General features: G+C 68.8%; 50 protein-coding genes, 1 tRNA gene and 1 other RNA gene (2 of these 52 cut by a window edge). 19 read left to right on the plus strand and 33 right to left on the minus strand.

Annotation, left to right across the window (positions count from 1 at the left end; translation table 11 throughout):
- Nucleotides 1-83, plus strand: partial view of a tartrate-resistant acid phosphatase type 5 family protein gene (locus HUW10_RS09265; protein ID WP_174503233.1) — the 3' portion only. Its footprint begins 847 nt before the window's first position; the window shows 83 of its 930 coding nt (coding positions 848-930); its start codon lies beyond the left edge, outside the window; it ends in the stop codon at nucleotides 81-83.
- Nucleotides 84-211: 128 nt separating this feature from the next.
- Here HUW10_RS09265 and HUW10_RS09270 read toward each other — a convergent pair whose 3' ends face one another.
- From HUW10_RS09270 to HUW10_RS09285, 4 genes are read right to left on the minus strand one after another with little or no spacing between them, the layout of a single operon-like run.
- Nucleotides 212-2,239 carry a hypothetical protein gene (locus tag HUW10_RS09270; protein WP_174503234.1) on the minus strand — a complete coding sequence of 676 codons (2,028 nt, stop codon included), beginning with the start codon at nucleotides 2,237-2,239 and terminating at the stop codon, nucleotides 212-214.
- A complete protein-coding gene (locus tag HUW10_RS09275) occupies nucleotides 2,236-4,932 on the minus strand; it encodes a DUF4159 domain-containing protein (RefSeq protein ID WP_174503235.1) in 2,697 nt (898 codons plus the stop codon). Before HUW10_RS09275 ends, HUW10_RS09270 begins: the two co-directional genes overlap by 4 nt.
- A complete protein-coding gene (locus tag HUW10_RS09280) occupies nucleotides 4,929-5,780 on the minus strand; it encodes a DUF58 domain-containing protein (protein WP_236656308.1) in 852 nt (283 codons plus the stop codon). The genes HUW10_RS09275 and HUW10_RS09280 overlap by 4 nt, the downstream gene beginning before the upstream one ends.
- Complete coding sequence (locus HUW10_RS09285; protein ID WP_174503237.1) at nucleotides 5,773-6,801, minus strand: MoxR family ATPase; 1,029 nt, start codon at nucleotides 6,799-6,801, stop codon at nucleotides 5,773-5,775. The genes HUW10_RS09280 and HUW10_RS09285 overlap by 8 nt, the downstream gene beginning before the upstream one ends.
- 188 nt (nucleotides 6,802-6,989) lie before the next feature.
- Between HUW10_RS09285 and HUW10_RS09290 the strand changes: the two genes are divergently transcribed.
- The 3 genes from HUW10_RS09290 to HUW10_RS09300 are packed head-to-tail and all read left to right on the plus strand — an operon-like array spanning nucleotide 6,990 to nucleotide 9,416.
- Complete coding sequence (locus HUW10_RS09290) at nucleotides 6,990-7,556, plus strand: DUF1285 domain-containing protein (protein ID WP_236656310.1); 567 nt, start codon at nucleotides 6,990-6,992, stop codon at nucleotides 7,554-7,556.
- 4 nt (nucleotides 7,557-7,560) lie between these two features.
- Complete coding sequence (locus HUW10_RS09295) at nucleotides 7,561-8,172, plus strand: CoA pyrophosphatase (protein WP_174503239.1); 612 nt, start codon at nucleotides 7,561-7,563, stop codon at nucleotides 8,170-8,172.
- A gap of 44 nt (nucleotides 8,173-8,216) precedes the next feature.
- Complete coding sequence (locus HUW10_RS09300) at nucleotides 8,217-9,416, plus strand: CCA tRNA nucleotidyltransferase (RefSeq protein ID WP_236656312.1); 1,200 nt, start codon at nucleotides 8,217-8,219, stop codon at nucleotides 9,414-9,416.
- Between the two features lie 101 nt (nucleotides 9,417-9,517).
- On the opposite strand, the gene HUW10_RS09305 is transcribed toward HUW10_RS09300, so the two are convergent.
- Nucleotides 9,518-10,195 (minus strand): RlmE family RNA methyltransferase, encoded by a 678-nt coding sequence (locus HUW10_RS09305; RefSeq protein WP_174503240.1) that lies wholly within the window; start codon nucleotides 10,193-10,195, stop codon nucleotides 9,518-9,520.
- Complete coding sequence (locus tag HUW10_RS09310; protein ID WP_174503241.1) at nucleotides 10,192-11,286, minus strand: Ppx/GppA phosphatase family protein; 1,095 nt, start codon at nucleotides 11,284-11,286, stop codon at nucleotides 10,192-10,194. The genes HUW10_RS09305 and HUW10_RS09310 overlap by 4 nt, the downstream gene beginning before the upstream one ends.
- 143 nt (nucleotides 11,287-11,429) lie before the next feature.
- Between HUW10_RS09310 and HUW10_RS09315 the strand changes: the two genes are divergently transcribed.
- The 4 genes from HUW10_RS09315 (at nucleotide 11,430) to HUW10_RS09330 (ending at nucleotide 18,129) form a co-directional block, all read left to right on the plus strand.
- Nucleotides 11,430-11,503 (plus strand) — tRNA-Gln (locus HUW10_RS09315).
- A gap of 188 nt (nucleotides 11,504-11,691) precedes the next feature.
- Entirely contained in the window at nucleotides 11,692-14,076 is a 2,385-nt protein-coding gene (locus HUW10_RS09320; RefSeq protein ID WP_174503242.1) for a transketolase, read from the plus strand.
- Between the two features lie 417 nt (nucleotides 14,077-14,493).
- Nucleotides 14,494-17,673 (plus strand): EAL domain-containing protein, encoded by a 3,180-nt coding sequence (locus HUW10_RS09325; RefSeq protein ID WP_236656313.1) that lies wholly within the window; start codon nucleotides 14,494-14,496, stop codon nucleotides 17,671-17,673.
- 216 nt (nucleotides 17,674-17,889) lie between these two features.
- Nucleotides 17,890-18,129: a hypothetical protein gene (locus tag HUW10_RS09330; RefSeq protein WP_236656315.1), complete on the plus strand. Its 240-nt coding sequence runs from the start codon at nucleotides 17,890-17,892 to the stop codon at nucleotides 18,127-18,129.
- 171 nt (nucleotides 18,130-18,300) lie between these two features.
- On the opposite strand, the gene HUW10_RS09335 is transcribed toward HUW10_RS09330, so the two are convergent.
- The 5 genes from HUW10_RS09335 to HUW10_RS09355 all read right to left on the minus strand — a co-directional run bounded on the left by HUW10_RS09335 (nucleotide 18,301) and on the right by HUW10_RS09355 (nucleotide 21,887).
- A complete protein-coding gene (locus tag HUW10_RS09335) occupies nucleotides 18,301-18,726 on the minus strand; it encodes a GFA family protein (RefSeq protein ID WP_174503245.1) in 426 nt (141 codons plus the stop codon).
- A gap of 100 nt (nucleotides 18,727-18,826) precedes the next feature.
- The gene (locus HUW10_RS09340; RefSeq protein ID WP_174503246.1) at nucleotides 18,827-19,219 is read right to left on the minus strand and encodes a helix-turn-helix domain-containing protein; all 393 of its coding nucleotides are present in this window, start codon (nucleotides 19,217-19,219) and stop codon (nucleotides 18,827-18,829) included.
- A gap of 10 nt (nucleotides 19,220-19,229) precedes the next feature.
- Entirely contained in the window at nucleotides 19,230-19,781 is a 552-nt protein-coding gene (locus tag HUW10_RS09345) for a Smr/MutS family protein (RefSeq protein ID WP_174503247.1), read from the minus strand.
- Entirely contained in the window at nucleotides 19,765-20,469 is a 705-nt protein-coding gene (locus HUW10_RS09350; RefSeq protein ID WP_174503248.1) for a lactate utilization protein, read from the minus strand. Before HUW10_RS09350 ends, HUW10_RS09345 begins: the two co-directional genes overlap by 17 nt.
- The gene (locus HUW10_RS09355) at nucleotides 20,466-21,887 is read right to left on the minus strand and encodes a lactate utilization protein B (RefSeq protein WP_174503249.1); all 1,422 of its coding nucleotides are present in this window, start codon (nucleotides 21,885-21,887) and stop codon (nucleotides 20,466-20,468) included. Before HUW10_RS09355 ends, HUW10_RS09350 begins: the two co-directional genes overlap by 4 nt.
- A gap of 349 nt (nucleotides 21,888-22,236) precedes the next feature.
- Between HUW10_RS09355 and HUW10_RS09360 the strand changes: the two genes are divergently transcribed.
- Nucleotides 22,237-23,256: a lytic transglycosylase domain-containing protein gene (locus HUW10_RS09360; protein ID WP_174503250.1), complete on the plus strand. Its 1,020-nt coding sequence runs from the start codon at nucleotides 22,237-22,239 to the stop codon at nucleotides 23,254-23,256.
- Nucleotides 23,257-23,427: 171 nt separating this feature from the next.
- Here the strand turns inward: HUW10_RS09360 and tolB are convergent, their stop codons facing one another.
- The 9 genes from tolB to HUW10_RS09405 are packed head-to-tail and all read right to left on the minus strand — an operon-like array spanning nucleotide 23,428 to nucleotide 30,487.
- Nucleotides 23,428-24,837: a Tol-Pal system beta propeller repeat protein TolB gene (gene tolB, locus HUW10_RS09365; RefSeq protein WP_174503251.1), complete on the minus strand. Its 1,410-nt coding sequence runs from the start codon at nucleotides 24,835-24,837 to the stop codon at nucleotides 23,428-23,430.
- Between the two features lie 31 nt (nucleotides 24,838-24,868).
- Nucleotides 24,869-25,831, minus strand: a complete 963-nt coding sequence (locus tag HUW10_RS09370; RefSeq protein ID WP_201712605.1) for a hypothetical protein — start codon at nucleotides 25,829-25,831, stop codon at nucleotides 24,869-24,871.
- A gap of 52 nt (nucleotides 25,832-25,883) precedes the next feature.
- Nucleotides 25,884-26,327, minus strand: a complete 444-nt coding sequence (gene tolR, locus HUW10_RS09375) for a protein TolR (protein ID WP_174503252.1) — start codon at nucleotides 26,325-26,327, stop codon at nucleotides 25,884-25,886.
- Between the two features lies 1 nt (nucleotide 26,328).
- Nucleotides 26,329-27,045, minus strand: a complete 717-nt coding sequence (gene tolQ, locus HUW10_RS09380) for a protein TolQ (RefSeq protein ID WP_174503253.1) — start codon at nucleotides 27,043-27,045, stop codon at nucleotides 26,329-26,331.
- A gap of 2 nt (nucleotides 27,046-27,047) precedes the next feature.
- Nucleotides 27,048-27,548: a tol-pal system-associated acyl-CoA thioesterase gene (ybgC, locus tag HUW10_RS09385; RefSeq protein WP_174503254.1), complete on the minus strand. Its 501-nt coding sequence runs from the start codon at nucleotides 27,546-27,548 to the stop codon at nucleotides 27,048-27,050.
- Complete coding sequence (gene ruvB / locus HUW10_RS09390; RefSeq protein WP_174503255.1) at nucleotides 27,545-28,588, minus strand: Holliday junction branch migration DNA helicase RuvB; 1,044 nt, start codon at nucleotides 28,586-28,588, stop codon at nucleotides 27,545-27,547. The genes ybgC and ruvB overlap by 4 nt, the downstream gene beginning before the upstream one ends.
- Nucleotides 28,585-29,199 (minus strand): Holliday junction branch migration protein RuvA, encoded by a 615-nt coding sequence (gene ruvA / locus HUW10_RS09395; RefSeq protein ID WP_174503256.1) that lies wholly within the window; start codon nucleotides 29,197-29,199, stop codon nucleotides 28,585-28,587. The genes ruvB and ruvA overlap by 4 nt, the downstream gene beginning before the upstream one ends.
- A complete protein-coding gene (gene ruvC, locus HUW10_RS09400) occupies nucleotides 29,196-29,699 on the minus strand; it encodes a crossover junction endodeoxyribonuclease RuvC (RefSeq protein WP_174503257.1) in 504 nt (167 codons plus the stop codon). Before ruvC ends, ruvA begins: the two co-directional genes overlap by 4 nt.
- A 38-nt stretch (nucleotides 29,700-29,737) precedes the next feature.
- Nucleotides 29,738-30,487 (minus strand): YebC/PmpR family DNA-binding transcriptional regulator, encoded by a 750-nt coding sequence (locus tag HUW10_RS09405; protein ID WP_174503258.1) that lies wholly within the window; start codon nucleotides 30,485-30,487, stop codon nucleotides 29,738-29,740.
- Between the two features lie 138 nt (nucleotides 30,488-30,625).
- Here HUW10_RS09405 and HUW10_RS09410 point away from each other — a divergent pair, with 138 nt between their 5' ends.
- Together HUW10_RS09410 and HUW10_RS09415 are read left to right on the plus strand one after the other, a co-directional pair.
- A complete protein-coding gene (locus tag HUW10_RS09410; protein ID WP_174503259.1) occupies nucleotides 30,626-31,831 on the plus strand; it encodes a glycosyltransferase in 1,206 nt (401 codons plus the stop codon).
- Nucleotides 31,828-32,916, plus strand: a complete 1,089-nt coding sequence (locus HUW10_RS09415) for a glycosyltransferase (RefSeq protein ID WP_174503260.1) — start codon at nucleotides 31,828-31,830, stop codon at nucleotides 32,914-32,916. Before HUW10_RS09410 ends, HUW10_RS09415 begins: the two co-directional genes overlap by 4 nt.
- Here the strand turns inward: HUW10_RS09415 and HUW10_RS09420 are convergent.
- The 7 genes from HUW10_RS09420 to HUW10_RS09450 all read right to left on the minus strand — a co-directional run bounded on the left by HUW10_RS09420 (nucleotide 32,874) and on the right by HUW10_RS09450 (nucleotide 40,590).
- The gene (locus HUW10_RS09420) at nucleotides 32,874-34,091 is read right to left on the minus strand and encodes a TCR/Tet family MFS transporter (RefSeq protein ID WP_174503261.1); all 1,218 of its coding nucleotides are present in this window, start codon (nucleotides 34,089-34,091) and stop codon (nucleotides 32,874-32,876) included. The two genes, HUW10_RS09415 and HUW10_RS09420, sit on opposite strands and share 43 nt — an antisense overlap.
- A 116-nt stretch (nucleotides 34,092-34,207) precedes the next feature.
- On the minus strand, nucleotides 34,208-36,655 hold the full coding sequence (gene gyrB, locus HUW10_RS09425; protein ID WP_174503262.1) for a DNA topoisomerase (ATP-hydrolyzing) subunit B: 2,448 nt from the start codon (nucleotides 36,653-36,655) through the stop codon (nucleotides 34,208-34,210).
- A 91-nt stretch (nucleotides 36,656-36,746) separates the two neighbouring features.
- Nucleotides 36,747-37,138: RNase P RNA component class A (gene rnpB / locus HUW10_RS09430), an RNA gene on the minus strand.
- Between the two features lie 32 nt (nucleotides 37,139-37,170).
- Nucleotides 37,171-37,839 carry an N-acetylmuramoyl-L-alanine amidase gene (locus tag HUW10_RS09435; RefSeq protein WP_174503263.1) on the minus strand — a complete coding sequence of 223 codons (669 nt, stop codon included), beginning with the start codon at nucleotides 37,837-37,839 and terminating at the stop codon, nucleotides 37,171-37,173.
- A complete protein-coding gene (locus HUW10_RS09440) occupies nucleotides 37,836-38,606 on the minus strand; it encodes a TerB family tellurite resistance protein (RefSeq protein WP_174503264.1) in 771 nt (256 codons plus the stop codon). Before HUW10_RS09440 ends, HUW10_RS09435 begins: the two co-directional genes overlap by 4 nt.
- 57 nt (nucleotides 38,607-38,663) lie before the next feature.
- Nucleotides 38,664-39,359, minus strand: a complete 696-nt coding sequence (gene lexA, locus HUW10_RS09445; RefSeq protein ID WP_174503265.1) for a transcriptional repressor LexA — start codon at nucleotides 39,357-39,359, stop codon at nucleotides 38,664-38,666.
- A 148-nt stretch (nucleotides 39,360-39,507) separates the two neighbouring features.
- A complete protein-coding gene (locus HUW10_RS09450) occupies nucleotides 39,508-40,590 on the minus strand; it encodes an NADH:flavin oxidoreductase/NADH oxidase (RefSeq protein WP_174503266.1) in 1,083 nt (360 codons plus the stop codon).
- A gap of 106 nt (nucleotides 40,591-40,696) precedes the next feature.
- Here HUW10_RS09450 and pdxY point away from each other — a divergent pair, with 106 nt between their 5' ends.
- Entirely contained in the window at nucleotides 40,697-41,524 is an 828-nt protein-coding gene (gene pdxY, locus HUW10_RS09455) for a pyridoxal kinase (RefSeq protein WP_174503267.1), read from the plus strand.
- A gap of 118 nt (nucleotides 41,525-41,642) precedes the next feature.
- Nucleotides 41,643-42,080, plus strand: a complete 438-nt coding sequence (locus HUW10_RS09460; RefSeq protein ID WP_174503268.1) for a CBS domain-containing protein — start codon at nucleotides 41,643-41,645, stop codon at nucleotides 42,078-42,080.
- Between the two features lie 90 nt (nucleotides 42,081-42,170).
- Here the strand turns inward: HUW10_RS09460 and HUW10_RS09465 are convergent, their stop codons facing one another.
- Nucleotides 42,171-42,593, minus strand: a complete 423-nt coding sequence (locus HUW10_RS09465; RefSeq protein ID WP_174503269.1) for a hypothetical protein — start codon at nucleotides 42,591-42,593, stop codon at nucleotides 42,171-42,173.
- Nucleotides 42,594-42,854: 261 nt separating this feature from the next.
- On the opposite strand from HUW10_RS09465, the gene HUW10_RS09470 reads away from it, so the two are divergent.
- The 6 genes from HUW10_RS09470 (at nucleotide 42,855) to HUW10_RS09495 (ending at nucleotide 49,433) form a co-directional block, all read left to right on the plus strand.
- Nucleotides 42,855-44,174: an ammonium transporter gene (locus tag HUW10_RS09470; protein WP_174503270.1), complete on the plus strand. Its 1,320-nt coding sequence runs from the start codon at nucleotides 42,855-42,857 to the stop codon at nucleotides 44,172-44,174.
- Between the two features lie 95 nt (nucleotides 44,175-44,269).
- Nucleotides 44,270-44,707 (plus strand): RbsD/FucU family protein, encoded by a 438-nt coding sequence (locus HUW10_RS09475; RefSeq protein ID WP_174503271.1) that lies wholly within the window; start codon nucleotides 44,270-44,272, stop codon nucleotides 44,705-44,707.
- Nucleotides 44,708-44,764: 57 nt separating this feature from the next.
- Nucleotides 44,765-45,475, plus strand: a complete 711-nt coding sequence (locus HUW10_RS09480) for a GntR family transcriptional regulator (protein WP_174503272.1) — start codon at nucleotides 44,765-44,767, stop codon at nucleotides 45,473-45,475.
- Nucleotides 45,476-45,535: 60 nt separating this feature from the next.
- On the plus strand, nucleotides 45,536-46,942 hold the full coding sequence (gene tcuA / locus HUW10_RS09485; protein WP_174503273.1) for an FAD-dependent tricarballylate dehydrogenase TcuA: 1,407 nt from the start codon (nucleotides 45,536-45,538) through the stop codon (nucleotides 46,940-46,942).
- Nucleotides 46,929-48,053 carry a tricarballylate utilization 4Fe-4S protein TcuB gene (tcuB, locus tag HUW10_RS09490; protein ID WP_174503274.1) on the plus strand — a complete coding sequence of 375 codons (1,125 nt, stop codon included), beginning with the start codon at nucleotides 46,929-46,931 and terminating at the stop codon, nucleotides 48,051-48,053. The genes tcuA and tcuB overlap by 14 nt, the downstream gene beginning before the upstream one ends.
- Before the next feature lie 75 nt (nucleotides 48,054-48,128).
- Nucleotides 48,129-49,433, plus strand: coding sequence for an MFS transporter (locus HUW10_RS09495; RefSeq protein WP_174503275.1), 1,305 nt, complete (start codon nucleotides 48,129-48,131; stop codon nucleotides 49,431-49,433).
- 162 nt (nucleotides 49,434-49,595) lie between these two features.
- Here HUW10_RS09495 and HUW10_RS09500 read toward each other — a convergent pair whose 3' ends face one another.
- The 5 genes in view from HUW10_RS09500 to dusB are tightly spaced (at most 7 nt apart) and all read right to left on the minus strand, a layout consistent with a single transcriptional unit that may run on beyond the window.
- Entirely contained in the window at nucleotides 49,596-50,990 is a 1,395-nt protein-coding gene (locus HUW10_RS09500) for a sigma-54 dependent transcriptional regulator (RefSeq protein WP_174503276.1), read from the minus strand.
- A gap of 7 nt (nucleotides 50,991-50,997) precedes the next feature.
- The gene (locus tag HUW10_RS09505; protein WP_174503277.1) at nucleotides 50,998-53,220 is read right to left on the minus strand and encodes a PAS domain-containing sensor histidine kinase; all 2,223 of its coding nucleotides are present in this window, start codon (nucleotides 53,218-53,220) and stop codon (nucleotides 50,998-51,000) included.
- A gap of 7 nt (nucleotides 53,221-53,227) precedes the next feature.
- On the minus strand, nucleotides 53,228-54,691 hold the full coding sequence (gene ntrC, locus HUW10_RS09510) for a nitrogen regulation protein NR(I) (protein WP_174503278.1): 1,464 nt from the start codon (nucleotides 54,689-54,691) through the stop codon (nucleotides 53,228-53,230).
- On the minus strand, nucleotides 54,688-55,833 hold the full coding sequence (locus HUW10_RS09515) for a nitrogen regulation protein NR(II) (protein ID WP_174503279.1): 1,146 nt from the start codon (nucleotides 55,831-55,833) through the stop codon (nucleotides 54,688-54,690). The genes ntrC and HUW10_RS09515 overlap by 4 nt, the downstream gene beginning before the upstream one ends.
- Nucleotides 55,830-56,340 carry the end of a tRNA dihydrouridine synthase DusB gene (dusB, locus tag HUW10_RS09520; protein WP_236656320.1) on the minus strand. 539 nt of this gene lie beyond the right edge of the window, so only the last 511 of its 1,050 coding nucleotides appear in the window; its start codon lies off the right edge, out of view; the stop codon is at nucleotides 55,830-55,832. Before dusB ends, HUW10_RS09515 begins: the two co-directional genes overlap by 4 nt.

The raw sequence follows: 56,340 nt of genomic DNA on the forward strand, positions 1-56,340 counted from the left end.
CCGCCGTCACGAGCGCAGCGATCAGCTTCGCCTTTGTCGACATGGATGGCAAGACCCGCTTCGCGAAGACAATTACCACCTGACCGCGCCTCCGCTAGCACCCGACGCGCCTCCGCTACCACCCGACCGCGCCTCCGCTACCACCCGACCGCGCCTCCGCTACCACCCGACCGCGCCTCCGCTACCACCCGACCGCGCCTCCGCGCGAGGCTCAGGCGCGCTCCCGCCACCAGCCGGCGGCGACCAGCAGCAGCCCGAGGATCGCGCCGGGAATCGCCGGCGGCAGCCTGATATCACGCTCGCCGGTAACGAGGCGGGCGTGACGCGGGCGGTAGAGCCCGGTCCAGCCCGGCGCGGGCGTGCGCGCGAGCCAGACGATGTGCCCGGAGCTGCGGTGCACGAGCGGGGCAAAGCGGCTGCTGGTGGCGGCGAGATCCTGCTGCTCGGCCGGATCCTCGTCCGAAGCCGCGGCATAGGCGGTACGACCGCCCGCCGAAACCCGCCACACGCCGGGTCCGCTGGCCGGCATGTCGGCTTCGAAGCGCCCCGGCGCGGCGCGGTGCAGCGCAACCCTGATCCGCTTGCCATCCGGCGCCGTCACCTCGGCCGTGCCGGGCGGGCCGGAAGGTGCGATGCGGCGGATATTCAGCCGGCCGCCGGCAATGGCGGCGCGCAGTTGCCGCGCGGCGAGCGCGGGATCGCCAAGCAGCCAGTGGACCGTGCGGCCGAGCAGCGCCGTCGCCGGACCCTGCATCGCGCTGTTGCCGGCGAGCGCGCCGCGCGCCCAGAGCCAGAACTGGTCGGACAGCAGGACGGCGACCCGGCCCTTGCCCTCATGGGCGAGGATCAGCAGCGGCGCGGCCGCGGCGGCGGGGCTGGCGCCCGGAACGCCGAGCAGCGAAACGCCGGTTGTCTGCTGCACCGTTTCGTGGCGATACCACGGGCCGAACGTGTCGCGGGCGAAGGGGAAGGTCACCGGGTCGCGCCGGCCCTGCGCCGTCAGCGCGGGGGTGAAGCGCCCCGTCACCGTGCCCTCGCCATAGGGCCTGACGGGAAGGATCGGCCCGAGCGGCGAGCCGGCGATCGAGCGTTGCCCCTCGAATTCCGGCCCTGCCTCGACCAGCAGCGCGCCGCCCGCCCGGACATGGCGCGCGATATTCGCGAGGTAGGGCGGCAGCAGCAGATCGTCATTGGCGAACTGGTCGAGGATGATGAGGTCGAACTTGCCGATCTCCTGGTCGAACAGCTTGTCGACCGGGAACGGAATCAGCGCCATGTCGCGCAGCGGCGCCGGCATCGGTTCGTCGGGCAGGCGGAGAATGGTGAAATTGACCAGCCGCACCGCGGGGTCCGACTTCAGCAGCAACCGCCAGGCGCGCAGGCCCGGATTGGGTTGCCCGGCGATCAGCAGCACGGTCAGCCGACGGCGCACGCCATCGAGATGGAACACCGCCTCGTCGTTGGTGCGGGAAATCTCGCCGCCGAGCGGCGCCGCCGCGACCGCGACGACGGCGCGACCGGCATGGGCGACCGGCAGCCGCACCGTCTCCGGCCGGCCGATTCGGGCATCGAGCGTGCGCACCGCCTGGCCGTCGACCGAAATCCGGACCGGAACCCTGCGTCCGGCATCATCCACGCCATGATCGCGGACCTCGAAGCTCAGCGTCGCTGCATGGCCGACCAGCCCGTATCGGGGCGCGGAGAGCAGGCGCAAGGACCGATCCGTCTCGCCGGGGGCGGCGGGGATCAGCAGCGAGAGCGGCACATCGCCGGGCAGGCGAGCCGGCGGCGCGTCCGTCGCCTCGCCATCGCTGAGGACGACGATCCCCGCGAGCTGGCGGCGCGGCAGCGCGGCGAGCGCCGATTTCAGCTTGCCGAACAGCGGCGAGCCATCCCCGCCGGCGCCGCCGACATCGACCGTGCGCAGGCTGGCCCCGGCGGGAAGGCTGGCCGAGAGATGGCGATAGGCGGCACTGGCCAGCGCAGCACGGCGGCCGATCGCCATCGAGGGGGTCTGGTCGCGGATCACCAGCACCGTATCGGGCAGGGCGGCGGTGGTTTGCACCTGCCAGCGGGGCGAGGCCAGCACGGCGAGCAGGAAGATCATGCCGGCAAGCCGCAGGAGGCTGCCGCGCGCACGGCGGAGCAGGCCGATGCCCACCAGGAGTGCCGCGATCAGGGCGAGGCCAGCGATCAGCGGCCATGGCACCAGCGGCGCGAAGACGACCGGCAGGGTCATTCCCCGAGCCTCTGGAGAATGGCCGGGATTTGCAGCTGATCGGCCTTGTAGGTGCCGGTCAGCGCGTACATCACAAGGTTGACGCCGACCCTGAGCGCGGCCTGGCGCTGGCCCGGCATGCCCGGCAGGAGGGCGAATAGCGGGGTTCCGTCCGCCCCCAGCGCCCACGCGCCGGCCCAGTCATTGGCGCCGATCACGACCGGGCTGACGCCATCCGCGTCGCGGCCGCCGCGGACGGCGATGTAGACCGGCGCCCCGTCGAACCGGCCGGGAAAGCTGCGCAGGAGAAAGAACGTATGCGCGAGCGTGTCGCGATCGGTCAGTGGCCTGAGCGGCGGCAGCGACAGGCACGACGTCACCCGGCGGCGTGAAGCTTGCGCCCCGGGATCGAACCCCGCGCCCGATCCGGCCTGCCCGGCATCGCCGCCATCGGTGTCGATCACGAGCAGGCCGCCGCCGCGCATGAAGGCGTCGAGCGCGGCGCAGACCGGCGGCGTCGGCGGGCGGGTCCGCGAGGTGATCCTCCAGTAGAGCAGCGGATAGAGATCGAGATCGTCCCGTCCGGGCACGACGCCGCGCGGCGGCCCCAGGACGGCGGCGGTCTCGGCATTGACAGCTGCCGTCAGCGCGGCGAGCCCGGCGCGCACGATCCGGTCGGTCGCCGGATCATCGGCGCGGACATAGGCGAGCGTGGTGTTCAATGCCGCCTCGGGCGGGGCGGCACGCGCATGCGGGATGCAGCTGGGCCAGAGGCAGAGCGATACCGCGCCCAGAATCGCACCGATCCGCAGGGTGCCGATCCGTAGCGCGCCGCGGAGCCAGAGCGTGGCCAGCATGTCGAGCAGCAACAGTGCCATGGCGGCGGCCAGGATATCCGGGCCGAACCTGCGCGCCCGCTTCACGGCGTCGAGGCCGGTGACCGGGACGAGCGCCGGCCATGACGCGGCGGCCAGCTTCGGCACATGGCCTGCCAGGTTGAGCGCGACCGTGCCATGCGTATCGCCCCACAGGCCCGGCGGATGCTCCGGGGATGCCGCGACATGGCGCATCCGCGCCGCATCGAGCGGCTTCGCGGCCGCAGCGGGCGGGATGAGGCGCCCGGCGCCGTCGAGCGCGCGAACGAGGGCAAGTCGGCCGGAGCTTGGTGCGCCGCCGGCACCAAGGTGGACCAGAGTGCGGATCAGCGCCGGAAAGGCGGCGGAGAGCGGCAGGTCCGACCAGTCGGGATTCGCCGTCGTCAGCACATCGACCAGGGCGCCGCGGCCAAGACGCTGGCCGAGAATGATCGGCGTGCCGTCGGCCAGCCGGGCCCAGACGCTGGCGGGGGCGAGTTGCGCGGGATCGGGGAGGATCAGGCGGCGGATATGGGCATCGAGCGGCAGCTTCAGGCCGGCGAGCGGCGAGTCCGGCGCGAATGCCGCGATCGTCTCGGGATGACCGCCCGCCAGTGGGCCGGAGAGATCGCGAATGCCGGGCAGCAGCTTGTCGGGGTTCAACTTGTCGGGGCGGGATGCGGTCAGCGGGCCGGCGAAGCGGATCACCACGCCGCCTGCCGCGATGTAGCGCCGCAACCGCGCGACGGCTTCCGGGCGGAGATCGACATCCGCGAGGATCAGCGCCCCCGGATCGGCCCCGATCACCTGGACCAGCGAGCCTGCGAGGCGGCGCGCCCCCTGCGGCAAGGCGCGGCGGACATAATAGAGTTCGCCGGTGAAACGCTGCTCGGCATCCGCCGTGCCGCCCGCCGCCAAACCCACCAGCAACTGGCGCGACGCGCCGCCGAGCAGGGCGACCGCCGCGGCGCCGTCCTCACCCGGGATGACGAGGCGGCTGACCCGGGCCTGCAGGGCGAAGGGCAGATCGATCCGCGCCGTGCCGGTCGGGTGGTCGGGGCGGATGGTGACGATCGCGCGGGCCAGCGCGTCCCCTTCTCGATCCTCCGCCAGCACGGGCACGCTGACCGGCGCCGGCCGCGGCACCAGCCGCACGCGGGCGCGCATCGCGCCGTCAGGTGCTGTGCCGGCATCGTCGAGCAGCCGGAGCGTGGCGATGGACCCGGTGACGATCCGCTCCGGGCGCAGCGCCGCGAGGAAGGCATCGAGCCCGGGCGCGGCCAGCCCGTCGGCCACATAGACCGCGGTGAGACCGGGATGCGCGCGCCGCGCCGCCCGCGCCGCCGCTTCATCCGCCCGCCGGTCCGCGGGCCAGGGTTCGGGATGGAGCCCACCGATCGCCGCCAGCGCGGCGTCACGGCCGAGCACCGGGCCGGGACGCGGCGGCTTTCCATCGGGGGCTCGCGCCGTTGACAGCAGAATGACGCCGCGCCGGCCCGCCTCGTCGGCGATCCTGCGCGCGGCCGCCTGCCGGGCGGCGAAATCGGCAGCACTGGCCCAGCCATTGTCGATCGCCAGCAGGACCGGACCGCGCCCGGCGAGGATCGGCGGCGGCACAATCTGCGGGCCAGCGAAGCCGACGATCAGCAGGGCGGCGGCAACAAGGCGCAACAGCAGCAGCCAGAGCGGCATCCGCACCGGCGTGTGCGCCGTGGGCGCAAGCATGCGGAGCAGGCGGATCGGCGGAAACACCTGCCGGCGGGGCGCCGACGGCATCGCCCGCAGGATGAAGTAAAGCGCCGGGAGAACAAGGATCCCGGCGAGAACGGCGGGGGCGGCGAAGCTGAGGGCGCCGATCATCGCGCCGTCTCAAGGGCGGCGCGCAGGGCGGCGAGCGCCGGCCCGGCGGGGGTGTCGGTCCGGTGGAACAGGGGCTGCAGCCGCGCCGCCTCGGCGATCCGCGCCACGGCGTCGCGCTGGGCCTCGATACGGTGGCGATAGGAAGCCGCCATGTCCTCGGCGCGGGAAATGTCCTCCGCCGGGCCGCCGGCGGGATCCTCGAAGAGCACCCGCCCGCGAAACGGAAAATCGCATTCCGCGGGATCGAGCAGCTGGAGCAGGGCCCCGCCCCGCTGGCGCGCGCCCATCGCCGAGAGGGCGGCGGCGATGGCCTCCGGCGGATCGAGGAAATCGCCAATCAGGGCGAGCCGGCCACCGGCGGGCGGCAGGGCGGCGTGCATCAGGAACCCGGCGGCGAGGCGTTCCAGCGCGCCGGGGCCGCCGAGCGGCGGGGTCCGGCGCCAGGCGGCGACGCGTTCGCCGCCATCGAGCGCCAGGGCCGCAAGCGCAAGGCCGAGCAGCAGCGCCCGATCCGCCTTGGACCCGCCGGGGCTGCTGGCAGGAAACGCCATGCCGGGATGATCCGCAATGTCGATGACGAGGGTTTCGGCGGTTTCCCATTCGCGCTCGCGGACATAAAGCCGCTCGCCGCGGGCGCTGCGCCGCCAGTCGATGCTGCGGGCCGGATCGGCGTGGTTCAGCTCGCGATACTGCCAGAACTGTTCGCCGGTGCCGGCGCGGCGGCGGCCATGATAGCCCGGCGCCATGGCGGAGGCGAGACGCCGGGCGGCGAGGATGAGGGCCGGCAGCCGGGCGGCGAGCGCGCCGGCCGCCGCGACATCGGCGGCCCGGCCCGGCCGGTCAGCCAAGGACGCGCGCCGCAACCGCGCGGATCAGTGCCTCGACACTCTCTCCCTCGGCGCGGGCGGCAAAGGACAGCCCCATCCGGTGCCGCAGCACCGGCGCCGCCAGCGCGGCGACATCGTCGAGGCTCGGCGCTTCGCGCCCATCGAGCAGGGCGCGGGCACGGCTCGCCAGCATCAGCGCCTGCGCCGCCCGCGGCCCCGGCCCCCAGGCAAGGCCAGCGGCGATCCGTGGATCGGCCGCCGTTTCCGGCCGCGCGCCGCGCACCAGCGCCAGAATCGCATCGACGATCCGCGCGCCCACCGGCATGGCGCGGACCACGCGCTGCGCGGCACGCAGGCCGGCGGGGTCGAACATCGGGGCAACTTCCTGCCGGGCGAGCCCGGTGGTCGCCAGCAGCATGAGCCGCTCATCCGCCGCGGCGGGATAGTCGATGCGGATTTCGAACAGGAAACGGTCGAGCTGCGCTTCGGGCAGCGGATAGGTTCCTTCCTGCTCCAGCGGGTTCTGGGTGGCGAGAACGTGAAACGGATCGGGCAGCCGGCGGTTCAGCCCGGCCACCGCGACCTGCCGCTCGGCCATGGCCTGAAGCAGGGCGGACTGGGTGCGCGGGCTGGCGCGGTTGATCTCGTCCGCCATCAGCAGCTCGGTGAACACCGGCCCCTCGATGAAGCGGAAGGCGCGCGTGCCGACGGCGGCGGTTTCGAGCACCTCGCTGCCGAGAATGTCGCCGGGCATCAGGTCCGGCGTGCACTGGATCCGGCGGGTGGACAGGCCCAGCGCATCGGCCAGCGCCTCGACCAGCCGGGTCTTGCCAAGGCCGGGCGCGCCGACGATCAGCGCGTGGCCGCCGGCCAGAATGGCGGCGAGGCACTGGTCGATCACATCGTCCTGCCCGATGATGACGCCGCGGATCTGCTCGCGGGCTGCGCCAAGCCGCGCGGCGGCGGCGGCGAAGGCGGCAAGAATGTCCGCCTCCTGTGGCGCGTTTACAATCGGCCCATCATTTTGCAACATTCCAGTCATTAATGATCGCCTGAATGGTTTTCCCGGAGCCGCACGCTGCCTATATCCAATCTAATGCATATGAGGACGTTGGATAGGGGCTAGTCGTGGACGATCATGGACTCGGGGCAGGCATGTCATCGGGAGCAGGTTCCGTTACCCCACGGAATGCCTCCGAGAAGATTGGCACGGCGCGGTGCGGCGGGGTCATGCCGTCAACCGGGCAGGATTGGGACAAGGCCGCCCACCGGCCGAAGGGCCGCACGCCGGTCGATTGCGGCAATCTGCCGTTCCTGATCCGGCGCGACGGCACGTGGCTGTATCGCGGCAGCCCGATCGGCCGGAAATCGATGGTCTGCCTGTTCGCCAGCGTGCTGAAGCGGGATGACGACGGGGACTATCTGCTCGAAACCCCCGTCGAGCGCGGCCGGATCGAGGTCGAGGATGCCCCGTTCGTCGCGGTCGAACTCGACTGGCATGGCGAGGGTCGCGACCAGGTGCTTTATCTGCGCACGAATGTCGACGAGACGGTCGCCGTGGGAGCAGAACATCCGCTGCGGGTCGCGCACGACCTGCTCACCTGCGAGCCGACCCCCTATGTCCTGGTGCGCCCCGGCCAGGGACTGTTCCCGATCGAGGCGCGGATCAGCCGGGCCGTCTATTATGAGCTGGTGGCGCTGGCCGAACCGGGCGTCCAGTTCGGCAAGCGGGTGCTCGGGGTCTGGAGTCAGGGTGCCTTCTTCTCGCTGGGCGAACTCGCCCAGACGGTCGACTGAGCCGGTGCCGATCGACGAGGAGGCCCTGCGGCGCGCGCTGCGTGGCCGCAAGTCGCAGGGCAAGGGACCGGGCGCGGCGCGGGCCGCGGCCGTCCTTGTCGGGATCGAGCCGGCGCGCGGCGTCTGGCTCACCCGGCGTTCGGAACATCTCGTCCACCATGCCGGCCAAGTGGCGCTGCCGGGCGGCACCGTCGACCCGTCCGACGCCTCGCCCGAGGCGGCCGCGCTGCGCGAGGCCGAGGAGGAAATCGGGCTCGATCCGCAATCGGTGGAGTTGCTCGGCCGGCTGGACGATTTCGCCACCGGCACCGGATTTCACATCACCCCGGTCACCGCGCTCATCCGCGGCACGCCTTCATTCAGGATCGCGCCCGAGGAAGTCGCGGCGGTGTTCCCGCTCGGGCTCGAAGACCTGCTCGATCCGGCGCTGCCGGAATGGCGGAAGGGAAACTGGCATGGCGGCACGAGGACGTTTCCCGTCTGGCCGCATCCGGATCACGTCATCTGGGGCGCCACGGCCTGGATCCTCTACCAGCTCGCGCTCACGCTGCGAGAAGCCGTGGGCGAAGCAATGGGCGAAGCAGCGGGCGAAACCTTTGGCGCGCTGCAGCGCTGAGATTGTCCCGCGCCGTGCCGGCGGATGATGGTCTCGGCGGCAACATGACGCGCCAGGAAAACGACATCATGCCGGAACCTCATGCCGCCATCGCCGACGACAAGAAGCTGGCGCGGCTGTGGGACGTGCTGCCGGAAGCGCGGATCGTGGGCGGGGCGGTGCGCGACCGGATTGCCGGGCGCACGGTCGCCGATATCGATCTTGCCAGCCCCCTGTCGCCGGAGACCGTCTCGCGCAGGCTCGCCGCCGCCGGCATCCGCGCCGTGCCCACAGGACTCGACCACGGCACCATCACAGCCGTGCTCGATGGCCGGCATTTCGAGATCACCACCCTGCGGCGGGATGTCGAGACCGACGGGCGGCATGCCGTCGTCGCCTTCACCGAGGACTGGCGGGAGGACGCCGCACGGCGCGACTTCACCATCAACGCGATGTCGATGGATCGCGACGGCACGATCCACGACCATTTCGGCGGCCAGGCCGATCTCGCGGCCGGAATCGTGCGCTTCGTCGGCGATCCGGCAACGCGGATCAGGGAGGATTTTCTCCGGATCCTGCGGTTCTTCCGCTTCTACGGGCGCTACGCCGTCGCGCCGCCGGATGCAGCCGCAATCGCCGCGATCCGGGCGCTGCGGGACGGGCTGTCCCGTCTTTCGGCTGAGCGGGTGTGGAGCGAGATCAAGCGGATCCTCGCGGCGCCGGACCCGCTGCCGGCGCTGCGCCTGATGGCCGAGACCGGCGTTTTGCCGCTCGTGTTGCCGGAGGCAACGAGCCTTGCCGCGCTGGAACGCCTGCAGGCGCGGGGCGCCCCGGCCGATCCGCTGCTGCGCGTCGCAGCGCTGGTGGGCGGGGCGTTCCCGCCGCTGGCCCGCCGCCTGAAGCTCGCCGATGCCGAGCGCGCCCGCCTTGCCGCGATTGCCGCGTCCCCGGACCTGCCGGCAGATGCCGACGCCGCAGCACTGCGCCGCGCGCTGGCCGAGCGGCCGGCGGCGGTGCTGGCCGATCGCAGCTGGCTGACGGCGGACGATGCCGACCGCACGGCGCTGCGGGAACGTCTTGCAAGCATGGAGCGGCCGGAATTTCCGCTGAAGGGGCGCGATGCCCTCGCCCTCGGCGCGGCGGCGGGGCCAGCCGTCGGCGCGGCCCTCGCCGCCGTGCGGCGCTGGTGGATCGAACGGGACTGCCTGCCGGATGATGCCGCCTGCCGGGCGGAGCTGGCGCGGCGCCTGATATCATGCCCCTGAGATTCGGCCCTTAGAGCACGTTCCGATCCATCCGGATCGGATGTCGTGCTCTATCTTGTTGATAATTAGAGCATCATCCGATCGGAGGATGCTCTCGCGGTTCAGCCCTCCTCGGGCCGATAGCCGGTCGCGACGACGTAAAGTTCGCGGCTGTCCTTGCGGCTCGCCTCGGGCTTTGCATGGCGGACGACGGCGAAGCGCCGCTTCAGCGTCTCCAGCATCTCTCCCTGCGCGCCGCCCTGAAACAGCTTGGTGACGAAGGCGCCGCCGGGGGCGAGGTGACGGAAAGCGAAGTCGAGCGCGAGTTCCGCGAGGCCCATGATCCGCAGATGGTCGGTCGCGGTATGGCCGGTAGTGTTCGGCGCCATGTCCGACATCACGAGATCGACCGGCCCGCCCAGCGCCTCGGCAAGGGTTGCCGGCATTGAATCATCCTGGAAATCGCCCTTGATCAGCACGGCTCCCCCGATCGGCTCGATATCGAGCAGGTCGATGCCGACGACGCGGGCGGCCCCGCGCTCCAGCGCCACCTGCGTCCACCCGCCCGGGGCGGCGCCGAGATCGACCACCCGCGCCCCCTTGCGGATCAGCCCGAACTTGCCATCGAGTTCGATCAGCTTGAAGGCGGCACGGGAACGGAGCCCCTTCTCCTTCGCCGCGATCACGTACGGGTCGTTGAGCTGGCGCAGCAGCCATTTCTGCGAGGAGGGCTTGTGCTTGCGCGCCATCTTGAGCCGCACGGCGGAGCGGCGGCGCGAGCCGATGGTCTCCCCGGTCATGCCTGGCAACGGCGTGAGCGCGCGCGCGCGGTGCGGATCAGGCGCGTGAGCATGCCCTCGCGCAGCCCCCGGTCGGCAACGGCAAGGTCGGTGGCGGGCCACATCTCGGCGATGGCAGCGAAGATCGCGCAGCCCGGCAGCACGAAATCCACGCGGTCGGGGCCGATGCAGGGATGCTCGGCGAGCCTGTGGCGGCCCATCGCGCGGATCGAGTCGAGGCCCGACGCCACCACATCGTGCGGCAGCACGGCGCCATCGATCGCGCCACGGCGGTAGCGATCGAGATTGAGCGCGATGCCGGCGATGGTCGTCACCGTTCCACTGGTGCCGACGAGGCGCACGCCGCCCATGCGGATTTCCTGGCTGATGCGATGGGTCTCCTCGAAGGGGCGCAGCAGGGCCTTCACCTCGTCGACCACGCCGGCAAACCCGGCCTCGGTCTCGCACCAGCCGGCGCAGCGCTCCGAAAGCGTGACGACGCCCACCGGGATCGTGTGATAGCCGATGAGCTGCGGGGTCACACGCTCGGAGTCGCCATGCGGGGCGGGAACGCGGACCCAGGCGATCTCGGTCGAGCCGCCGCCGATGTCGAACAGGATGGCGCGCCGTTCGGCCTGGCTGATCAGCGAGGCGCAGCTCTCCATCGCGAGGCAGATTTCCTCCCGCGGCGAGATCGTCTCGATCGGCAGGCCGGTTTCCGACCGCGCCCGCGCGATGAAGGCCGCCCCGTTCTCGGCCTGTCGGCACGCCTCGGTCGCGATCGCCCTGGTGCCGGCGACCTGCCAGCGGCGGGAACGCTCGGCGCAGATGGCCAGCGCGTCGATCGCGCGGTCCATCGCCGCATCCGACAGCATGCCGGTTCGATACAGCCCCTCGCCGAGCCGCACGACCCGGCTGAAACTGTCGAGCACATGAAAGCCGCCGCCGCTCGGCACGCCAACCAGCATGCGGCAATTGTTGGTCCCGAGATCGATCGCCGCGAAGGCCGGCGGGCGGGCGCGGCGATCCGGCAGGCGGCGGCGTTCGCCGTTCCCCTCGGCAACGGCGGCGGCAGACCCGGACAGACGCGGAACGACGAAGTTGGTTCCCATGATTCCAATATAATGGGCTGACCCATGGGAAGAGAGCAAGTCAGATTTGCGTTGAACTCCAGATGGACGACAGCGGCGACAGTGCGATTGCCTCCGGCAATCGCTGGTGCTATGGCGTCCCACAGGTTCCGACGACCCGCGACTGGGGGATAGTTTAGCGGTAGAACTCCCGGCTCTGACCCGGGCAGCCTTGGTTCGAATCCAGGTCCCCCAGCCATATTTCTCAACATCGGCGATGATCTGGACGGATTGACGCCATCCACTCGCCGTCGGCGCGAGCGGGGCTCAGCCCGTCCTGCCGGGCAACGCTCCCATGCCGCAGGGTCGCCGTTTCAAACGGACGCGTGAATTTCATATATTCTGGTCTATACGGGGTGCAGGAAACGGACAGGCCGGGATCAAGGCATGAACAAGTTGCTCGTTCCCGGCGATCGGCCGGATGACCACCCCCCCGCCAGCGCGGATTTCGCGCGGCTGCAACAGCTCGAACGCAAGGTGCTGTGGCTCTCCGCGTGGATGATCCACCACGCCAACAACATCCGCCCGAACCGCGACGGGCTGAAGGTCGGCGGCCATCAGGCCTCCTGCGCGTCGGCCGTCACGATCATGACCGCGCTCTATTTCCACATCCTCCGGCCGCAGGACCGGGTGGCGGTAAAGCCGCATGCCGGCCCCGTCCTGCACGCGATCAACTATCTCTTCGGCCGGCAGACCCTCGAAAAACTGGCCGCGCTGCGCAGCCTGGGCGGCGCGCAGGCCTATCCCTCGCGCCGCAAGGATGGGGGGGAGATCGATTTCTCGACCGGCTCGGTCGGGCTCGGCGTTGCGATCACCTCGTTCGCGGCACTGGTGCAAGACTATGTGCGCGCCCATGGCATGGTGCCGGCCGACCGCCGCGCCGCGCGCCACATCGCGATCGCCGGGGATGCCGAGCTCGACGAGGGGAATATCTACGAAGCCCTGCTCGAAGGGTGGAAACACGATATCCGCGATGTCTGGTGGATCGTCGACTACAACCGGCAGAGCCTCGACTCGGTCATGCCGGACCGGCTGTTCGGCCGGATCGAGGGGCTGTTCCGGGACATGGGCTGGAATGTCGTCAGTCTCAAATACGGCCGGAAGCTGGAAGCAGCGTTCGCCCGCCCCGGCGGCCAGGCCCTGCGCGCCTGGATCGACGATTGCCCGAACAGCCTTTACTCCGCCCTGACCTTCCAGGGCGGGGCCGCCTGGCGCGAAGCGCTGACGACCGATCTCGGCCGGTCGCGGGGGGTGCGGGCGCTGATCGACCCGATGAGCGACGCGGCGCTGGCCGGGCTGATGACGAATCTCGCCGGGCATGACCTGCCGACGCTGGTCGAAGCCTTTGCCGCCGCTGCCCGGTCGGATCAGCCGACCTGCTTTCTCACCTACACCACCAAGGGCGCCGGCCTGCCCTTCGCCGGGCACAAGGACAATCACTCCGGCCTGATGAACGCCGAGCAGATGGAAGCCTTCCGCCGCCAGATGCAGATCCGCCCCGGCCACGAATGGGACCGCTTCGAGGGGATCGACGATCCGGACGGCGTGGCCCGGTTTCTGACCGCAACGCCTTATGCCCGCACGCTGACCGCGACCGGACGCACCTATACGGCGCCGCCGGTTCCAGTGCCTGAAATCCTTCCCCACACGCCCTTTCCCGGGCGGCGTGTTTCCACCCAGGTGGGTTTTGGCGAAATCCTCTCGGAAATCGGCCGCGCCGGCGGCGAGGCGGCGGAGCTTGCGCGCCATATCGTCACCACCAGCCCGGACGTGACCGTCACCACCAGCCTCGGTCCCTGGGTGAACCGCCGTGGCATTTTCGACCGCCATACCCGCAACGACATGTTCCGCGACGCCAAGCTCGCCTCGGCGCAGCGCTGGGGCATGAGCCCGGAGGGGCAGCATATCGAGCTTGGCATCGCCGAGCAGAACCTGTTCCTGCTTCTCGCCGCGGCCGGCCTCGCGGCACCGCTCTATGGCGCGCGGCTGCTGCCGGTCGGCACGGTTTATGATCCGTTCGTCAATCGTGGCCACGATGCGCTGGTCTATGGCTGCTACCAGGATGCGCGGTTCATGCTGGTGGCCACACCCTCGGGCATCAGCATTTCGCCGGAAGGCGGGCAGCACCAGTCCAACAACACGCCGCTGCTCGGCATGGTGCAGGACGGCATCGCCGCCTTCGAGCCGGCCTATTGCGACGAGTTGCTGCTGCTGATGCGCTACGGCTTCGACTGGATGCAGCGCCCGGAGGGCTCGTCGATCTGGTTCCGGCTGTCGACCCGCGCCATGACCCAGCCCGACCGGCAGATCGATGCGGCCGACGTGATCGCCGGGGCGCACTGGGTCCGGCCGCCGGCGCCGGGCGCGCGCATCGCGATCATCTACCAGGGCGCCGTGGCCCCGGAAGCCGAAGCCGCGCATGCGATGCTGCTGGAAGACATTCCCGGCGCCGGGCTGCTGGCACTGACCAGCCCCGACCGGCTTTTCGCCGACTGGCGCAGCGCGCAGCAGGCGCGCCGGAACGGTGAGCCTGCCGCTACGTCCCATATCGAGCGGCTGCTCGCACCACTGTCCGCCGAGGCGCGGCTGGTGACGGTGCTGGATGGCCATCCGGGCACCCATGCATGGATCGGCGGCGTCCGCGGCCAGCGGATCAACACGCTCGGCGTCGACCGGTTCGGCCAGTCCGGGGATATCCCCGATCTCTATCGCGTCTATGGCATCGATACCGATGCGATCCTGGAAGCCTGCGCCGCCGCACTGCTGGCCTGACACACCTCCACCCTGCCCCTCGGACAAGGCACGCGCCCGCAGGCGCTGGCGACGTGCCGCGACTGTCCCTGAACTTCACCCATAAATTTCAGTGGCAGGACACCAGAGCGCCATCTGATCGGACACGCTCGTTTGATCGACAAGAAATACTTTAATTTTCAATATGATGGAGCCTCCGCCGATCCTGAAAATCGGCCAGTGACGCAGCCTGTCGGCCACCGTAATGGTTAATGAATAGATATACCGCAGATCACTCAACATTATTTTAACGAATAATTAAGATTAGAACATCACCAGAGTTATTGTATGATTTGAAGAGGATACGGAAAGCATTTATCAGTCAAACCGACGGATTACAGGCAGAAAATTCGAGTCATCTTCGGCATGCGCAACCAGAAATCTCCGTGGACGAGAGACGTGATCGGCTTTCTCTGGGGCACGGTTGTTCTCGTCATCCTGATCTGCGGCGCCTTCGAGTGGTTCAAATATGACGAACTCGCCAGCCGGGTACAGGCGCAGGCGAAAACGGTCGCCACCGAATATGCCGGCACGATCGCGCGGCGGTTGTTCAACCAGTTCACGGAACTCGAATTCATCGGCGTCAGTCTGCTGTCACCGGCGCCGGACGGCACCATCGCCCCGTCGCCGCGAACGGTCCGGGCGCTCTACCGCTTCATGGCGCTGCACCCGAGCCTCTATGCCTTCAACGTGCAATCGCCGGACGGCAACCACATCATCTGGTCGACAAAGAAGCAGCCCAAGCGCCCGATCACCCTGGCCAACGGATTTACGCCGCTGGCCAGCCACCCCCAATACCTGCTCGGCCACCCGCGCTACGCAGCACGGGTTCACAGCTACGCCATCACGATGCGGTTCCGCGACATCGGCGCCGACGGCAAGACCCGCTATTTCGTCGGCACGCCCTACCGGCTCGATCGGCTGCTGGCCTATTCCGGCCACGACGCGATGAACCTCGCCCTTGCCGTCACCGACATGAGAAACCAATCCAATCTCGTGGTCTGGCATGATGGCGGGCTCGATTTCAGCAGTCTTGCCCATCGCAGCCCGCACCAGGCCGCCATCGGGACAAACACGAAGCCGCCCGCCAGCGTGGCGGACCAGGTGGCCGTTCCTGGCCTGCCGCTGGAAGTAACCGCGAGCTGGCCGGCGGATTATGTCGCCAATCGCTGGATCCGCAGCGGCTGGATCCGCTGGAGTCTCGAACTCCTTTTCATCGTCATCCTTGCGCTGCTGGTCATGCTCGTCGCCCGCAGCCGCCGGCGCGAGCAGATGGCAGCTGCAGCACTGGAAAAGGCGAGACGGGTCGACGACCTGACCGGCCTCGCCACCCGGACCAGATTCGAGGAGGAGATTTCCGCACTCTGCCGCGGCGTGGCGCCTGGGCGGCAGCTTGCCGTCATCGTTGTCGACATCGAGGATTTCTCCGACATCAACGCCCATATCGGGCGCGACGGCGGCGACGGAATCCTGCGCGCGCTCGCGCAACGGCTCGCAACACTCCCGGACGCCGTTCTCCAGGCTAGGGTCGGGGCGGACTCGTTCGCTTTCGTGCATGCCAACATCGCCGAGACCGAGATGCATGCGCGGATCGACGCGACCCTCGCGCTGGCCGCAGCGCCCTTCGAGGTTCCCGGCGCATCCGCCCAGACGATCAGGATTTCCCTCGGCAGCGCGCTCTACCCCGCCGATGCGGACTCCGCCGCCTCGCTGCTCGGACGGGCCGAAGTCTCGCTGTTCGGGCAGGTGCAGCGCCGATACGGATCAAGGCGGCGGCAGCTCGACCCGTATTCCGCCGACAATCTCCTGCCCATCGCCTGGGCTCTGCGCTTCCTGCGGCCCTGCATCCCCGACATCGCGCAAGCGATGCTGGACGACATCATGTCCGACCCGCGGAACCACGCCGTGATGCGGCTGCTGGAACCGGGACGGGAGGAGGGCCTGACGCAGGCTGTCGCCCGCCATATCCTGCTGCTGCTCGATCCCGAGTTGAGCCCCGAACGGCACCGCGCGGAAGCGTCACGCATCGGCCGGCTGCACGTTGCCCTCGGCGTCGACATCAGCGCCCGCACCAACGCCATGAGCGGGCTGTATCAGCGCATCGCGGTGGACAGCCAGCGAATTCCGGGCCGGATCAGCCAGCGCCAGCTCTATCTCGACATCATCCTGCAACGTTGCGAGCTCGACATGGAGATCCAGCAGGACGCAGCGGCACGGTTGCGCCACGAGATCCATCACACGCTCGGGATGCTCGCACTGGAAACCCGCCGGATGACCCGCAGCGTCGATGTCTGCGACGCCATCACCGCGGTATTGGCCGACTGGCCGTTCATCGCCTGCTGCGCGATCTATACCGAGGCGGTGGATGGGCGCCTCGTCATCGAATCCGAAAGCACGGCGCATGCAGGGATGATGGAACGACATCCCGCGCTGCGGCTGGGCGGGCGGAAGCTGAAGGAGCTTGGCGACCACCCGATCGCCAGGGCATGGCTAACCGCGGAGCCCGAACGCGGACCGGCGCATGACTTCGTCGGCCAGGATGATGAAGGTGCGGGCCAGCGCCTTCTCGCCGCCGAGGGCGTTTTGAGCGCTGTGGCGTTGCCGATCACCGAACTGACCGGCCGGCTGCGCGCCGTGCTTGTCATGTATGGCAGGCTGCCGAACCAGTTCGCCGCACCGGTGACGAGCGACTCCCTCGAGGCGCTCAGCCTGATCGCGGCCCGTGGCCTCGAGCAGACCAGGGACGAGTCGCTGGCACTGATGCCCGCCGCCGAGCGACAGGCGTGGCGCAGCAGGCTGTTCGACGGCGGCCTGCAGATGTTCATGCAGCCGATCGTCAATCTGCGGAGCGGCAAGGTCGCGAAACTCGAAGCGCTCGCCCGGCTCGACCTTGGCGATGGACGCAGAGTCGCCCCGGCGCAGTTTCTGCCGGTTCTCAGCCAGCAGGATCTCGACCGCCTCTTCATCGAGGGGATGCAACAGGCCATGCATTCGGTCTGCAGCTACCGCAGGCTCGGGTTCGATGTCGATCTGTCGCTCAACCTGCCGCCGACGACGCTGCGCCACCCGGACTGCGCCCGCTGGATCCGCTCGGCGCTCGACACGTTCGCTCTCGACCCGCGGCGGCTGACCCTCGAACTGCTCGAGGACCAGGACTTCGTCGCCGGCGATCTGGGGTTGAGCGCGATCGAGGCGCTTCATCACATGGGCGTGCAGCTGGCGCTCGACGATCTCGGCGCCGGGTATGGCAGCCTGATGCGGCTGCGCAACCTCCCCTTCGACATGGTCAAGGTTGACCAGGGGCTGGTGCGCGGGATTTCGGCGCAGGACGAACGGTCGATCAAGCTGGTCGAAGCGCTCGTGCAGCTCGCGCTGCGGCTGGATATCCCGGTCACGGTCGAGGGGCTCGAAACACCTGAACTGATCGACATGGCGCAGCGCTGCGGCGCTGTGTTCGGACAGGGATACGGCATCGCCCGGCCGATGCCTGCCGACCAGGTGCCGGCATGGCTTGCAGAATTCCGGCTACCGTCGATGGGGGCGCTTTCGTCGCAGGCGCCCTTCATCGCCCTGTTCTAGAGCATTTTCCGATCCGGTTGGATCGGATGTAGTGCTCTATCATATTGATAAGTCGAGCATCTTTATCCGATCCGCATGGATCTGAACGTGCTCAGAGGCGGCGATGTCATCCGATTGCAAAATGTTCATCACGTTTTGAGCAGCCGCTGCTTGCCTGCCGGCGGCTCAAGCGCCAACATCTGATCCATGGGACATCATCAAGGCCCGACCATCGACATGACCGTTTCGGGAGATTTTCGCGATCTGCCGACACGCAAGCCGTCGCTCGTGGCCATCGCGGCGCGTCTCCTGATGTTCGGGAGCGCGCTTGGCTTTGTCGCAATGCTGTTCTGGCTCGCGGTATTCACCCTGCCGGTGCTGCTGCTGGCGGGAGCTGCCATCTATCTCTACGCCAGGTTCGCACCGAACCGCGGCGCGGGGCCGGCAGGGCCGGCGATCCGCATCTTCCGTTTCTGACGCGAGAGCATTCCGAGCCGGCCAGAGCATCATACGATCAGGTGGTGTCATCTGATCGGATAAAGATGCTCTATTTATCAATATGATGGAACACTTTCCGATCCGGAAGGACCGGAAAGTGTTCCAGACGTTTCCATCTGACCGGGGAATGCCCCCGCGCCGGCCGCGCGCCTATTCGGCGATCAGCGTTCCCGAGCCGCCGAATTCCGCCGGGAAATCGGCGAATTTCGGCAGTCCGTCACGAATGCGCAGGACCGTTTCGCTGTAATTCACATGCAGGCCGGGCTTGTGATCGAGTGTGGGGATCGTCGCCGAAAACACGTCGACCAGCCCGAGAGGCGGGTGATTGGCCATGATATGGCCGCCGCACAGACGGCAGAACTTGCGCTCGCTCATCGGCGTCTTGGCATAGGTGGCGATGTGTTCCTCGCCCTTGGTCACCTTGACCGCCTCGGGTTTCCACAGGCTGAAGGCGTTCACCGGGCCGCCGGACCACGAACGGCAGGAGCGGCAATGGCAGATGCCCATGCCTTCCGGCTCGCCGCTCGCTTCGATTTCGACGGCGCCGCAGAAACAGGCACCCTTATGGGTCGTCATGTCTGGAAGTCTCCTCGTTTCATCTTGTAGACGCGGCATCGTGCCGCAGCGGGTGGCGTTCGGCAAGTATCGCAGCCCGTGAGACAGCGCCCCTGGCGGCTTACTCGCCCACCCTGTCGTCTTCGGCGGAAGGCGGTGCGGGGGTTTCGCGCAGCAGCGCATCGATCGCTGCAACCGTGTGATCCGGCAGGTGCCGCAGCTGGCGGGCGAAGCGGTTGGCCAGCGCGGTTTGCGCGGGGGACAGCCCGCCGGTGTGCAGGCTGATGCGCGGGCGGGAATCGCGGGCGAGATCGGCCAGTTCGTGCGCCTCGTCCCAGATCAGGCTGAACCGTTCGCAAATCTGGTGGATCAGCCCTGGCGAGGGCGCGCCTCGCCTGCCGTGCTCAAGCGCGGAAAGATAGGCCGCCGAGACGCCGATGCCCTCGGCCATCTCGCGTAGGGTCATCCCGCGCTGGGCCCGCAAGGCGCGCAGCCGCGCGCCGAAGGGGGTCACGCGCCAAGCCTCACGGGCGGCTCCGCCGTAGCAGCACAAGCAGCGCCCCCTGGTTGGCGGCATGCGGATGGCACACCGCGAGGATGTGCGCCCGCAGCGCGCCGTCATTGAGCCAGAACGGCACCTCACGCCGCAATACCCCTTCGCCGCCAGTCCGCCGCCCATGGCCCGTCACGATCTCGACGCAGCGCATCCCGCGCGATACCGCACCGCCAATGAGGGCACTGACCGCGACATGTGCCGTCGCCGTGGTCATGCCATGAAGGTCGAGCGTCCGTTCCGGCGCGATCCTCCCGGCCCGGAATTTTGCCCAGGTGGCGCGGTCGAGCCCCGGTGGCGCCACGCCGATCGCCACCGCCGGGCGACGCTGCGGCGCAGCCGGCGGAGGCGCTGGCGCCGGTGCCGCCGCAGGCGCCGTCCCGGTCTCGGGCCGCGCGCTGGCGGGCTTGTCGGCCGACGGCGGTTCAGGCACCCGCACGCCGCGCAACGGGCGGACGTGGCGCAGATAGCGCGTCCAGACCTCGAGATCGGCGGCCGGGAGGGGTTTAGCCCTGCGCGCCATCTCCGCCTGCGCCGCCGAGCAGCACGATGTGCAGCCGCCGCGGGCCATGCGCGCCGAGTTCGAGCGTGCGCTCGATATCGGCCGAGCGCGACGGGCCGGTGACCAGCATCACGTTGCGCGGCATCCCGCCAGCCTGGCGCAGCCGGTCGAACGCGTCTTCATATGGCCCGACCACGTCGGAGTCCTGCAGCACGACGATTTCGGTATCCGGCAGCAGGTTGAGCGTGGTCGGCGAGCGCTGGCCGGAGGGCAGCATCAGCGTGCCGGTTTCGGCGATCGCCGCGAAGCCGCGCTGCACCGAGACCATGTCGCTCGGCTGCCCGCGGCCGAAGCGATGGGCGAGCAGCGGCGCGTCGTTCCAGTTCGCCGCCTCCAGATCCGGGTGCGGGGCGATCACCAGTTCTGCCGGCAGGTTCTGCTCGCGCAGGTAGCCCGCGATATGGGCGGGCAGGTCCGCCGCGTCGGCCAGGCGCTGGACGGTCGCGTATTCGCGCGTCGCATTGGCAATGAACAGCTCGATGAGCGCATCATGGTCGAGCGCGACGCGGGCGGGGATGGTGTGGCGCGGATGGGCGTCGAGCCGGGTGCGGAGCATCGCCGCCTGGTCGGCCGGCAGCGCGCCGCGCCCGAGGCCGCGCCGGATCGTGCCGAGAATCGCCGCGCGCTGGGCCTGGTTGTCCTGTTTCATCGGCTGCGCTGCTCCCGTGCATAGCGTGCGAAGAAGGTTTCGCCCTCGGGGGCGGGCATGTCGCGCGCGGCGGTCCAGGCGCCGGCCAGCGGCAGCCAGCCGAAGCGGCCGCGCTTGCGGCCCATGACCCCGAGTCCCCACGCCGCAATGCGCGACACGCTGCGGTAAAGCCCGGGGCGCCGGGCGACGAACCCCCAGCCGCGAATGCCGTAGCGCGTGGTCGCCGGGGCGAGATGCCGCTCGAAGGCCCGCTCGCGCCAGTGACGCATCATGCCGGTGAGCGGAATCTTCATCGGGCAGACGCTTTCGCACTTGCCGCAGAAGGTCGAGGCGGTCGGCAGCAGATGCGCCTGCTCGGCGCCGAAGATGGCCGGGGTCAGCACGCTGCCCATCGGGCCGGAATACATCGAGCCATAGGCGTGGCCGCCCACGGTGAGATAGACCGGGCAATGGTTCATGCAGGCCGAGCAGCGGATGCAGCGCAGCATGTCCTGGAACTCGGTGCCGACCATGTTCGAGCGGCCATTATCGAGCAGGATGACGTGATATTCCTCCGGTCCGTCAGGGTCGCCGGGGCGTTTCGCGCCGGTCGAGAACGTCGTGTAGACCGAGAATTCCTGCCCGGTCGCCGAGCGCGCCAGAACCCGCAGCAGCGAGACGGTGTCCTCCAGGGTGGGCACGATTTTCTCGAGGCTGGCGAGCACGATATGCACGCGCGGCAGGGTTTGCGTGAGGTCGCCATTGCCCTCGTTGGTGACGATCACCGAACTGCCGGTTTCCGCGATCAGGAAATTGGCGCCGGTGATGCCGACATCGGCGGCGATGAACTGCTCGCGCAGCACCGCGCGGGCTTCGGCCTGGATGTCGCGTTTCTCGTGAAACACCCGGTCGGCCGGCAGGTGGGTATGGGCGGCGCGGAAGCTGGCTTCCCAATCCTCGCGGTTGAGATGGAAGGCCGGACCGATGATGTGGCTCGGCGCTTCGCCCCGGATCTGCAGGATGTATTCGCCAAGATCGGTCTCGACCGGGCGGACGCCGTTTTCCGCGAGGTGCTCGTTCAGCCCGATCTCTTCGGAGATCATCGACTTGCCCTTGGTGACGGTCTTCGCCCCCACCCGGCGGCAGATGTCGAGCACGGCGCTCCGCGCATCCTCGGCGGTGCGGCACCAGTGCACCTGCCCGCCATGAGCCTCGACCTGCTCGGTGTAGCGCTCGAGGTAGAAATCGAGATGGGCGAGCGTGTGATTCTTGATGCCCTTCGCGGTTTCACGCAGGGTCTCGAACTCCGGCAGCCGGGCGACCGCGGCCGCGCGGGTCTGGGCGAAGGGCTTGCGGGCGCGGTCGAGCGCCTTCTGCAGCCCGGCGTCCTGCATCGCGCGGCGGGAATTTTCCTTGAAATCAGGGCTGGTATTCAGCATCGGGAACTCCTTCACGCACGAGTGTAGTGAATGGCCGCGCCGAAGTGAACGGCCCCCATCGCCACCATAATTTCTTGATGGATCAAAAAAAATGGCGGCACTTGCGTGCCGCCAAGTTTAGGGAGGAAACGTCCAAGAAAGCAAACAGAGCGAATGTTCGCCGTGTTGCTGAAAACCGATATAGCGCCGCGGTGGGGGCCACGCAAGAACTTTTTTGCAGTGCAGCATCGCAAAAGGCGCGACATTTGCAGAAGCGGTCGCAGCATATGACGCGATCGCCGCAGCGGTGATCGCCGCTTGGGGGTTTGGCGCGACCCGCTCGGGACAGACGCTGTCAAGGCGTAAGCCGATGCGCGAAACTAACCTGAAATTAATTCACTTGCGCGATACTGGCGGCATGTTGAGGCACTTCGCCATCATTCCGATCGCTGCGATTTTCGTCACCCTGGCCGGCGCCGGGGAGGCGCGCGCGCTGCCGAGCGGCGTTGCACCGGATGGCGGTGCGGCGATCGACCCGGCGCTGCTGTGCCAGGCGGCCGTCATCATGGCGGAATCCGACAAACACACGCCGGCCGGCCTGCTCCGCGCGATCGGGACGGTGGAGAGCGGCCGCCCCGACCGGGTGACCGGGCAACTCGCGCCCTGGCCCTGGACGATCGATGCCAATGGCAGCGGCCACATGTATCAGACCGAGGCCGAGGCGATCGCGGCGGCGCAATCCTTCCTCCAGCAAGGTATCACCTCGCTGGATATCGGCTGCATGCAGGTCAATATCAGGGAGCATCCGCACGCCTTCGCCAGCCTTGCACAGGCCTTCGATCCGATGTCGAACGTCTTTTATGCGGCGGGTTTCCTGACCCGGCTGAAATTGCAGACGGGAAACTGGGAGCAGGCCATCGCGGCCTATCATTCCGCAACCCCGTCCCTTGGCGCGCCCTACGCCAATCAGGTGCTGGCCCGCTGGCAAGGGCAGGGCGGCGGGCAGACCGGCGGACAAACTGGCCTGCCGCTGGTGCAGACCGCAATGACCCAACCTCTGCCGATGGCGGCAAAATCGGCTGCTGCCCCGCATGTATGGGGCCCCGCAAACCCGCCCGCGCCGCCGGTGACCACCGCCGCGGGTGCGGCCAAGGGAGCTGTGACGCACGGCAAACCGAGCCCGGGCGGGATCAATGTGCGGCATTTCGCTCCGGGATCATTCGCCTTCGCGCCGCTGCACGGCACCGCCTCCATCCTGCCATTGCAGAACCAGCCCGCCGGGGCGGGGCCGCATGTAAACGTGCCGGGAAATATGGGCGGCGGAATGGCCGGCCGATCCCTCGCCGCCTACCGGCGGATGCCGATCCCGATCACCGGTGCGCCCTCCTGAGGCGCGCCTCTTGCTTGAGTGGCGCCGATCTTTCTTCCGCTGCCCACACGGAAGACGCCCTAGAGCATCATCCGATCCGGATGGATCGGAACGTGCTCTAGACCGGGCGGGTACCTGACCGGAGCCACAGGAGCATGAGGCAGGTGCCTCACGCCCCGCGGCGGGAGCGGGTCAGGATAGCAATGGTCCCCAGGACGGGTCTTCGGCATTGGTCGGGGTCGGCGTGATCCGCTCGTTGAACCCGTCGACGCCGATGGTCACCAGATGCGAGACATTGCCGATCCTGAGCGGCCTCTGGCGATAGAACATGATGACCCGCCCGTTCGGGCAGAAGGTTGCGGATTCCTCGAGATATCCCTGCGAAAGCAGGCGTTCGCCCGAGCCATCCGGCTTCATCACGCCAATCCCGAACCCGCCCGAATCAAGCCGCGTGAAGGCGATCATGTCGCCCCGCGGCGACCAGACCGGCTCCGCATAACGCGCATGGCCGTAGGAGATCCGCTGGATATTCGAGCCATCGGCGTTCATCACGAAGAGCTGCTGGTCGCCAGGGCCGTCGCGATCGGAGTTGAACACGATCTTGGTGCCATCCGGGCTGTAGCACGGGGTGACGTTGATCGAATTCCCATCGGTCAGCGGCGTCATCCTGCGGCTGCCAAGATCGTATTTCACGATCATCGTCCCGCCGCCTTTCGAGACGGAGAACAGCAGGGCCGAACCGTCGGGGCTGAACCGCGGGCCGAAGCTCATCTCGCCGAACGAGCCGATATTGGTGCGCGCCCCGGACTGCAGGTCGAACAGATAGACCTGGGGCTGGCCGTTCTCGAAACTGGCGAAGGCGATCTGCTGGCGCGACGGGTTGAACTGCGGCGACAGCGCCATGTTCCGGCCCGATGTCAGGAACCGCACATTGGCGCCGTCGTAATCCATCACGGCCATGCGGCGGACCGGATTGGTCGGCCGGCCGGCGACCGAGATGAAAGCAACGCGGGTGTCGAAATAGCCCTTCTCGCCGATCATCTGCTGGTAGATGTCGTCGGCGATGATGTGGGCGATGCGGCGCCAGTTGTTGGTCGCGGTGGTGTAGGCGGTGCCCTGGAGCTGCTTCTGCTGGGAAATGCCCCACAGCCGGTATTCGACGCGGATCTGCCCGCCGCCCTGGTTCGTCACCTGTCCGGTGACAAGGGCCTGGGCACCGAGAATGCTCCAGTTGTTCCAGACCGGAATGCTGTTGACCACCGAATTCGGCACGAAGCTCGCCTGGTCGATCGCGCGGAACAGGCCGCAATGGTCGAGATCCGACGTGACGATCTGGGCAATCTGCGCGCCGAGATCGGAGGTATTGCCGCTGGCATCGGTGAAAGAGGGCAGCGCGATCGGGATCGGCGCATTGTGCGCGCCGGAGACGTTGATCGCATCGCCGGGGCCGTTAGAGGCACTCTGCGCCCGGGCGAAGTGCGGCAGCACGAGGCCCGCGGCGCCGGCGCCCATCAGGAGGCGGCGCGAAAGCGGCTTCAGGCGTTCGATCGTGGTTTCCGGAAGGCGTGGGTGAGCGGTTGGCTGCGGACGGCGGATCGTCATGAAGGACCTCTATCCTGAAACGCTTTGAATGCTAGGGCGTGAACCTGAAAATGAATGTGTGGACCGAGCCGAGCATATAGGACGGCAGCGGCAGCTTGGCACATTGATAGTTCTTAACCGCGTCCACCGCCCGGTTGGCGAAGGCTGCGAACAGCGGATCGCCCAGCTTGCCCTGGTCCTGCGGCGCAACCTGCGCCTCGCGGACGATGCCGGACGCATCGGTCACGACCTGGAGCAGAACGCTGAACTTCCGCACGCCCGGCGCCCCGGCGTCGATCCCCCAGCAGGGGCGGACCGTGTTGGCGATGGCGTTGCGCTGCGACGCCGACAGGCCGGAATTGGCCGTGCTCATCTTCGAGCCGCCGCCATGCGGCGCACCGCCCTGTTCGGGGTTGTAGCGGGCGGTCGGCGGGGTTTTCTGCTTCTGCAGTGACCGCAGCTTCGCCAGCGTGTTCAGCACCGACTGGCTCATCGGCACCGGGGTCTTCACCGTGTGCTTCTGGCTGGTCGGGCTTTTTTCCGCCGGCGCGGGCGGTGTCTTTTTCGGCGGCAGCGGCAATTTCTTCGCCGGCTTCTGCGGAGTCGGCTTGTGCGGCCGCTGCGGCGGCGGCGGCGGTGGCGTGGGAATCGGCGTCGGCGCCGGTGTGGGCGGCGGCGGCGGCGGCGGCGGGGATGGCGGCTGCGGCAGTTTGGGCGTGTTGTGCGGTGCCGGCGGCGGCGGGGGCGGGGGCGGGGGCGGCGCCACTTTCGGCTGCGGGGTCGGCTTCTGCACTGTGAGATGCGCCTTGTGCACGGTCCTGGTCTTGGCCGGGGCGGCGACCTTGCCCTTGTGCAGGGCCTGCTGCGGCGCCGCGTTGCCGACCAGCGTCACGTCAACGGCTTCCGCCGCCGGCGCGTCGAGCTTTTCCCGCGGCAGAACGGCAACGAGCAGCAGCACGATCGCCAGATGGACGATTGCCGAGACGATCGCTCCCCGCCGAAGCTCTGGTTCCATGGGTCGGTCCCGCCTCAATCGATGCGCGCGCCGGATGCCGGGTTTACCGGGATCAGCGTTTTGCCGCGGTCGGCTGCTGGGCAAGCAGGGCGACCTTGTTGAACCCGCCATTGGTGATCGTCGCCATGACCTTCAGCATGGTGCCGTAGGGCACCGCCGTGTCGCCGCGCACGAAGATGCGGCGGTCGGTATTGTGCTTGGCGATCTGCTGCAGGGTGGCGACCAGATTGTCGAGCGGGACCGCGGAATTCTGCAGGTAGACGCTGCCATCGGCCTTGACGGTGATGGTGATCGGCGTCGCGTCGGAATTCACCGGCTTCGCGTTCGCGTGCGGCAGGTTGACGGTGACGCCGGAGGTGATCAGCGGCGCGGTCACCATGAAGATGATCAGCAGCACCAGCATCACGTCGACCATCGGCGTGACGTTGATCTCCGACATCGGCCGGTAGCGGCCGCGGCGGCTGCCGGATTTGCGCTCGATCACGCCCCCGGCCATCTCAGGCGCGCTCCTCGGCCTGACGCGACAGGATCGCGCTGAATTCGGCAGCAAAGGCATCGAGCCGGCTGGCGATTCGCGTCAGGTCGGTCGAGAGCTTGTTGTAGGCGAGAACCGCCGGCACCGCGGCGACGAGGCCCATGGCGGTGGCGAACAGCGCCTCGGCAATGCCCGGCGCCACCACTGCGAGATTTGTGTTGTGCATCGCGGCGATCGCCGAGAACGAGTGCATGATGCCCCAGACCGTGCCGAACAGGCCGACGAACGTGCCGACCGAGCCGATCGAGGCGAGGAAGATCATGTTCCGCTCGAGACGCTCCATCTCGCGCATGGTGGTGACGTCCATCGCCCGGTCGATGCGGGCGGAAACGCTGGAGCGCGCGATATCCGCGCCGGCGATCCGGCTGGAGCGGCGCCATTCGCCCATCGCGGCGCCGAAGACGGCGGCGATGGGATGATCGGGCTCAGCCCCTTCCTGGTCGTAGAGCTCGTCGAGGCTGCGACCGGACCAGAACTTGTCCTCGAACGCATCGGCAGCGCGGTTGATCTTGCGGATCGTCAGCGACTTCTCGATGATGATGGCCCAGACCCACACGCTGGCGGCCAGCAGCAGGATGATGACCACCTGCACGACAAATCCCGCATGCAGGAACATGCCCAGCAGCGACAGATCTGAGCCAGGCGTCGCGAGCCCGGTCGTGTTCACAGCCTGATCCACCTTCAGTCCCCTTCCACGGCCCTCTGGCCGTCACCTGTTTCGCCGCCCGGCACGCCCGCCTCGTGCATCCGCATCAGGGCGGCGCGCATGTCCGCCGGCAAGCGAACCGCCCGCCCCCCTGCCCTGTCCACGCAGGCAAGAAGGAGGCCGATCCGCACCAGCGTCTCGTCGCCACGCCGGATCGTCTGGTCGAGCATGACGGTTGCGGCAGAGACCTGCCGCACCCGTGTTGCCACCGTGATCAGGTCGTCGAGCCGCGCCGGCCGCTCATAGTCGATTTCCGCATGCCGCACCACAAACATACGGTCGTGGACTGCTACCATTTCCGCGTGTGGCACCCCCAGCGAACGCAGAGCTTCGGACCGCGCCCGCTCGGCATAGCGGAGGTAATTGGCGTGATAGACGATGCCGCCCGCATCGGTATCCTCGAAATAGATCCGCACGCCGAGACGGTGCTCGCCGCCATGCAGCGCGTTTTCCAGCATGTTCGCGGTCTCGTTCATGGCTCGAACGGCAGGTCCGCCTGCCCGGGGGCGGCGGCGGGCGGCAGCAGGCCGAGATGCGCCCAGGCCTCGCGTCCCAGCATCCGGCCGCGCGGGGTACGGATGACGAAACCTTCCTGGATCAAATAGGGTTCGATCACGTCCTCGAGCGTATCGCGCGGCTCGGAAAGGGCCGCGGCCAGGGTCTCGATGCCGACCGGCCCGCCATTGTGATGCTCGGCGATGCGCCGGAGATAGCGACGGTCCATCGCATCGAGTCCGCGAAGGTCGACATCGAGCCGCGTCAGCGCCGCGTCGGCCGCTGCACGGTCCACCGTCGCCGTGCCCGCGACGGCGGCGAAATCGCGTACCCGCCGCGTCAGCCGGCCGGCGATCCGCGGCGTACCGCGCGAGCGGCGGGCGATTTCCGCCGCGCCATCCGCCGTGATGTCCATCTCCAGCAAAGCGGCGGCGCGGGTGACGATCAGGCGCAGCTCCTCGGGCGTGTAGAACACGAGCCGCAACGGGATGCCGAACCGGTCGCGCAGCGGATTGGCGAGCAGGCCCGAACGCGTGGTCGCGCCGATCAGGGTGAAGCGCGGCAGATCGATCCGGACCGACCGCGCGCCCGGCCCCTCGCCGATGATCAGGTCGAGCACGAAATCCTCCATCGCGGGATAGAGAACCTCCTCGATCGAGGGCTGCAGGCGGTGAATCTCGTCGATGAACAGAACGTCCCTCGGTTGCAGGTTGGTCAATATGGCGGCGAGATCGCCCGATTTCTGGATGATCGGCCCCGAGGTCGCCCGGAAACCCACCCCCATCTCGCGGGCGATGATCTGCGCCAGCGTGGTTTTGCCCAGCCCCGGCGGGCCGTGCAGCAGCACGTGGTCGAGCGATTCGCCCCGGCCGCGCGCCGCGGCGATGAATATCGCAAGATTTTCTCGGCTCGCTTTCTGCCCGGTGAATTCCGCGAGAGTTTGCGGCCGCAGGGCGGCTTCCGGCCCGTCCTCGGCATCGCGCGCGCCGGAGAGCAGCGCCCTGTCCTCGCCCCCGCTCATCGGGCGAGCCGCCGCAACCCGCCGCGGATCAGCGCATCCAGCGATGCGTCATCGCCGGCCTCGGCCACGACTGCGGCCAGCGCGGCCTCCGCCTCGGCGCGGCGATAGCCGAGATTGACCAGGGCGGACAGCGCGTCGGCCAGCTTGCCCTGCGGCTGGGCGATCGGCGGGGCCGCTCCTGTCGGGACGAAGGTGGAGCCGGTCGGCATCGCGGCGATCCGCTCGCGCAGCTCCGAAATCAGCCTTGCGGCGAGCTTCGGGCCGACGCCGGGGGCGCGGGTGATGGCGCCACGGTCGCTGGCAGCGATGGCGCTGGCGAGCTGGTCCGGCGGAAGCGCCGAAAGCAGGTTGAGCGCCACTTTCGCGCCCACGCCCTGGATCGTGGTGAGCAGGCGGAACCAGTCGCGCTCGGCGGCATCGATGAAGCCGAACAGGGTGATCGCATCCTCGCGGACCTGGGTTTCGACGAGCAGCGTCGCGCGGGCGGGCGGCGCCGGCAGGCCGGAGAGGCTGCGCGCGGAGCAGAGCACCACGTAGCCGACGCCGTTCACATCGATCAGGCAGCGCCCGTCCTCGATCTGCTCGGCGGTGCCGCAGAGCCGCCCGATCATGCCGCCGGCACCCGGCTGGCGGTGGCGAGATGATGCGCATGGCAGATGGCGACGGCGAGCGCATCCGCCGCATCGGCGCGGGTGATCGCCGCACCGGGCAACAGACGGCGCACCATCAGGGCGACCTGGTCCTTTTCGGCGGCCCCGGTGCCGACCACGGCGCGCTTCACCGTCTTGGCGCCATATTCCGCAACCGCGATGCCCGCCCGCGCCGGGGCGAGCAGGGCAACACCGCGGGCATAGCCGAGCTTGAGCGTCGCGGTCGCGTTGCGGTTGACATAGGTTTCCTCGACCGCCGCATGGTCCGGCGCATAGGTCGCGAGCAGCTTGGCGAGGGCGGCGTCCAGCGTGTGCAGCCGCTCGGCCACCGCCGCCGCGCCATCGGTCGCGATGACCCCGTCAGTGACGTGCCGCAGCCGGTTGCCATCGACATCGATGATGCCGAAGCCGGTGAAGCGAAGGCCGGGATCGATCCCGATGATGCGCGCGCGAATCGGCATATCCACAGTATATATAGGATTTGGCGTTCCCCGTCCGGTCAGGCGGACAGCGTCTGCATCACCTCGTCGGGAATTTCGAAATTGGCGTAGACGTTCTGCACGTCATCGCTCTCCTCGAGCGCGTCGATCAGCTTCATCACGCTGCGGGCCGCATCCTCGTCGAGCGGCGTGGTGGTGGTCGGCCGCCAGTCGAGCTTCGCGGCTTCGGGCTCGCCGAATTTCTGCTCCACCGCATCGCGCACGGCGAAGAAACTTTCCACCGCGCAGATGATTTCGTGGGCCTCATCGGTGCTCTGCACGTCGTCCGCCCCGGCCTCGATCGCGGCCTCGAGCATGTCGTCCGCGCTCGCCGCGGCGGCGGGATAGCGGATCAGGCCGATGCGGTCGAACATGAAGGCGACGGAATTGGTCTCGCCCAGCGCGCCGCCATGTTTCGAGAAGGCTGCCCGCACGTCGGAGGCCGTGCGGTTGCGGTTGTCGGTCAGCGCCTCGACGATGATCGCGATGCCGGACGGGCCATAGCCCTCGTAGCGCACCTCGGCATAATCGTCGCCGCCAGTGCCGCCGGCCGCCTTCTTGATCGCCCGCTCGATCGTGTCGCGCGGCATGTTCGCCTGACGGGCGGCGGCACACGCCGCGCGCAGCCGCGGATTCGCTGCGGGGTCGGGCAGGCCGGTTCTGGCCGATACCGTGATCTCGCGGATCAGCTTGGCGAACTGCCGGGCGCGCCGCGCATCCTGCGCGCCCTTGCGGTGCATGATGTTCTTGAATTGCGAATGTCCGGCCATCAGAAAATCCATGATTCAGCGTCGAAGCGCGCGGGGGCGCGCTCCGGGAGTTTCGGTCGTGGCCGGCGATATCATGTCCGGCCCGAATTTGATATGCCCCCGGAGCGGCCGGATGGTGCGGCCACGATCGGGGGATGGATGGAGAGAGCTTCGCTGGGGCTGGCGCATCGCGCATGGCGGTTGTTGCCGGCCGAGACGCGGCGCCGCGCCATGACGCGGGTGGCGGGCCTCATCGCCGGCCGGCCCGACCGCGTGCCGCCGGCAGCGAGCGAGGGGATCGTGGTGGCCGGGGATCTCGACGGGGCAAACGGCCTCGCCGAGACCAGCCGGATCATGGATACGGTGTTCCGCCAGATCGGCGTGGGGCGCGGCACGCTCCAGCTCGGCCTGCCCAGCGTCACGCCGGCGCCGGGCGCGCTGCCGCCCGCAGGGGCGGCGATGCTCGCGGTGGTGAACGCGCCGATCCTGCCCGTCGGCCTCGCCCGCTGGCCGCGCGCGCTGATGCAGGGGCGCAGGGTGATCGGCCTGTTCGTGTGGGAACTGCCGGCGGTGCCGGCCGCCTGGCATGTGGGGGCGAAATTCGTCCACGAGATCTGGGCGCCGTCCGCCTTCTGCGCCGAGGCGTTCGAGCCCCTGGCGCCGGGGCGCGTGCGCGTCGTGCCCTACCCGCTCGCCGCCCTGCCACCGCCGCGCATCGAAGGCGGACGGGGCGATTTCGGCCTGCCCGAAGGCGCGCTGGTGGTGCTCGTCGTGTTCAATCTCGCCTCCAGCCGCGTGCGCAAGAACCCCGAGGGCGCCATCCGCGCCTTCCGCGCCGCCTTCGGCGACCGCCGCGACCGGGTGCTGGTGCTCAAACTGTCCGGCACCTCGCTGTATCCCGGGGATCTCGCGGAAATCCGGGCGATGGTCGCGGATGCGCCGAATATCCGGGTGATCGACGAGACCATACCCGAGCCCGCCCTGCGCGGGCTGATCGCGGCGAGCGACATCGTGATGTCGCTGCATCGCGCCGAGGGATTCGGGCTCATCCCGGCCACGGCGATGCTGCTCGGCCGCCCGGTGGTGACGACCGGCTGGTCCGGTAACATGAGTTTCATGGACGCTGAGAGCGCTGCCCTCGTGAAATACGATCTGGTGCCGGTGAACGACCCGCGCGGCACCTACCGGCTGCAGGGCAGCCGCTGGGCCGAGCCGGATTTCGGGCATGCGGCCGTATTGCTGCGGCAGCTCGCCGACGATCCCTCCGCTCGGGCGGCACTCGCCGCGCGCGGGCGGGAGATGGCGACGCGCGCGCTCGGCGATGCGCCGGTGCGCGATGCGCTCGCCGCATCCGGCATCCGATGAGGATTCTCACCTGGCAATGGGGGCGGCGCGGCGCCGGGCCACGCTTCGCCGCGCTGCTCCACGCGGCGCTTGGCCGCCTGCCGGCAACCGAATCCGTGCTGTCGCTCTCGGCGGAGGCGGAAATCCTCGGCGAGGCAGACGCGCCGGACTGCGCCTGGCGGTATCCGACCTATTCGAGCGCCGGCGGCGCGCTGGCGCGGCTGGCGACCCTGCCCTTCGCCGGGCGCGGCGTTCGCGCCGGGCTCGCGCGGATTGCCCCGGATGCCGCCCTGTGTGCCATGCCCGCGGTGCTCGACCGCCTGATGGTCGCCAATCTGCGCGTGCCTTACGCGATCATCGTGCATGACGCGGTCTGCCACCCCGGCGAAAGCCTGAGCTTCCGGCTGGTGAACCAGGCGCGGCTGCTCCGCGGCGCGGGCCTGCTGGTCACGCTCAGCCAGGCAGTGACCGACGAGTTGCACGAATCCGGCGCGGTCCGCCCCGGCCTGCGGGTTCTCACCCTCACGCTTCCGCCGATGCCGGTAGGCGATGGCGCGATGCCGGCCGCACCCTTCGCACATGGCGGACGGCCGCGGCTGCTGATGTTCGGCCGGCTGCTGCCTTACAAGGGGCTCGACCTGCTCTGCGAGGCGATGGAACGCCTCGGCCCCGATCCGGGATTCGGGCTGCATGTCGCCGGCAATGGTCCGGATTCAGCCGAGCTGAGCCGGCTCGCGGCGATGGCGCATGTCACGCTCGACCGGCGCTGGATTCCCGAGGCCGAGCTGTCGCAGCTGATCGGCGATGCGGATGCGCTGGTGCTGCCCTACCGGCAGGCGAGCCAGTCCGGCGTGGCCGCGGCGGCCCTCGCCCTGGGACGACAGGTGATCGCCACCGATGTCGGAGGTCTCGCCGAACAGTTGCGGGATGCGCCGCAGGCGATCCTCTGCCCGCCGGATGCCGACGCGCTGGCGGCGGCGCTGCGGCGCTGGTGCGCGCGCCGGGAGGCGGGGGAGATCGGGACAGCCGCCGATCCGGTGGCGGCGTGGACGGCGATGGCCGCTCAGCTGCGCGCCGGGCTGGGCGCGATCTCGGGCGCGGCCTGAACCGGCTTCACCGACCAGACCAGCAGGGCGGCGCCGGCCAGCATCACCGCCACCATCACGAACGGCGCGCCGGGAAAGCGCCACGGCAGACCGCCGCTGAACGCCTCGAACACGGCAGCGCCGGTCAGCGGGGCGACGATCGCGGTGAGCCCCTCGATCGAGGATAGCGCGCCGTTCATCCGCCCCTGCTGGTCGGGCGGTGCGCCGCGCGAGAGCATGCTGCGGATCGCGGGATTGGCGATCGAGCCCAGCGCCATCAGCCCAACCCCGGCGAACAGCCAGGCCGCCGTCGGCGCGAGGCCGAAGATCAGATAGGCGGCGGCGTTGCAGGCGAAGCCAACGAAGGCGGCGCCGCGCTCGCCGAACCACGTCACCGCCCGGCGGACGAGGCCGAATTGCACGATGGTCGAGGCGAGGCCGATGCAGGCGAAATAGACGCCGCTCTCGCGCGGCCCCCAGCCGAAGCGCAGCGCGGCATAGAGAACGAACACCGCCTGGATCGCGCCGAGGCCGAACCATCGCACGCTCCACGCCGCGGCGAGGCGCCACAGATGCGGGGCGGCGGTGAACAGCCGCATCGCGCCGAGCGGCGTCGCCTCGCGCAGGCGAAACGGCCGCCGCCGCTCCGGCGGCAATGATTCGGGCAGGACGAAAATGCCATAGATCACGTTCACCCCGACCAGCCCGGCCGAGACCAGGAAGGGTAGCCGCAGGTCGATCGCGCCGAGAAAGCCGCCGATCATCGGGCCGGTGGTGAAGCCGAGGCCAAAGGCGGCGCCGATCAGGCCGAAGCGCTGGGCGCGGCGCTCCGGCGGCGTGATGTCGGCGATATAGGCGCTGGCAGCAGAGACATTGCCGGCCGTCGCACCGGCGACCAGCCGGCCGACGAAGAGCCAGAGCAGGTTGGGCGCGAAGGCGAGGAGGAGATAATTCGCCGCACTGCCGGCGAGGGAGACGAGGATGAGGCGGCGGCGGCCGAACCGGTCGCTGAGCTGGCCGAGCACCGGGGCGGCGAAGAACTGCGTCGCCGCGAAGGTCATGCTCAGCACGCCGACCCAGAGGGCCGCCTGCGAGGTCGGCGTGGCCGAGAGATGTTCCACGAGATCGGGGAGGATCGGCGCGACGAGGCCGAAGCCGATCGAATCGATGACGAGAACGGCGAAAATGAACCCCAATCTCAGCCCGCCTCCGCCCTGCGCGCGGCACCGCGCCTCATGCGGGACGAGCCTGCATGGCGCGCGGCCGATCCCGCGTCAGAGCACTTTCCGATCCTTCCGGATCGGATGATGCTTTAGACGTCGAGATTGGCCACCTTCAGCGCATTGCCGACGATGAATTCGCGGCGTGGTTCCACCACGTCGCCCATCAGGGTGGAGAATATCTGGTCGCTGTCCTCGGCATCGCCGATGCGCACCTGGAGCAGGCGGCGGACCGTCGGGTCGAGCGTGGTCTGCCAGAGCTGGTCGGGGTTCATCTCGCCCAGGCCCTTGAAACGCTGGATCGACAGGCCCTTGCGCCCGATCGCGAAGAGCTGCTCGATGAGGCTGGACGGCCCGCGCACCGGCAGCGTCTGCGCGCCATGGACGAGGTGCAGGCCGGCGGCGAAGTCGCCGGCAAGCCGGCTGCCGCGTTCCGCGAGCCATCGCGCATCGGTCGAGCGGAGCATCGCGAGGTCGATCGTGTAGCGCTCGGCGACGCTGCGGACCGTGCGGGCCATCGTCACGCCCTGCGCGTCGACCGCGACGACCCAGCCGCGCTCGTTCGGCAGCGAGATGGAGTCGAGCCGTGCTGCGAGAACCGGGGCGAGATCGGCCACGGTCTCCGGCGCCGCGCTGAGCAGCCCGACGATGGCCGCCTGCTCGACATAGGCGACCGGAATGTCGCGCGCGAGATCGACGATGCGCCGCGCCGCCTCGCGCATGAATGGCAGTTCCAGCGCGAGATCCATCCCCTCGATCGTCACCTCGGCCTGGGCGCGCTCGAAGAGGAAGGCCTCCATCGCGTCGTCATCCTTCAGGTAGCGCTCCTCGTTGCCGCGCTTCACGCGGTAGAGCGGCGGCTGCGCGATATAGAGATGGCCGCGCTCGATGAGTTCGCGCATCTGGCGGAAGAAGAAGGTGAGCAGCAGGGTGCGGATATGCGAGCCGTCGACATCCGCGTCCGTCATGATGACGATGCGGTGGTAGCGCAGCTTCGAGATGTCGAACCCGCCCTGCTCCGGCTCGGCCGGGCCGATGCCGGTGCCGAGTGCTGTGATCAGCGTGCCGATTTCGGCCGAGCCCAGCATGCGGTCGAACCGCGCGCGCTCGACATTGAGGATCTTGCCCTTGAGCGGCAGGATCGCCTGGGTCTTGCGGTCGCGTCCCTGCTTGGCCGAGCCGCCCGCCGAGTCACCCTCGACGATGAAGATTTCCGACTTCGCCGGGTCGCGTTCCTGGCAGTCGGCCAGCTTGCCGGGCAGGGTCGAGATGTCGAGCACGCCCTTGCGGCGGGTCAGTTCGCGGGCCTTGCGCGCGGCCTCGCGGGCGGAGGCGGCATCCATCACCTTCTGGGCGATCAGCCTGCCTTCCTTCGGGTGGGTCTCGAACCAGTGTTCGAGCGTGTCGGCCACCGCCGCCTGGACCAGCGGCTGCACCTCGGAGGAGACCAGCTTGTCCTTGGTCTGCGAGGAGAATTTCGGATCGGGCACCTTGACCGAGAGAACCGCCGTCAGGCCCTCGCGCATGTCTTCGCCGGAGAGCGAGAGACTGTCCTTCTTGCCGATGCTCTCGGCGTATTTCGAGACGACCCGGGTCAGCGCCGAGCGGAAGCCGGCGAGATGGGTGCCGCCATCGCGCTGGACGATGTTGTTGGTGAAGCAGAGCATCGTCTCGTGGTAGGTGTCGTTCCAGGCGAGGGCGAACTCGACCTTCATGCCCGCCGAAGTATCGTCCCTGAAGGTGGCGATGGGCGGCGTGAAGAGCTGCGTCTTCGAGCGGTCGAGCCAGGAGACGAATTCGACGAGACCGCCCTCGTAGCGGAAATGGGCGTCCTGCGGGGTGCTGTGGCGCTCGTCGCGCAGGGTGATCGTCAGGCCCGAATTCAGGAAGGCGAGTTCGCGCAGCCGGCGTTCATAAATCGCGAAATCGAATTCGGTGCGGGTGAAGGTGGCGGCGGAGGGCTTGAAGGTCACCGATGTGCCGGTGGCGTGCCCGGACGGGCCGGTCTCCGCGAGGGGGGCGACGGTGTCGCCATTCTCGAAACGGATGAAATGCTCCCGGCCCTCGCGCCAGATCCGCACATCCATCCATTCCGACAGCGCGTTCACCACAGCGGCGCCCACGCCGTGCAGGCCGCCGGAAACCTTGTAGGAATTCTGGTTGAACTTGCCGCCCGCATGCAGCCGCGTCAGCACCACCTCCGCCGCGGAGATGCCTTCCTCGGCATGGATGTCGGTCGGGATGCCGCGGCCATTGTCGGTCACGGTCATCGACCCGTCGCCGTTCAGCACGACGTCGACCCGGTCGGCAAAGCCGGCCTGCGCCTCGTCCACCGCGTTGTCGATGATCTCGAAACCCATGTGATGCAGGCCGGAGCCGTCATCGGTGTCGCCGATATACATGCCGGGGCGCTTGCGCACCGCATCGAGCCCGCGCAGCACGCTGATCGAGCCGGCGTCATAGGCGTTCTCGGTGGCAAGGTCGGAACCGGCCGTCTCGTCGGAAGCGGGAACGGCGGTCGAGTCGGCGTTGCTGGTCATGCCGGTCAAGCACTCCATTGGTCAGGATTTCACCCTTTTTCTTAGCAGAAGCGGCGCGGATTGCCTAATCGTGCCGGGGGTGCGGCGGGAAAATGCCAGACGGTCTGTAAGCCGGGTTCTGTCCACATCCTTACGGACGCTGGACGGCCATTCATCTGGGACGCGCATCGCTGCGCGCCTCGCGCGACCAACCCGGGCGACAAGGCGGAATCCCTTCGCGGCCATGATCGCTCACGCCGCCGGCCGCCCCTATTCGGTCTTGCTCCCGGTGGGGTTTTCCCTGCCGCTCCCGTTGCCGGGAACGCGGTGCGCTCTTACCGCACCTTTTCAACCTTGCCGGCAGGCCGAGGCGTGCTGGCGGTATGTTTTCTGTGGCACTTTCCCTGGGGTCGCCCCCGCCGGCCGTTAGCCGGCACCGTCATTCCATGGAGCCCGGACTTTCCTCCGCACCGCAAGCGGCACGGCGGCCGTCCAACCGTCTGGCCCGAGCTTCTTGGGCGATCGGCAGGGTTTGGTCAATGGCGGGACGAGGCCTCGAACAGGGCGCGGATCGCCGCCGCCCGGCCGCGTGTCTGGGCATCCGCGACGCCATCGACCCGCGCGGGGCGGAACCGCCGCTGGAACGCCGCCACGACGATCGCCGCCGGCAAGGACGTGTCGTAGCCGATCGCGGCGAGTTCGGCGAGGATATCGGCGCCATCGGCGGTGGCGTCGGACCACAGGCCGATCCCGGCGGCGGCGAGGTGCGGCCAGGGAAACAGCTCGCCCGGGTCCTGCTTGCGGTCCGGCGCGATGTCGGAATGGCCGACCACGTTGCGAGGCGGCACCTCGTGCCGGGCGATGATGTCCCGGCAGAGCCCGATCAGGCGATCGATCTGCCGCGGCGGGAACGGGACATAGCCCCATTCATGGCCGGGATTGACGATTTCGATGCCGATCGAGCGGTCGTTGAGGGCGGATGCGCCGCGCCAGAAGCTGATCCCGGCGTGCCAGGCGCGCCGGGGTTCCGGCACCAGCGCGTGGATCGTGCCATCTTCCTCGATGAGGTAATGCGACGACACTTTTGCCGCAGGATCGCACAGCCGTTCCAGCGCCGCCCGGCCTGACCGCATCCCGGTATAGTGCAGCACCAGATGATCGACCGGGCCGCCGTCGGGCCGGGCGTCGTGGTTTGGCGAGATCACGCGCCGCGCTCGCGCTTGATCGCATCCCAGGCGGCGTTGATCCGTGCGACACGCTCGGTCGCGCGGGCGATGAACTCCGCCGGCACGCCGCGGGCGGCCAGCTGGTCGGGGTGGTTCTCGCGCATCAGCGCCTTCCAGTGCGCGCGGATGGCCGGCGTGGAGGCGGTGCGGGCGATGCCGAGAACCTGGTAGGGGTCTTCCGCGGTATCGCCGCCGGAGGGGTTCGAGGCCCGCCCGCGCGCGGCCTCGCCCAGGCCGAACAGCGCGCCGATGCGCGCGAGCATGTCCGCCTCGCGCGGGTTCACGGGCCCATCCGCCCGGGCGATGGCAAACAGGGCGCCGAGCACCTGTTCCAGCGCCAGGCGATTGTCGGCGAAGCTCTCGCCCAGCTGCCGCGCATAGGGCTCGAAGCCGGCGGCGTCCTCGCGGGCCTGGTCGAACAGATGCCCGATCGTCGGGATCGCCGCCTCGTCGATCCGGAACTGCCGCTTGAAGGCGTCGATCTCGGCGCGCACCACCGGACCGTCGCATTTGGCAAGCTTTGCCGCGAGAACGGTGACGCCGATCGCGAAAACCTGCTCGCGCCGGCCGAGCAGGGCGGCGAACCGGGCGGAGTCGAGCGGCAGCGCGCGGCCGAGCCGGGCGCCGAACGAGCCGAGATCGCCGGTATCGGCCGCATGGCCGAGCGCCGCCCCGGCAACTGCGCCGAGCGGCCCGCCGACGGCGAAACCGGCCACCCCGCCGATGATCTTGCCCCACACGTTCATGCCCCCAGTATCGGCCCGCCCGGGTGAGGGGTCAAAGGGGGGCTGTATGAAAGATGTTCAGTAGCGCCGCAGCAGGGCGACGAGCCGCCCCTGCACCTTGACCCGCTCGGCGGGAAAGATGCGGATTTCATAGCGCGGGTTGGCGGGCTCCAGCGCCGTCGAGTTGCCGCGCCGGCGCAGCCGCTTGAGGGTCACTTCCGTCTCGTCGATCATGGCGACGACGATTTCGCCGGTTTCGGCGGTTTCGCCGCGACGGATGATGGCGAGGTCGCCATCGAGGATCCCGGCCTCGATCATCGAATCACCGGTGACCTCGAGCGCGTAATGCTCTCCGGGCCCGACGAGGGAGGCGGGAATCTCGATCTCGCTCTGGTTCTCGCGCAGCGCCTCGATCGGCTGGCCCGCCGCGATCCGCCCATAGAGCGGGAGGGTGATGGCCGCCGCCGGATCGGCCGCGCGGGCCCCCTGGAGGCGGGCGGCGAAATTGCCCTGGATCACGTTGGGGGCGAAACTTGTCTCCCGCCGGTCCGCCACCACGTCGGACGGCAGGCGCAGCACTTCCAGCGCCCGCGCCCGGTGCTTGTGCCGCCGCAGGAAGCCGCGCTCTTCAAGCGCGCCGATCAGCCGGTGGATTCCGGATTTCGACTTGAGATCGAGCGCATCCTTCATCTCCTCGAAACTCGGGGAGCAGCCCGTCCGGCGCAGGTGCTGATCGATGAAGACCAGCAGTTCGTGTTGCTTGCGGGTGAGCATCGACAAACTCCGGCGTTTGCTTCCCGGGCGCGGCTGAAGGGCCGGGAACGCGATAACGCAACGAGGGAACAAAGCGCTAACATCGTTCTACCGGCCGCCTCCGCGCCGCGTCAAGCCCTTCCGGCGAAGGCCCCGACGCAGCGTCCGGTCAGACGATCGCGCGCTGATATTGCGGCACGAGTTCGGGCTGCAGGCCGAAATGCCGGGCCACGCTCAGCGGCCAGGCCGGGTCGGCCAGCACGGCGCGAGCGACGAAGACGAGGTCTGCGCGTTCGTTGGCGATGATCTCGGCGGCAAGCTCCGGCGCGCGGATCATGCCGACGGCGCCGGTCGCGATCCCGGCCTCGCGCCGGATCCGTTCGGCGAAGGGCACCTGGTAGCCCGGATGGATCGAGGGGATTTTCTGGTGCGGCGCGATGCCGCCGGTCGAGCTGTCGATCAGGTCGACATCGCCGCGCGCGGCAAGCCAGCGGCAGAGCGTCACCGCCTGGTCGGCGTCGAACCCGCCCTCGATCCAGTCGGTGCAGGACAGGCGCACGAAGAAGGGCAGGTCGGCCGGCCATTCCGCGCGCATCGCGTCGATCGCTTCCATCACGATCCGCGCGCGATTGGCGAGGTCGCCGCCATAGGCGTCGGTGCGGTGGTTGCTGACCGGCGAGAGGAACTGGTGCAGCAGGTAGCCATGCGCCGCGTGGAGTTCGACGACACGGAACCCGGCGCGGCGGGCGCGCGCCGTGGTCGCAGCGAAATCGCGCAGGATGGCGGCGATCTCGCCGGTGGTCAGCTCGTGCGGGGTCGGGCGGTCGGCCGCGAAGGGCAGCGGGCTCGGCGCCACCGGCAGCCAGCCCTCGGGGGCATCGGGGGCCACGAACCCATCGGCCTTCCAGGGCTGGGTCTGGCTCGCCTTGCGGCCGGCATGGGCGATCTGGATCGCCGGCACCGCGCCGCCATACTCGATCAGCGCGACCACGCGCTTCATGAAGGCTTCCTGCTCGTCGTTCCAGAGCCCGAGGCAATACGGGGTGATCCGCGCCTCCGGCGAGGTATGGGTCGCCTCGGTGAAGACGATGCCGGCACCGCCCATCGCCTTCGAGCCGAGGGTCTGGATGTGCCAGTCCTGCCCGAGACCGTCGATGGCGCTGTACTGGCACATCGGCGAGACGACGATGCGGTTGCGCGCCTCGACGCTGCGGAAGGTGACCGGCTGCAGGAGCTTGGGGATACGCGGCATGGGGAACCCTTTCGATCGTGAATCTGTCCGGTCAGATGGCCCAGGGGAGGCGGGCATGCAACCGCCGGCCCTTGCCAGGTGACCCGCGCTGCCGCCAACTCGGCCCATGGCGATTCTCTCGATCCAGTCCCAGGTGCTCAACGGCGCCGTCGGCAATTCCGGTGCGGCGTTCATCCTGGCACGGCTCGGCCACGAGGTCTGGCCGCTGCCGACCGTCTTGCTGTCGCACCATCCAGGGCATGGCGGCGCGGAGGGCGGGCCGGTCAAGCCGGCGCGGCTCGCGGCACTGGTCGCCGGGCTTGCCGCCCGCGGGGCCTTTGCCCGGTGCGAGGCGGTCGTCTCCGGCTATCTCGGCGTCGAGGCCGCCGTCCCTGTCGTGGAGGACGCGGTGGCGCGCGCGCGGGCCGCCCATCCGGGTGCCCTCTATGTCTGCGATCCGGTGATCGGCGATCATGGCCGGGCCTATGTGCCGTCGGCGCTGATCGCGGCCATCCGCGACCGGCTGGTGCCGCGCGCCGACATCCTGCTGCCCAATGCGTTCGAGCTTGGCGTGCTGGCCGGATCGCCGCCCTCGGACCGGCGATCCGCCTTCGCCGCGATGGCCGCGCTCGGCCCGAAAACCGTCATTCTCACCGGGTTCTGCGGCGCGGATACGCCGCCGGACATGCTCGACATCCTGGCACTCGACGGCGACGGCCCGCGGCAGATCGCGGTGCCGCAGCTCGCCGGGCGGTTTTCCGGCGCGGGCGATGCCTTCGCCGCCCTGTTCCTCGCGCATTACCTGCCGGAGCGCCGGCTCGACAAGGCGCTGGCGGCGGCTTCCGCATCCATGACCGCGCTGCTGCGCGCCACCCTGCGCCACGGCGCCGACGAGCTGGCGATCGTTGCCGGCCAGCAGGCGTGGATCGCCGCGGCACAAGACGGGGAATCATGAAAATCGGGCAAGCCCGAGCAATTCAGTTGATATCGGTTAACGCGTTGCCATACTCTCGCACCAGCGTGGCCTGATCGCCGTCTCTCCCTGCGGCACGGGCTTTCACGGGAGGATCGCAATGACAACAATGGCTGCCATTCTGAAACAGAAACCCATGGCGCTGATCTCGGTCCAGCCCGAGACGCGCATTCGCGACGTCGTCGCCCTGCTCGCGGAGAAGCGGATCGGCGCGGTGGTGGTGCAATCCGTCGAGAACGACCTGCTCGGCATTCTCTCGGAACGCGACGTGGTGCGCAGCCTCGCCGCCAATGGCGCGGCGACGCTCGACATGCAGACGAGCCAGTTGATGACCCGCGCGCCGACGACGGCGACACCGGCAACCACCGTGCTCGAAGCCGAAAACCTGATGACCGACGGCCGGTTCCGCCATCTGCCCATCGTCGATGGCGGGAAGCTGATCGGCGTCGTCAGCATTGGCGACGTCGTCAAGTCGCTGATCGAGGTGCAGACCCACGAGGTGCGCAGCCTGCGTGAATATGTGAATGGCGGCGTCTGATCGCGCCTGATGAATGTTTAGCCGACGGCGCTTGATTGCGCCGGATAAATATCTGGCCGGTGGCGCTTGTTTGCGCTGCCGGACACACACTCAACGCGGCGGTGCGAGGGGTTGGGCCTGCACGCTGCCAGTCGCGCCGCTCTGATACGAGGACGCCGGCGCCGCCGGTTCCAGCGATTGTGGTTGCCCCGCGGCTGACGCCCCCGTCTGCGTGTTCCCCTGTGCGCCCGATGCAGCACCGCCACCGGCCCAGGGCGGATTGCCGAGATTGACCTGCTTCGGCGTCGTGTTGGCCGCGGTCAGCGCGCCAATGCCGCCCCCCACCGCACCGCCGACCAGAACCCCGATCGGCCCGCCGATGAGGCCAAAGGTCGCGCCCGTCGCGGCTCCGCCGGCCGCGCCGCCGCCGAGGCGATTGCTTGCCTGGGTGCCGCACCCCGTCAGTGATACGGCGATGGAGATCGCGAGGCCGATGGGGGCTGCCAGTCGCCGATAAGCGGGGCGGTCTTTCATGAAGCGTCTTCCTTGCGGTGATCGGTCGTGCCTGTCGGCCCCGTGATGCGCGGACTCATGCCAATGAGATTTCGGGCGCGACGGTTCGAGACAAAGATTCCACGACAAACAGCCTTGGCGGATCGCCCCGATCCGTCAAGCATTTTTCACCGGCAAGGGCGATTTCCGCAGGCAGGCTTGGCACATTTTCTGCTTGTGACCCCGGGTCACACGGATCAGCCGAACCGGGCAACGGACGGCATAAAAAAGGAGCAGGTCGCCATGAAGCGGCGTTTGTTGGCAGCGGGAGCCCTTGTGCTCGCGCTTCAATGTGTTTGTCTGCCCGCAAAAGCGGCACAAACCGGGTTGAGCGCGGGCGATACTGCCTGGATGTTGGTCAGTTCGGTCCTCGTCCTGCTGATGACGATTCCGGGCCTCGTGCTGTTCTATGGCGGCATGGTCCGCAAGAAGAACGTGCTGTCGATCATGATGCAGAGCGTGATCATCTGCGCCAGCGTCACGGTTCTCTGGCTCGTCGTCGGCTACAGCCTCGCGTTTTCCAACGGCAACGGCTTCGTCGGCGGCCTTGGGGATGTTCTGCTCAACAACCTGGCGGGCGACTGGAACCAGCCCTTCACCCTCGGCGCCGGCCTGCCCGGGGCGGTGCACATGCGGGTGCCGGAGAGCGTGTTCGTCATGTTCCAGCTGACCTTCGCCGTGATCACGCCGGCGGTGATCACCGGCAGTTTCGCCGAGCGGATGAAATTTTCGGCGCTGCTGATCGTCATGGCCGCGTGGTCGCTGCTCGTCTATGCGCCGATCGCGCATTGGGTCTGGAGCCCGGCCGGCTGGCTCTACCGGCTCGGCCTCGCGGATTACGCGGGCGGCACGGTGGTGGAGGTGAATTCCGGCATCGCCGGCCTGGTATGCGCCCTTTATCTCGGCCGCCGCCTCGGGTTCGGACAGGACAACATGATGCCGTGGAACCTGTCCTATGCGGTGATGGGCGCCTCCCTGCTCTGGGTCGGCTGGCTCGGCTTCAACTCGGGCGGGGCGGGCGGCGCCAATCCCAATGCCGGCATGGCGGTGCTGGTCACCCAGATGGCCGCGGCGGGTGCGACCCTGTCATGGACCGCGATCGAATGGGCGCATCTCGGGCGGCCGACCGTGCTGGGTGCGATTTCCGGCGCCGTCGCCGGCCTCGTCGCGATCACCCCGGCGGCCGGCTTCCTGCTGCCGGGACCGGCGCTGCTGCTCGGCATCGTGGCCGGCATCGTCTGTTTCTGGGCCGTGACGGTGGTGAAGATCCGCCTGCGATATGACGATTCGCTCGATGCCTTCGGCGTGCACGGCGTCGCCGGCATTCTCGGCACGCTGGCGACCGGGCTGCTCGCCTTTGCCCCGCTTTCGGGCGGCGCGGTCCGCCCGGGGCTGCACCAGCTTGGCATCCAGGCGCTCGGGGTTGCCGCCACCATCGTCTATTGCGGCATCGTCACCACGGGGATTCTCTTCGTGACCCAGCGCCTGGTGGGTTTGCGGGTGAACCGCGACGAGGAGCGGCAGGGCCTGGACGAGGTGCTGCACGGCGAATCGATCGCCTGACGCCGCGCCGGCCCGTCCGCGGGCCGGCTTGACGGGCGGTGTCCGCAGGCGAACGATGGGCACCCCCTCGCCTGTCATCCAAGGAGGATACCGTCTTGCTCATCGGCATCGATCCGCTTCTCACCGCCGATCTGCTGCACGCGCTGCGCGCCATGGGGCATGGCGACAGCATCGCGGTGGTCGACGCCAATTTTCCGGCGGCGACCTGCGCGCGGCGGCTCATCGTCCTGCCGGGAACCACGTCAGGGCAGATGCTGCGGGCGATCCTCGGCGTGCTGCCGATCGATGATTTCGTCGCCGAGCCGTTGCGGACGATGCAGGTGGTGGGCGACCCGGCGGCGGTGCCGCCGGCGGTGGCCGAGTTCCGCCGGATCGCGGCGGCGGCGGGAATCGGCGCCGCGCGCATCGGCGGGCGCGACCGGCATGAATTCTACGCGGACTCCCGCGATGGTTTCGCCATCGTGCAGACCGGCGACCGCCGCCGCTATGCCAATATCCTCATCACCAAGGGCGTGATTGCGGCCGGGGATTGAAGGGGTGATATCGCTGCCGGGGTTGGCGCGGACGCGGCGCCGAACTACGTCCGGACCATGACACGCCCCGAGCCATCGCCATCCGCACCGCCACCGCCGGATCGTCCCGCCAAACGCCACCGCCCCAGCGCTGCGGATGCCTATGAGAGCCTACTGAAGGCGATCGAGGGAGGCGCATTGCCGCCGGGCGCGCGGCTGCGCGAGACCGAGCTTGCCCAACGCTTCGGCATCAGCCGTACCCCCGTGCGCGAGGCGCTGAAACGGCTCGAACATCAAGGGCTCGTGGTCCATACCCCGCATCAGGGCGCGATGGTGGCGACGCTCAGCGATGTGCAGATGACCGAGTTGTACGAAATGCGCGTCGTGCTGGAGGGTGCGGCGGCGCGGATGGCGGCACAGCACGCGGCGGAGTCCGACATCGCCCTGCTTGCGGCGCTGGTCGAGCGGGACGCGGCCCTCATCGCCAGCCCCGAAGACCTCGCGCTCAACAACCGGCTGTTCCATCGCCAGATCCTGACCGCGTCGCGCAACCGCTATCTGCACGACATGCTCGAAAGCCTGCGGCTGTCCCTCGCCCTGCTCGGCGGCACGACCCTTGCTGTCGCGGGGCGCGCGGCAACGGCGGTCGAGGAGCACAGGGCGATCCTCGAACGGATCGCGGCGCGCGACACCGACGGCGCAGAGGCCGCTGCCCGGGGGCATATCCGGGCGGCATTTCAGGCCCGCATCCTGCGCGCGGCGATGCGGGATGCCGATGCGGACCGATAGATTGCATCTCATTGTATACAATATTGACCGGATAGAAGCCACGCTTTAGGTGTGTCGGCCATGGCGGACGGCGCGACCCTTCCTGATTCGATCGATACGCTGGTGATCGGCGGCGGCAATGCCGCGCTCTGTGCCGCGATCAGCGCGCGGCGCGGCGGCGCGTCGGTTCTGGTTCTGGAGGCGGCGCCGGAATTCTATCGCGGCGGCAACACGCGGCATACGCGCAACATGCGCTGCGCCCATGACAGCGCGACGGCGTTTCTCACCGGCCCCTATACCGAGGAGGAGTTCTGGCAGGACCTGCTCCGCGTCACCGGCGGCGAGACCGACGAGGACCTCGCCCGCCACATGATCGCCGAATCGAAGGACATGCTGGACTGGATCGGCCAGCAGGGCGTGCGGTTCCAGCCCTCGCTCGGCGGCACGCTGAGCCTCGGGCGGACCAACTCCTTTTTCCTCGGCGGCGGCCGCGCGATGCTGAAATCGCTCTATCGCACCGCCGAGGCGCTCGGAGTTCGCGTTGCCTATGACGCGGAGGTGGTCGGGCTCGACATCGATGACGGCGTGTTCCGCGCCGCCAGGGTCCGCCTTGGCGATGACACCGTGACCATCGGCGCGCGCACGCTGATCGCCGCCGCCGGCGGATTCGAGGCGAACACGGAGTGGCTCAGGGAGTCCTGGGGGCCGGCGGCTGACAATTTCCTGATCCGCGGCACACCCTATAACCGCGGCACCGTCCTGCGCCTGCTGCTGGACGCCGGGGCGATGCCGGTGGGCGATCCGACGCAGTGTCACGCCGTCGCCATCGATGCGCGGGCGCCGCGATTCGACGGCGGCATCATCACCCGGCTGGATTGCGTGGTGTTCGGCGTGGTGGTCAATGCGAACGCCGAACGCTTCTATGACGAGGGCGAGGATGTCTGGCCGAAGCGCTATGCGATCTGGGGCCGCCTGATCGCCGCCCAGCCCGGGCAGATCGGCTACATCGTGTTCGACGCCAAATCCCTCGGGCTGTTCATGCCATCGCTGTTTCCGCCGGTGCAGGCGGATGATCTCGGCACGCTGGCGGAGCGGCTCGGGCTGGACCCGGCGCGCTTTCAGGCCACGCTCGCCGGGTTCAACGCCGCCGTCCGCGACGGGACGTTCGATCACACCGTGCTCGACGATTGCCGCACCGAAGGCCTGGAGCCGCCGAAATCCCACTGGGCGCGGCGGATCGATACCCCGCCCTTCTATGCCTATCCGGTCCGCCCCGGCATCACCTTCACCTATCTCGGCGTGCGGGTGGACCGGAACGCCCGGATCCGCATGCAGGACGGGCGACCGGCGGCCAACATGTTCGCCGCCGGCGAGATCATGGCCGGCAACGTGCTCGGCCGCGGCTATGCCGCGGGGATCGGCATGACGATCGGTAGCGTGTTCGGCAGGATTGCGGGACGGGAGGCCGCGCGCCATGGGCGGAACTGAAATGAAGGCCGGCTCTGCGCTCGCCGAGGCCGGGCGGATCATGACGATCTGCAATTCCTGCCGCTATTGCGAGGGGCTGTGCGCGGTTTTTCCAGCGATGGAACGGCACACCATTTTCGATGCCGGCACCCTCGCCCATCTTGCCAGCCTTTGCCATGGCTGCGGCGCCTGCCTCGACGATTGCCAGTTCGCGCCGCCGCACGAATTCGCGGTCAACGTGCCGCGCACCATGGCAGCCGCGCGGCGCGAATCCTATGCGGCCCATGCCTGGCCGCGCGGGACGGGCATCGCCTTCCTCAATGGCGGCCGCGTCACCGCTGCGGTCATGCTGGCCAGCATTGCGGCGTTCCTGCTGGTTCTCGCCCCCGCGATATCGGGGACGAAGGGCGTGCTGGCCGCACCGGGCGCGTTCTATCGCCTCATGTCGCACCAGATGATGGTCGCGGTGTTCGGGCTGGCCTTTGTCTATGCCATCGTCGCGATCGCCGCGGGGGTGAGGCGGTTCTGGCGCGCGGGCGGCGCGGCGCGAGCGATCGACGGCACCACCATCGCCACGGCGCTGCATGACGCGGCGCGGCTGCGCTATCTCGACGGCGGCGGCGCCGGCTGCCCGGACACGCAGGACGCGCCGCGCGACCACCGCAAGATATTTCACCACATGGTGTTCTACGGCTTCGGCCTCTGCTTTGCCTCGACCACGGTTGCGACCCTCTTTCACTACGCGCTGGGGCGCGACGCGCCCTATCCGTTCCTGTCATTGCCGGTGCTGCTGGGCACCGCCGGCGGCATCGGGCTCGTCATCGGCGCGCCGGGGCTGCTGGTCGAGAAGTTCCGCCGCAAGCGCGACTTCGCCGATGCGGCGGGACGCCCGCTCGATCTCGCCTTCGTGCTGTCGCTGTTCCTGGTCGCGTTGACCGGCCTCGCCCTGCTCGCCCTGCGCGCGACACCCTGGGCCGCGGTTCTGCTCTGCGTGCATCTCGGCGTCGTGCTCGGGTTTTTCCTGACCATGCCCTACGGCAAGTTCGTCCACGGCATCTGGCGTTTCGCCGCCCTGCTGCGGCATGCGGCCGAGGGGCGGGAAGACGCCGCGGGCTCCGATGCCGCGGCTTGACAACATGCCCGGCGACAAGGACCACTTCGGCCACCATACGTGACGATGCGAACAATGAATAACAGGGAGGAAAACATGACAAATGCGGCCGAAGCGCCCACCGAAAAACAGATTTTCAAGGTCGCACTTGCGAGTATCATCGGGTCGGTGATCGAGCAGTATGACTTTCTCGTCACCGGCATCATCGCCGCGACGGTCTGGGGCGGGGTCTTCTTCAAGCTGCCAGGGCTTGCCGCGATTGCCGCCGCCATCGGCGTCTATGGCATCGGCATTATCATCCGCCCGCTCGGCGCCTTCATCTTCGGCAACATCGCCGACCGCCACGGCCGCAAGGACGCGATGGTGTATGCGCTGGTGCTGATGGGTGTCAGCACGCTGCTGATCGGCCTGACGCCCGGTTATGATTCGATAGGGGCAGTCGCACCGATCTTGCTGATCATCTTCCGGCTCGCCCAGGGGATCAGCTTCGGCGCCGAATTCGGCACGGCCTCGACCTGGGTCGTCGAGCAGGCGGCGCGCTCGCGGCACCGCGCCTTCTGGGGCGCCTGGGTCGGCTTCGCGATTCCGATCGGCCTGCTGCTCGGCTTCGGCTCGGTGATCGTGGTGAAATCCCTGATGTCGCACGCGGACTTCATCGCCTGGGGCTGGCGCATCTTCTTCTTCATCGGCTTCCTCGTCGCCATCGTCGGCATCGTCATCCGCGCCCGCACCGAGGACAGCTTCGTGTTCGAGCGGCATCGCGCCCGCAAGGCGGTGCTGGAACTGCCGGCAAGCCAGGTCTGGCGCGAAATGCCGGACCGGATCCTGCGCACCTCGATGGTGAACGCGATGTTCAGCGGCGCGTTCTTTCTCTGCTTCGTCTTCGGCACGAGCTACATGAAGGCCGTCGGCTTCACCGCGACACAGGCCGAAACCATCGGCCTGATCGCCGCAGGCTCGATGTTCATTTTCATGTATCTCGGCGCCCGCCTCGCCGACCGCCTGAACCGCCGGATCGTGCTGCTGACCTCGGCGGGGGTGTTCCTGGTCTTCGCGATCCCGTATTTCGACCTGATCAACACCCATGAATTCGTGATGGCGATGATTGCCGAGATCATCGGCTTCGGCTTCGTGTTCGGCTTCGGCTACGGCGCCATTCCGGCGTTCTACACCGAGAATTTCCCGACGCGTTACCGCGCCTCGGGGGCGAGCCTCGGCTACCAGATCTCGCAGGTTTATGGCGGCGGACTGATCCCCATCCTCGCCGGCCTCATGCTGCACAGTGCGGGCATCGCGCACGCCTATGTCTATATCGGCCTGATGGTGATGGCCTATGCGCTGCTGGCGATCTACGCGATCCTGACGACGCCGGACACCACGGGCGCCGATCTGGAGCGTTAGAGCACTTTCCGATCCGATTGGATCGGATGTAGTGCTCTATCATATTGATAAGTCGAGCATCTTTATCCGATCAGATGATTCCATCTGATCGGATGATGCTCTAGACCATCCGCGCCGCCGCCGGGCATTCCGCCTGGCGGCGGATCAGAAACGCCGCCCGGATCAGAGCGCGCCGCGATCCTCGGCGCCGATGCCCAGCTGCTTGAGCTTGCGGTGCAGGGCGCTGCGCTCCATGCCGACGAAATTCGCCGTGCGGCTGATATTGCCGCCGAAACGCAGCAATTGCGCCTGGAGATATTGCGTCTCGAAGACGTCCCGCGCCTCGCGCAGCGGCAGGGCCATGATGTCGGCCAGCGGGTCGATCGCCAGGGCGCGGGGCGCGTGCGCGCCGATCTCGGCGGGCAAATGCTCGGCGCGGAAGGGTTCGCCGGGCTCGCCCGGATGCATGATCATCAGCCAGTCCATCACATTGCGGAGCTGGCGGACATTGCCCGGCCAGTCATGCACCTGGAGTGCTGCGAGCGCCTCGGATGAGAGCGGGCGCAGCGGCAGGCCCGACGTGTCGGCCGCACGCTTGAGGAAATGCTGCGCGAGGGCGGGGATATCCTCCCGCCGTTCCCGCAGCGAGGGAACCCGCAGCGGCACCACCGCGAGGCGATAATACAGATCCTGGCGGAACCGCCCGGCGCCGATCGCCGCCTGCAGGTCGCGCGCCGTGCTGGCGATGATGCGGACATCGACCTTGACCCGCGTCGACCCGCCGATGCGCTCGAAGGCCTGGTCCTGCAGGACGCGGACGATCTTGCCCTGGGTTTCCACTGGCATGTCCGCAATCTCGTCGAGGAGGAGCGTGCCGCCATGGGCGCGCTCCAGCACGCCGGCGCGGCGCGGCTGCGCCTGCGGATCGGCCCCCGCCTCGGTGCCGAACAGCTCCATCTCGAAGCGCTCGGGGGCGAGGATCGCGCAGTTCAGCACCATGAAGGGCTGATCCGCCCGCTTCGAGCTGGCATGGATCATCCGCGCGACCACCTCCTTGCCCGCACCGGCGGCTCCTGAGAGCAGCACACGCGAGCCGGTCGGCGCGACCTTGTCGATGGCATGGCGGAGCCCGTTGATCGCCGGGCTATCGCCGGTCAGGCTGGAATCGGCCCCGGCACGCAGCCGCAGCTCGGCATTTTCCGCGGCGAGCCGCGCCGCCTCCAGGGCCCGCTGGATGACGAGGATCAGCCGGTCCGACTTGAACGGCTTTTCGATGAAATCATACGCCCCGAGCTGGATGGCGTTCACCGCCATCTCGATCGTGCCGTGGCCGGAAATGATCACCACTGGCACGCCCTCGTCCTCGGCCTTCATCACCTTCAGGAGATCGAGCCCGTCGAGCGGCGAATTCTGCAACCAGACATCCAGCACGACGAGGGACGGCCGGCGCTCGCGGAACGCGGCCAGCGCCTCGTCCGAATTGCCGGCATTGCGCGTGGCATAGCCTTCGTCCTGCAGGATCGCGTCGACCAGCAGGCGGATATCGGGCTCGTCATCGATGATCAGTATCTCGGACATGAATCTCCTAACTCGCCTTCAGCACCAGTGTTACCACGGCTCCGGCCCCATCCTCGCGGTCGGCGAGTTCAAGTCTGCCGTGATGATCTTCCATGATCTTGCGAACGATGGCGAGGCCCAGCCCGGTTCCTTTCGGCTTCTGCGTTATATAGGGCTCGACCAGCCGGGCGCGATCCTGCACGGGCAGGCCGATTCCATCATCGCTGACCGAGACCCTGAACTCTTCGCCCTGCCGCTCGATGCGGAGCCGGACATGGCCGTTGGCGGCCTCGCGCCCCACATTGTCCGGGCGCATGCCGATGGCGTCGGCCGCGTTCTGCAACAGGTTGGTCAGCGCCTGGCCGATCAGGCGGGCGTCGCACGCCGCACGCGGCGCGGGTTCGGGGCTTTCCACCACCCATTCGATGCCGGGATGCGCCCCGCGCTGGAGGATCACCGCCTCGCGCGCGATCCGCGCCAGATCCTCGGGCTTGATGCTGGGCTGGGGCATCCGCGCGAAGGCGGAGAATTCATCGACCATCCGCCCGATATCGCCGACATGGCGGACGATCGTGTCGGCGCACTGGGTGAAGCTGTCCTTGTCGGAGGTGATCTCGCGGGCGAACCGCCGCTTCAGCCGCTCGGCAGAGAGCTGGATGGGGGTCAGCGGGTTCTTGATCTCATGCGCGATCCGCCGCGCCACATCGGCCCAGGCGGCCTTGCGCTGCGCCGATTGCAGCTCGGTGATGTCATCGAAGGTGACGACGAAGCCGGTCGGCCGTTCGCCCTTGAGATCGGCGCCGATGCGCACGAGAAATACCCTTCGGTCGCCGCCTCTCGCGTAATCGATCTCGCCGGTCGCCGGCCGCGCCGGGGTCTCGCGAACCTGGTCGAGCAGCGGCAGGAAGGCCGGCACGAGATCGCCGAGCGCGCCGCCCAGGTGATCGAGCAGGTCGATCCCGAGCAGGTCGGAGGCGGCGCGGTTGGGCAGTTCGATCCGGCCGCGCGGGTCAAGCCCGATGACCCCGGCGGAAACCCCCGCCAGCACGGTTTCGGTGAAGCGGCGACGCTCGTCGATCTGGCCATAGGCGCTCATCAGCTCGGCGCGCTGCTCGGCGATCTGCCCGGTCATGCGGTTGAAGGCGCGGGAGAGGCCGGCAACGTCGTCGCGCGTGTCGCCTTCCGGAACCCGCACATGATAGTCGCCGGTGCGCACCCGCTCGGCCGCCTCGATGAGGTAGGAGATCGGCCGGGCGATCTGGTTGGCGAAGAGCAGCCCGATCAGCGCGGCGCCGGAGAGCACCAGCAGCGCCACGGTCGCGAAGATCAGCGCGAAGAACAGCTCGAACTGGGCGCGGTGATGTTCCAGCCGGTTATATTCCGCGACGGCCTGGCGCGTACGGTCGACATGGGCGAGGATGGAAGGGTCGATCGGCCGCTCGACCATCAGCATCAGCGTCGGCGTCGCCTCCAGCTCGACGACGGCGCGCTCCAGCAGCGAGTTCGGCGCGCTCCAGACAGCGACCTGGTGCTTCTCCGCCTCGGCGATGATGTTGCCGGGCGGCAGGGTCACCCCCTCGGAGGAGAACAGCCCAGCCGAGGCCACCACCTTGTTCGTCAGCGGCTCGAAGATCGCCGATTGCGTGAGACCGTGCAGCGCGGTCTGCGCCACCAGAACGTTCAGGAATCCCTGGTCGAAGAAATTCTGCGGATTGCCGTAGAAGATCGGCCCGTTCTGGTTGAGCTGGTTGGCGATCGCCAGCGCATCGAGCCGGATGCTGTTCTTCTTCGCGTCGAGATAGCCTTCGGCGACCTGCTGGCTTTCGGCGAGTGCGGTGCGCACCCGCTGGTTGAACCAGGCCTGGATGCCGAGATTGAAGAAGACGGCGGCAAAGATGGCAACGAGGATGGCCGGCACCGCAGCCACGCCGCCGAACAATAGCACGAGGCGGACATGAAGCCGCGCCCCCGCCGCGCCGCGCCGGCTTTCCATCACCACGCGGGTGACGCTGGCCGCCAGCACCGTGATCAGCAGCAGCAGGATCGCGATATCGCCGATCGCAAGACCCACGGCGGCGCCCGAATGCAGCTCGAGCTTGATGCCGCCGGCGAGATAGGCGAACGAGCCGATCCCGAGCAGCAGCGCGAGCGTCGCCAGGATGAGCGTCGATACCCGGCCGAGCAGGAAATCGAGCGGCCCCCTGCGGCGCGGCTTCGCGGGCAACGCGAGCGGTGCGGCTTGCGGTTCCATCGCCCTCTCAGCCAACCCGGCGGGTCACGCCGATATCGTGCTCGCGGATCTTCTTGCGCAGCGTGTTGCGGTTGAGACCCAGCATCGCCGCGGCGCGAATCTGGTTGCCGCGGGTCTCTCCGAGCACGAGGCGGATCAGCGGCGCCTCGAAGGTGGCGATCATGCGGTCGTAGAGAACGCCGTCCTCGCCGGCCTCGCGCGCCTCGGCGATCAGGCGCGCGACATGCCGCTCGATCACGTGCTCGATACCCTGCTGCGCCCCCGCGCCCGGCTCGTCTCCCGCGGCGTGTGCCGCCTCGTCCATCGTCCGGTCGGCGAGCTCGGCCTCGATGATTTCCTCGGTGATCGTCGCCTGCGGCACCAGGGCGGACAGCCGGCGCATCAGGTTTTCGAGCTCGCGCACATTGCCCGGCCAGCGATGCTGCGCAAGCCGCGCCATCGCCTCGGGCGCCATGGTCTTGGCCGGCAGCCCCTCCGCATGGGCGCGGTTGAGGAAATGTTGCGCCAGAAGCGGAATGTCATCCGGCCGCTCGCGCAGGGGCGGCAGCCGGATGGGCACCACATTGAGCCGGTAGAACAGGTCCTCGCGGAACTGGCCCGAGCGGATCAGCACCCTGAGGTCGCGATGGGTGGCGGCGACGATGCGGGCATTCGCCCGGATCGGCTGGCGCCCGCCCACGGTGGTGAACTCGCCCTCCTGCAACACGCGCAGCAGCCGCGTCTGCGCCTCGGGCGGCATGTCACCGATCTCGTCGAGGAACAGCGTGCCGCCGGCGGCCTGTTCGAAGCGGCCGACATGGCGGTTGGTCGCCCCGGTGAAGGCGCCGCGCTCATGGCCGAACAACTCGCTCTCGATCAGTTCGCGCGGGATCGCGGCCATGTTGATCGCCACGAACGGCCCCTGCCGGCGGCGGCCGTAATCGTGCAGCGCGCGGGCGACAAGCTCCTTGCCCGAGCCGGATTCGCCGGTGATCATCACCGTCAGGTCGGTCGTGGTCAGGCGGGCGATGACGCGGTAGATCTCCTGCATCGCCGCGGAACGGCCGATCAGCGGAAGATTGTCCTCCGGGCTGCCCTGGGTCTCGGCGGGTGCGGTGAGCGGCGGCTGCTTCAGCGCGCGATCGACGATGGCGAGGAGTTCGCCGAGGTCGAACGGCTTCGGCAGATATTCGAAGGCCCCCCGCTGGGTGGACTGCACGGCGGTCAGGATCGTGGTCTGCGCGCTCATCACCAGAACGGGGAGTTCGGGGCGGATGCGCTTGATCCGCGGCACGAGATCGAGTCCGTTTTCGTCCGGCATCACCACGTCGGTGATGACAAGGTCGCCCTCGCCATCCTCGACCCAGCGCCAGAGCGTGGCCGCCGAGGAGGTGGTGCGCACCTGGTAGCCCGACCGGCCCAGCGCCTGGGTGAGCACGGTGCGGATCGAGCGGTCGTCATCGGCGATCAGGATGGTCGGCAGCGTGGTCATGGCGAGCTCTCGGCGCGATCCTCGAACTGAGGGAGATGGATGCGGAATTCGGTGCGGCCGGGCCGGCTGTCGACGTTGATGAGCCCGCCGTGATCGGCGACGGTCTTCGCGACCAGCGCAAGCCCCAGCCCCGAACCGGCGGCCTTGGTGCTGACGAAGGGCTCGAACAGGTGGCGCCGGATATCCTCGGGAATTCCCGCGCCATTGTCGCGCACCGCGATGAAGATCGGCAGGTTGCGCTGCCCGCGCGCGGGGGATGCGGCCAGCCGCACCCCGTGCTGGAAGCCGGTCATCAGCGTGATCTCGCCATCCGGCCGCTGGGTTTCGGCGATCGCCTCGGCGGCGTTCTTCACGAGGTTGAGCAGGACCTGGACGAGCTGGTCGCGATTGCCGAGGACCGGCGGCAGCGAGGGGTCGTAGGTCTCGACGAAATGGATGCGCGCGCCGAAGCCCGATTGCGCGAGCCGGCGCACATGTTCGAGAACGCGATGGATGTTGATGGCCGTCACGTCGAGCGGCTTGTCGCCGAACACCTCGATCCGCTCGACAAGGTCGCGGATCCGGTCGACCTCGTCGCGGATCAGCACCGCGAGTTCGCGGTCCGCCGGCGTGGCGTTCGCCTCGAGCAGCTGTGCTGCGCCGCGTATGCCCGAAAGCGGGTTCTTGACCTCGTGCGCGAGCACCGCCGCCATGCCGGTGATGCTGCGCGCGGCGTTCCGCGCCGAGAGCTGCTGGTCGAGTGCGCGGGCGGCGGAGCTGTCCTGCAGGGTGACGGCGAGATGGCCCGGCGCATCCACGATCGCCGCCGCCTGCATCGACACGCCGCGACGCGCGAAGCGCGGGCCTTCGAGGACGAGATCATGCCCGGCAACCGGCGCCTCGTCGCGCCGGGCGCGGTCGAGCAGGATGAAGATCGGGTGATCGGCCGGCACGAATTCGTGCAGCGCGCGGCCGGCCAGCACCGCCTGCGACGCGCCGAACATCTCCTCCGCCGCGTAGTTGGCGAAGAGAAACCGGTCCTCGGCGTCAAGCTCGATCACCGCGAGCGGCAGTGCGGCGAGGAGCTGCCCTGCTCCGGTCGGCATGTCGGGTGTGCTGATCGCGGGTCCCCGGCGCGCGAAGGCGCCGCGCGGGGCGGTCATGCGGCCGCCTGCACCGGCGCCGCCGCCTCGCCCATCGCCCGGGCATGGATGTCATGGATCATTGCCTCGACCACGGCGGGATCGTCCTGCCGGTTGACGACGCCGCGGAACTCGGCGGCCCCCGGCAGGCCGCGCACATACCAGCCGATATGCTTGCGGGCCACGCGCAGGCCGGGCTGCTCGCCGTAATGCGCGCGCATCGCGCGGTAATGGCGGATCAGCACGTCGCGCCGGGTTTCGAGGTCTGGCGGCGGAACCTTCTGCCCGGCGGTGAGATAGCGCGCGACCTGGGCGAGAAACCACGGCCGCCCATAGGCGCCGCGGCCGATCATCACGCCATCGGCCCCCGAGCGGCGCAGCGCCTCCTCGGCCTCGTCCTCGGTCGTGATGTCGCCATTGGCGATGACGGGGATGGCGACCGCATCCTTCACCGAGGCGATGAAATCCCAATCCGCCGTGCCCTCGTAGAATTGCTGGCGGGTGCGGCCATGCACCGTGACCATGGCG

Source organism: Acidiphilium sp. C61 (genome assembly GCF_905116885.1).
In the GTDB taxonomy this organism is placed as follows: domain Bacteria; phylum Pseudomonadota; class Alphaproteobacteria; order Acetobacterales; family Acetobacteraceae; genus Acidiphilium.

What these genes read in the sequence shown, in the direction of transcription:
- HUW10_RS09270 (WP_174503234.1), bottom strand. Translation starts at nt 2,239, where the DNA reads ATGACCCTGCCGGTCGTCTTCGCGCCGCTGGTGCCATGGCCGCTGATC.
- HUW10_RS09275 (WP_174503235.1), bottom strand. Translation starts at nt 4,932, where the DNA reads ATGATCGGCGCCCTCAGCTTCGCCGCCCCCGCCGTTCTCGCCGGGATC.
- HUW10_RS09285 (WP_174503237.1), bottom strand. Translation starts at nt 6,801, where the DNA reads ATGACTGGAATGTTGCAAAATGATGGGCCGATTGTAAACGCGCCACAG.
- HUW10_RS09290 (WP_236656310.1), top strand. Translation starts at nt 6,990, where the DNA reads ATGCCGTCAACCGGGCAGGATTGGGACAAGGCCGCCCACCGGCCGAAG.
- HUW10_RS09300 (WP_236656312.1), top strand. Translation starts at nt 8,217, where the DNA reads ATGACGCGCCAGGAAAACGACATCATGCCGGAACCTCATGCCGCCATC.
- HUW10_RS09305 (WP_174503240.1), bottom strand. Translation starts at nt 10,195, where the DNA reads ATGACCGGGGAGACCATCGGCTCGCGCCGCCGCTCCGCCGTGCGGCTC.
- HUW10_RS09310 (WP_174503241.1), bottom strand. Translation starts at nt 11,286, where the DNA reads ATGGGAACCAACTTCGTCGTTCCGCGTCTGTCCGGGTCTGCCGCCGCC.
- HUW10_RS09320 (WP_174503242.1), top strand. Translation starts at nt 11,692, where the DNA reads ATGAACAAGTTGCTCGTTCCCGGCGATCGGCCGGATGACCACCCCCCC.
- HUW10_RS09330 (WP_236656315.1), top strand. Translation starts at nt 17,890, where the DNA reads ATGACCGTTTCGGGAGATTTTCGCGATCTGCCGACACGCAAGCCGTCG.
- HUW10_RS09335 (WP_174503245.1), bottom strand. Translation starts at nt 18,726, where the DNA reads ATGACGACCCATAAGGGTGCCTGTTTCTGCGGCGCCGTCGAAATCGAA.
- HUW10_RS09345 (WP_174503247.1), bottom strand. Translation starts at nt 19,781, where the DNA reads ATGGCGCGCAGGGCTAAACCCCTCCCGGCCGCCGATCTCGAGGTCTGG.
- HUW10_RS09350 (WP_174503248.1), bottom strand. Translation starts at nt 20,469, where the DNA reads ATGAAACAGGACAACCAGGCCCAGCGCGCGGCGATTCTCGGCACGATC.
- HUW10_RS09355 (WP_174503249.1), bottom strand. Translation starts at nt 21,887, where the DNA reads ATGCTGAATACCAGCCCTGATTTCAAGGAAAATTCCCGCCGCGCGATG.
- HUW10_RS09360 (WP_174503250.1), top strand. Translation starts at nt 22,237, where the DNA reads ATGCGCGAAACTAACCTGAAATTAATTCACTTGCGCGATACTGGCGGC.
- tolB (WP_174503251.1), bottom strand. Translation starts at nt 24,837, where the DNA reads ATGACGATCCGCCGTCCGCAGCCAACCGCTCACCCACGCCTTCCGGAA.
- HUW10_RS09370 (WP_201712605.1), bottom strand. Translation starts at nt 25,831, where the DNA reads ATGGAACCAGAGCTTCGGCGGGGAGCGATCGTCTCGGCAATCGTCCAT.
- tolR (WP_174503252.1), bottom strand. Translation starts at nt 26,327, where the DNA reads ATGGCCGGGGGCGTGATCGAGCGCAAATCCGGCAGCCGCCGCGGCCGC.
- ybgC (WP_174503254.1), bottom strand. Translation starts at nt 27,548, where the DNA reads ATGAACGAGACCGCGAACATGCTGGAAAACGCGCTGCATGGCGGCGAG.
- ruvB (WP_174503255.1), bottom strand. Translation starts at nt 28,588, where the DNA reads ATGAGCGGGGGCGAGGACAGGGCGCTGCTCTCCGGCGCGCGCGATGCC.
- ruvA (WP_174503256.1), bottom strand. Translation starts at nt 29,199, where the DNA reads ATGATCGGGCGGCTCTGCGGCACCGCCGAGCAGATCGAGGACGGGCGC.
- ruvC (WP_174503257.1), bottom strand. Translation starts at nt 29,699, where the DNA reads ATGCCGATTCGCGCGCGCATCATCGGGATCGATCCCGGCCTTCGCTTC.
- HUW10_RS09405 (WP_174503258.1), bottom strand. Translation starts at nt 30,487, where the DNA reads ATGGCCGGACATTCGCAATTCAAGAACATCATGCACCGCAAGGGCGCG.
- HUW10_RS09410 (WP_174503259.1), top strand. Translation starts at nt 30,626, where the DNA reads ATGGAGAGAGCTTCGCTGGGGCTGGCGCATCGCGCATGGCGGTTGTTG.
- HUW10_RS09415 (WP_174503260.1), top strand. Translation starts at nt 31,828, where the DNA reads ATGAGGATTCTCACCTGGCAATGGGGGCGGCGCGGCGCCGGGCCACGC.
- gyrB (WP_174503262.1), bottom strand. Translation starts at nt 36,655, where the DNA reads ATGACCAGCAACGCCGACTCGACCGCCGTTCCCGCTTCCGACGAGACG.
- HUW10_RS09440 (WP_174503264.1), bottom strand. Translation starts at nt 38,606, where the DNA reads ATGAACGTGTGGGGCAAGATCATCGGCGGGGTGGCCGGTTTCGCCGTC.
- lexA (WP_174503265.1), bottom strand. Translation starts at nt 39,359, where the DNA reads ATGCTCACCCGCAAGCAACACGAACTGCTGGTCTTCATCGATCAGCAC.
- HUW10_RS09450 (WP_174503266.1), bottom strand. Translation starts at nt 40,590, where the DNA reads ATGCCGCGTATCCCCAAGCTCCTGCAGCCGGTCACCTTCCGCAGCGTC.
- pdxY (WP_174503267.1), top strand. Translation starts at nt 40,697, where the DNA reads ATGGCGATTCTCTCGATCCAGTCCCAGGTGCTCAACGGCGCCGTCGGC.
- HUW10_RS09460 (WP_174503268.1), top strand. Translation starts at nt 41,643, where the DNA reads ATGACAACAATGGCTGCCATTCTGAAACAGAAACCCATGGCGCTGATC.
- HUW10_RS09465 (WP_174503269.1), bottom strand. Translation starts at nt 42,593, where the DNA reads ATGAAAGACCGCCCCGCTTATCGGCGACTGGCAGCCCCCATCGGCCTC.
- HUW10_RS09470 (WP_174503270.1), top strand. Translation starts at nt 42,855, where the DNA reads ATGAAGCGGCGTTTGTTGGCAGCGGGAGCCCTTGTGCTCGCGCTTCAA.
- HUW10_RS09480 (WP_174503272.1), top strand. Translation starts at nt 44,765, where the DNA reads ATGACACGCCCCGAGCCATCGCCATCCGCACCGCCACCGCCGGATCGT.
- tcuA (WP_174503273.1), top strand. Translation starts at nt 45,536, where the DNA reads ATGGCGGACGGCGCGACCCTTCCTGATTCGATCGATACGCTGGTGATC.
- tcuB (WP_174503274.1), top strand. Translation starts at nt 46,929, where the DNA reads ATGGGCGGAACTGAAATGAAGGCCGGCTCTGCGCTCGCCGAGGCCGGG.
- HUW10_RS09495 (WP_174503275.1), top strand. Translation starts at nt 48,129, where the DNA reads ATGACAAATGCGGCCGAAGCGCCCACCGAAAAACAGATTTTCAAGGTC.
- HUW10_RS09500 (WP_174503276.1), bottom strand. Translation starts at nt 50,990, where the DNA reads ATGTCCGAGATACTGATCATCGATGACGAGCCCGATATCCGCCTGCTG.
- HUW10_RS09505 (WP_174503277.1), bottom strand. Translation starts at nt 53,220, where the DNA reads ATGGAACCGCAAGCCGCACCGCTCGCGTTGCCCGCGAAGCCGCGCCGC.
- ntrC (WP_174503278.1), bottom strand. Translation starts at nt 54,691, where the DNA reads ATGACCACGCTGCCGACCATCCTGATCGCCGATGACGACCGCTCGATC.
- HUW10_RS09515 (WP_174503279.1), bottom strand. Translation starts at nt 55,833, where the DNA reads ATGACCGCCCCGCGCGGCGCCTTCGCGCGCCGGGGACCCGCGATCAGC.